This is a genomic window from Halorubrum halophilum (assembly GCF_000739595.1).
Classification (GTDB): Archaea; Halobacteriota; Halobacteria; order Halobacteriales; family Haloferacaceae; genus Halorubrum; species Halorubrum halophilum.
In genome coordinates, this window is record NZ_BBJP01000013.1 from 110780 (window position 1) to 164822 (window position 54043).

General features: G+C 68.6%; 61 protein-coding genes and 1 tRNA gene (2 of these 62 cut by a window edge). 38 read left to right on the forward strand and 24 right to left on the reverse strand.

Annotated elements, in window-relative coordinates; all coding sequences use genetic code 11:
* From ACP96_RS04915 to ACP96_RS04925, 3 genes are all read right to left on the reverse strand, one after another.
* Positions 1-1029, reverse strand: partial view of an RNA-guided endonuclease InsQ/TnpB family protein gene (locus ACP96_RS04915; RefSeq protein ID WP_050032462.1) — the 5' portion only. The gene continues 126 nt to the left of window position 1, outside the view; the window shows 1029 of its 1155 coding nt (coding positions 1-1029); its start codon is at positions 1027-1029; its stop codon lies beyond the left edge, outside the window.
* Between the two features lies 1 nt (position 1030).
* Complete coding sequence (tnpA, locus tag ACP96_RS04920; RefSeq protein WP_050024978.1) at positions 1031-1420, reverse strand: IS200/IS605 family transposase; 390 nt, start codon at positions 1418-1420, stop codon at positions 1031-1033.
* Between the two features lie 222 nt (positions 1421-1642).
* Positions 1643-2857: an RNA-guided endonuclease InsQ/TnpB family protein gene (locus tag ACP96_RS04925; protein WP_154020404.1), complete on the reverse strand. Its 1215-nt coding sequence runs from the start codon at positions 2855-2857 to the stop codon at positions 1643-1645.
* A gap of 136 nt (positions 2858-2993) precedes the next feature.
* On the opposite strand from ACP96_RS04925, the gene mvk reads away from it, so the two are divergent.
* Positions 2994-4028, forward strand: coding sequence for a mevalonate kinase (mvk, locus tag ACP96_RS04930; RefSeq protein ID WP_050032463.1), 1035 nt, complete (start codon positions 2994-2996; stop codon positions 4026-4028).
* The gene (locus tag ACP96_RS04935) at positions 4025-4834 is read left to right on the forward strand and encodes an isopentenyl phosphate kinase (RefSeq protein WP_050032464.1); all 810 of its coding nucleotides are present in this window, start codon (positions 4025-4027) and stop codon (positions 4832-4834) included. Before mvk ends, ACP96_RS04935 begins: the two co-directional genes overlap by 4 nt.
* A gap of 34 nt (positions 4835-4868) precedes the next feature.
* Here the strand turns inward: ACP96_RS04935 and ACP96_RS04940 are convergent, their stop codons facing one another.
* Positions 4869-5648, reverse strand: a complete 780-nt coding sequence (locus ACP96_RS04940; protein ID WP_050024952.1) for a response regulator — start codon at positions 5646-5648, stop codon at positions 4869-4871.
* 204 nt (positions 5649-5852) lie between these two features.
* Here ACP96_RS04940 and ACP96_RS04945 point away from each other — a divergent pair, with 204 nt between their 5' ends.
* Together ACP96_RS04945 and ACP96_RS04950 are read left to right on the forward strand one after the other, a co-directional pair.
* Positions 5853-6890 carry an Mrp/NBP35 family ATP-binding protein gene (locus tag ACP96_RS04945; protein WP_050024954.1) on the forward strand — a complete coding sequence of 346 codons (1038 nt, stop codon included), beginning with the start codon at positions 5853-5855 and terminating at the stop codon, positions 6888-6890.
* Positions 6887-7216 (forward strand): hypothetical protein, encoded by a 330-nt coding sequence (locus tag ACP96_RS04950; RefSeq protein WP_050024956.1) that lies wholly within the window; start codon positions 6887-6889, stop codon positions 7214-7216. The genes ACP96_RS04945 and ACP96_RS04950 overlap by 4 nt, the downstream gene beginning before the upstream one ends.
* A 437-nt stretch (positions 7217-7653) precedes the next feature.
* Here ACP96_RS04950 and ACP96_RS04955 read toward each other — a convergent pair whose 3' ends face one another.
* Entirely contained in the window at positions 7654-8121 is a 468-nt protein-coding gene (locus ACP96_RS04955) for a hypothetical protein (RefSeq protein ID WP_050024958.1), read from the reverse strand.
* A 97-nt stretch (positions 8122-8218) separates the two neighbouring features.
* Between ACP96_RS04955 and ACP96_RS04960 the strand changes: the two genes are divergently transcribed.
* Positions 8219-9343, forward strand: a complete 1125-nt coding sequence (locus ACP96_RS04960) for a CobW family GTP-binding protein (RefSeq protein ID WP_050032465.1) — start codon at positions 8219-8221, stop codon at positions 9341-9343.
* Between the two features lie 21 nt (positions 9344-9364).
* On the opposite strand, the gene ACP96_RS19120 is transcribed toward ACP96_RS04960, so the two are convergent.
* Positions 9365-9517 carry a hypothetical protein gene (locus ACP96_RS19120; RefSeq protein WP_004046465.1) on the reverse strand — a complete coding sequence of 51 codons (153 nt, stop codon included), beginning with the start codon at positions 9515-9517 and terminating at the stop codon, positions 9365-9367.
* Positions 9518-9656: 139 nt separating this feature from the next.
* Between ACP96_RS19120 and ACP96_RS19125 the strand changes: the two genes are divergently transcribed.
* Entirely contained in the window at positions 9657-9824 is a 168-nt protein-coding gene (locus ACP96_RS19125) for a hypothetical protein (RefSeq protein ID WP_202593915.1), read from the forward strand.
* Positions 9825-9880: 56 nt separating this feature from the next.
* Here the strand turns inward: ACP96_RS19125 and ACP96_RS04965 are convergent, their stop codons facing one another.
* Positions 9881-11050 carry a glutathione-independent formaldehyde dehydrogenase gene (locus ACP96_RS04965; protein WP_050032467.1) on the reverse strand — a complete coding sequence of 390 codons (1170 nt, stop codon included), beginning with the start codon at positions 11048-11050 and terminating at the stop codon, positions 9881-9883.
* Positions 11051-11273: 223 nt separating this feature from the next.
* On the opposite strand from ACP96_RS04965, the gene ACP96_RS04970 reads away from it, so the two are divergent.
* Positions 11274-11591 (forward strand): DUF5785 family protein, encoded by a 318-nt coding sequence (locus tag ACP96_RS04970; RefSeq protein WP_050024963.1) that lies wholly within the window; start codon positions 11274-11276, stop codon positions 11589-11591.
* 25 nt (positions 11592-11616) lie between these two features.
* On the opposite strand, the gene ACP96_RS04975 is transcribed toward ACP96_RS04970, so the two are convergent.
* A complete protein-coding gene (locus ACP96_RS04975; RefSeq protein WP_050032468.1) occupies positions 11617-13059 on the reverse strand; it encodes a bifunctional metallophosphatase/5'-nucleotidase in 1443 nt (480 codons plus the stop codon).
* A 290-nt stretch (positions 13060-13349) separates the two neighbouring features.
* Here ACP96_RS04975 and rpl7ae point away from each other — a divergent pair, with 290 nt between their 5' ends.
* From rpl7ae to ndk, 4 genes are read left to right on the forward strand one after another with little or no spacing between them, the layout of a single operon-like run.
* Positions 13350-13712, forward strand: a complete 363-nt coding sequence (rpl7ae, locus tag ACP96_RS04980) for a 50S ribosomal protein L7Ae (protein WP_050024965.1) — start codon at positions 13350-13352, stop codon at positions 13710-13712.
* Between the two features lie 6 nt (positions 13713-13718).
* Positions 13719-13943, forward strand: coding sequence for a 30S ribosomal protein S28e (locus ACP96_RS04985; protein ID WP_004046478.1), 225 nt, complete (start codon positions 13719-13721; stop codon positions 13941-13943).
* Positions 13944-13946: 3 nt separating this feature from the next.
* Complete coding sequence (locus ACP96_RS04990; RefSeq protein ID WP_050024967.1) at positions 13947-14135, forward strand: 50S ribosomal protein L24e; 189 nt, start codon at positions 13947-13949, stop codon at positions 14133-14135.
* Positions 14136-14615, forward strand: coding sequence for a nucleoside-diphosphate kinase (ndk, locus tag ACP96_RS04995; RefSeq protein ID WP_050024970.1), 480 nt, complete (start codon positions 14136-14138; stop codon positions 14613-14615).
* Positions 14616-14776: 161 nt separating this feature from the next.
* Here ndk and ACP96_RS05000 read toward each other — a convergent pair whose 3' ends face one another.
* From ACP96_RS05000 to ACP96_RS19715, 3 genes are all read right to left on the reverse strand, one after another.
* Entirely contained in the window at positions 14777-16024 is a 1248-nt protein-coding gene (locus ACP96_RS05000) for an outer membrane protein assembly factor BamB family protein (protein ID WP_050032469.1), read from the reverse strand.
* Positions 16025-16104: 80 nt separating this feature from the next.
* Complete coding sequence (locus ACP96_RS05005; protein WP_050024974.1) at positions 16105-16818, reverse strand: carbonic anhydrase; 714 nt, start codon at positions 16816-16818, stop codon at positions 16105-16107.
* A 99-nt stretch (positions 16819-16917) separates the two neighbouring features.
* Positions 16918-17052: a hypothetical protein gene (locus tag ACP96_RS19715; protein ID WP_268762293.1), complete on the reverse strand. Its 135-nt coding sequence runs from the start codon at positions 17050-17052 to the stop codon at positions 16918-16920.
* A gap of 186 nt (positions 17053-17238) precedes the next feature.
* Between ACP96_RS19715 and ACP96_RS05010 the strand changes: the two genes are divergently transcribed.
* The gene (locus ACP96_RS05010; RefSeq protein ID WP_082222470.1) at positions 17239-17904 is read left to right on the forward strand and encodes an AAA family ATPase; all 666 of its coding nucleotides are present in this window, start codon (positions 17239-17241) and stop codon (positions 17902-17904) included.
* Between the two features lie 120 nt (positions 17905-18024).
* Positions 18025-18309: a translation initiation factor eIF-1A gene (gene eif1A, locus ACP96_RS05015; RefSeq protein WP_050024976.1), complete on the forward strand. Its 285-nt coding sequence runs from the start codon at positions 18025-18027 to the stop codon at positions 18307-18309.
* Positions 18310-19062: 753 nt separating this feature from the next.
* Here eif1A and ACP96_RS05020 read toward each other — a convergent pair.
* Both ACP96_RS05020 and gpmI read right to left on the reverse strand, forming a co-directional pair.
* A complete protein-coding gene (locus ACP96_RS05020; RefSeq protein ID WP_050032470.1) occupies positions 19063-20205 on the reverse strand; it encodes a thiolase family protein in 1143 nt (380 codons plus the stop codon).
* 84 nt (positions 20206-20289) lie between these two features.
* Entirely contained in the window at positions 20290-21855 is a 1566-nt protein-coding gene (gpmI, locus tag ACP96_RS05025; RefSeq protein ID WP_050032471.1) for a 2,3-bisphosphoglycerate-independent phosphoglycerate mutase, read from the reverse strand.
* A 161-nt stretch (positions 21856-22016) separates the two neighbouring features.
* Between gpmI and ACP96_RS05030 the strand changes: the two genes are divergently transcribed.
* The 4 genes from ACP96_RS05030 to ACP96_RS05045 all read left to right on the forward strand — a co-directional run bounded on the left by ACP96_RS05030 (position 22017) and on the right by ACP96_RS05045 (position 25056).
* Positions 22017-22688, forward strand: coding sequence for an ArsR/SmtB family transcription factor (locus ACP96_RS05030; protein WP_050032472.1), 672 nt, complete (start codon positions 22017-22019; stop codon positions 22686-22688).
* A gap of 98 nt (positions 22689-22786) precedes the next feature.
* Positions 22787-23707 (forward strand): DMT family transporter, encoded by a 921-nt coding sequence (locus ACP96_RS05035; protein WP_050025697.1) that lies wholly within the window; start codon positions 22787-22789, stop codon positions 23705-23707.
* A gap of 71 nt (positions 23708-23778) precedes the next feature.
* Complete coding sequence (locus ACP96_RS05040; protein ID WP_050032473.1) at positions 23779-24372, forward strand: GNAT family N-acetyltransferase; 594 nt, start codon at positions 23779-23781, stop codon at positions 24370-24372.
* A 111-nt stretch (positions 24373-24483) separates the two neighbouring features.
* Positions 24484-25056 carry a hypothetical protein gene (locus tag ACP96_RS05045; protein WP_050032474.1) on the forward strand — a complete coding sequence of 191 codons (573 nt, stop codon included), beginning with the start codon at positions 24484-24486 and terminating at the stop codon, positions 25054-25056.
* Positions 25057-25110: 54 nt separating this feature from the next.
* Here the strand turns inward: ACP96_RS05045 and ACP96_RS05050 are convergent, their stop codons facing one another.
* Together ACP96_RS05050 and ACP96_RS05055 are read right to left on the reverse strand one after the other, a co-directional pair.
* The gene (locus ACP96_RS05050; protein WP_050032475.1) at positions 25111-25563 is read right to left on the reverse strand and encodes an RNA-binding domain-containing protein; all 453 of its coding nucleotides are present in this window, start codon (positions 25561-25563) and stop codon (positions 25111-25113) included.
* Positions 25560-26207 carry an AAA family ATPase gene (locus ACP96_RS05055; protein ID WP_050032476.1) on the reverse strand — a complete coding sequence of 216 codons (648 nt, stop codon included), beginning with the start codon at positions 26205-26207 and terminating at the stop codon, positions 25560-25562. Before ACP96_RS05055 ends, ACP96_RS05050 begins: the two co-directional genes overlap by 4 nt.
* Positions 26208-26310: 103 nt before the next feature.
* Between ACP96_RS05055 and ACP96_RS05060 the strand changes: the two genes are divergently transcribed.
* Positions 26311-26385 (forward strand) — tRNA-Arg (locus ACP96_RS05060).
* Between the two features lie 243 nt (positions 26386-26628).
* Entirely contained in the window at positions 26629-27165 is a 537-nt protein-coding gene (locus tag ACP96_RS05065; protein WP_050032477.1) for a hypothetical protein, read from the forward strand.
* Positions 27166-27197: 32 nt separating this feature from the next.
* On the opposite strand, the gene moaA is transcribed toward ACP96_RS05065, so the two are convergent.
* From moaA to ACP96_RS05085, 4 genes are all read right to left on the reverse strand, one after another.
* On the reverse strand, positions 27198-28196 hold the full coding sequence (moaA, locus tag ACP96_RS05070; protein WP_050025688.1) for a GTP 3',8-cyclase MoaA: 999 nt from the start codon (positions 28194-28196) through the stop codon (positions 27198-27200).
* 68 nt (positions 28197-28264) lie between these two features.
* Positions 28265-28996, reverse strand: coding sequence for a thiaminase II (tenA, locus tag ACP96_RS05075; protein WP_235271500.1), 732 nt, complete (start codon positions 28994-28996; stop codon positions 28265-28267).
* Between the two features lie 46 nt (positions 28997-29042).
* The gene (locus tag ACP96_RS05080) at positions 29043-29822 is read right to left on the reverse strand and encodes an MBL fold metallo-hydrolase (RefSeq protein ID WP_050032478.1); all 780 of its coding nucleotides are present in this window, start codon (positions 29820-29822) and stop codon (positions 29043-29045) included.
* A 39-nt stretch (positions 29823-29861) separates the two neighbouring features.
* Entirely contained in the window at positions 29862-30287 is a 426-nt protein-coding gene (locus tag ACP96_RS05085) for a universal stress protein (RefSeq protein WP_050032480.1), read from the reverse strand.
* Positions 30288-30459: 172 nt separating this feature from the next.
* Here ACP96_RS05085 and ACP96_RS05090 point away from each other — a divergent pair, with 172 nt between their 5' ends.
* Complete coding sequence (locus tag ACP96_RS05090; RefSeq protein WP_050032481.1) at positions 30460-32121, forward strand: tryptophan--tRNA ligase; 1662 nt, start codon at positions 30460-30462, stop codon at positions 32119-32121.
* A gap of 129 nt (positions 32122-32250) precedes the next feature.
* Here ACP96_RS05090 and ACP96_RS05095 read toward each other — a convergent pair whose 3' ends face one another.
* A complete protein-coding gene (locus ACP96_RS05095) occupies positions 32251-33582 on the reverse strand; it encodes a carboxylate--amine ligase (protein ID WP_050032547.1) in 1332 nt (443 codons plus the stop codon).
* A 169-nt stretch (positions 33583-33751) separates the two neighbouring features.
* Between ACP96_RS05095 and ACP96_RS05100 the strand changes: the two genes are divergently transcribed.
* Both ACP96_RS05100 and ACP96_RS05105 read left to right on the forward strand, forming a co-directional pair.
* Positions 33752-34333 carry a DUF5813 family protein gene (locus ACP96_RS05100; protein ID WP_050032482.1) on the forward strand — a complete coding sequence of 194 codons (582 nt, stop codon included), beginning with the start codon at positions 33752-33754 and terminating at the stop codon, positions 34331-34333.
* A gap of 38 nt (positions 34334-34371) precedes the next feature.
* Positions 34372-34695 (forward strand): hypothetical protein, encoded by a 324-nt coding sequence (locus ACP96_RS05105; RefSeq protein ID WP_050025676.1) that lies wholly within the window; start codon positions 34372-34374, stop codon positions 34693-34695.
* Positions 34696-34725: 30 nt separating this feature from the next.
* Here ACP96_RS05105 and tmk read toward each other — a convergent pair whose 3' ends face one another.
* Positions 34726-35319 carry a dTMP kinase gene (tmk, locus tag ACP96_RS05110; protein WP_050032483.1) on the reverse strand — a complete coding sequence of 198 codons (594 nt, stop codon included), beginning with the start codon at positions 35317-35319 and terminating at the stop codon, positions 34726-34728.
* Between the two features lie 154 nt (positions 35320-35473).
* Between tmk and ACP96_RS05115 the strand changes: the two genes are divergently transcribed.
* The 9 genes from ACP96_RS05115 (at position 35474) to thiM (ending at position 44660) form a co-directional block, all read left to right on the forward strand.
* Positions 35474-36844 (forward strand): hemolysin family protein, encoded by a 1371-nt coding sequence (locus ACP96_RS05115; protein WP_050032484.1) that lies wholly within the window; start codon positions 35474-35476, stop codon positions 36842-36844.
* A gap of 69 nt (positions 36845-36913) precedes the next feature.
* On the forward strand, positions 36914-37783 hold the full coding sequence (locus ACP96_RS05120) for a universal stress protein (RefSeq protein WP_050025670.1): 870 nt from the start codon (positions 36914-36916) through the stop codon (positions 37781-37783).
* Between the two features lie 91 nt (positions 37784-37874).
* On the forward strand, positions 37875-38771 hold the full coding sequence (locus ACP96_RS05125) for a complex I NDUFA9 subunit family protein (RefSeq protein ID WP_050025668.1): 897 nt from the start codon (positions 37875-37877) through the stop codon (positions 38769-38771).
* A gap of 205 nt (positions 38772-38976) precedes the next feature.
* Positions 38977-40155, forward strand: a complete 1179-nt coding sequence (locus ACP96_RS05130) for a tubulin/FtsZ family protein (RefSeq protein WP_202593916.1) — start codon at positions 38977-38979, stop codon at positions 40153-40155.
* An 18-nt stretch (positions 40156-40173) separates the two neighbouring features.
* Entirely contained in the window at positions 40174-40851 is a 678-nt protein-coding gene (cofC, locus tag ACP96_RS05135) for a 2-phospho-L-lactate guanylyltransferase (protein WP_050032487.1), read from the forward strand.
* A 92-nt stretch (positions 40852-40943) separates the two neighbouring features.
* Entirely contained in the window at positions 40944-42116 is a 1173-nt protein-coding gene (gene cofG / locus ACP96_RS05140) for a 7,8-didemethyl-8-hydroxy-5-deazariboflavin synthase subunit CofG (RefSeq protein ID WP_050032488.1), read from the forward strand.
* 84 nt (positions 42117-42200) lie between these two features.
* Complete coding sequence (locus ACP96_RS05145) at positions 42201-43061, forward strand: mechanosensitive ion channel family protein (protein WP_050032489.1); 861 nt, start codon at positions 42201-42203, stop codon at positions 43059-43061.
* A gap of 122 nt (positions 43062-43183) precedes the next feature.
* Complete coding sequence (gene thiE, locus ACP96_RS05150) at positions 43184-43822, forward strand: thiamine phosphate synthase (RefSeq protein WP_050032490.1); 639 nt, start codon at positions 43184-43186, stop codon at positions 43820-43822.
* On the forward strand, positions 43812-44660 hold the full coding sequence (thiM, locus tag ACP96_RS05155; protein ID WP_050032491.1) for a hydroxyethylthiazole kinase: 849 nt from the start codon (positions 43812-43814) through the stop codon (positions 44658-44660). Before thiE ends, thiM begins: the two co-directional genes overlap by 11 nt.
* Positions 44661-44696: 36 nt before the next feature.
* Here the strand turns inward: thiM and ACP96_RS05160 are convergent, their stop codons facing one another.
* Positions 44697-45401, reverse strand: a complete 705-nt coding sequence (locus ACP96_RS05160) for an SDR family oxidoreductase (RefSeq protein ID WP_050032492.1) — start codon at positions 45399-45401, stop codon at positions 44697-44699.
* Between the two features lie 89 nt (positions 45402-45490).
* On the opposite strand from ACP96_RS05160, the gene ACP96_RS05165 reads away from it, so the two are divergent.
* From ACP96_RS05165 to ACP96_RS05180, 5 genes are read left to right on the forward strand one after another with little or no spacing between them, the layout of a single operon-like run.
* Positions 45491-46990 (forward strand): phytoene desaturase family protein, encoded by a 1500-nt coding sequence (locus ACP96_RS05165; protein WP_050032493.1) that lies wholly within the window; start codon positions 45491-45493, stop codon positions 46988-46990.
* Positions 46987-47892, forward strand: coding sequence for a prenyltransferase (locus ACP96_RS05170; RefSeq protein WP_050032494.1), 906 nt, complete (start codon positions 46987-46989; stop codon positions 47890-47892). Before ACP96_RS05165 ends, ACP96_RS05170 begins: the two co-directional genes overlap by 4 nt.
* The gene (gene cruF, locus ACP96_RS05175) at positions 47889-48770 is read left to right on the forward strand and encodes a bisanhydrobacterioruberin hydratase (RefSeq protein WP_050023921.1); all 882 of its coding nucleotides are present in this window, start codon (positions 47889-47891) and stop codon (positions 48768-48770) included. Before ACP96_RS05170 ends, cruF begins: the two co-directional genes overlap by 4 nt.
* A gap of 6 nt (positions 48771-48776) precedes the next feature.
* Entirely contained in the window at positions 48777-48926 is a 150-nt protein-coding gene (locus ACP96_RS18505; protein WP_154020405.1) for a hypothetical protein, read from the forward strand.
* Positions 48923-49480 (forward strand): diadenylate cyclase, encoded by a 558-nt coding sequence (locus ACP96_RS05180; protein ID WP_050023923.1) that lies wholly within the window; start codon positions 48923-48925, stop codon positions 49478-49480. The genes ACP96_RS18505 and ACP96_RS05180 overlap by 4 nt, the downstream gene beginning before the upstream one ends.
* A gap of 6 nt (positions 49481-49486) precedes the next feature.
* Here ACP96_RS05180 and ACP96_RS05185 read toward each other — a convergent pair whose 3' ends face one another.
* A complete protein-coding gene (locus tag ACP96_RS05185) occupies positions 49487-51775 on the reverse strand; it encodes a nitric-oxide reductase large subunit (RefSeq protein ID WP_050023925.1) in 2289 nt (762 codons plus the stop codon).
* A 181-nt stretch (positions 51776-51956) separates the two neighbouring features.
* On the opposite strand from ACP96_RS05185, the gene ACP96_RS05190 reads away from it, so the two are divergent.
* Positions 51957-52391, forward strand: coding sequence for a MoaD/ThiS family protein (locus ACP96_RS05190; protein ID WP_050032495.1), 435 nt, complete (start codon positions 51957-51959; stop codon positions 52389-52391).
* Positions 52392-52439: 48 nt separating this feature from the next.
* Here ACP96_RS05190 and ACP96_RS05195 read toward each other — a convergent pair whose 3' ends face one another.
* Positions 52440-53636, reverse strand: a complete 1197-nt coding sequence (locus ACP96_RS05195) for a multicopper oxidase domain-containing protein (RefSeq protein ID WP_050032496.1) — start codon at positions 53634-53636, stop codon at positions 52440-52442.
* 179 nt (positions 53637-53815) lie between these two features.
* Between ACP96_RS05195 and ACP96_RS05200 the strand changes: the two genes are divergently transcribed.
* Positions 53816-54043 carry the start of a YfcE family phosphodiesterase gene (locus ACP96_RS05200; protein WP_050032497.1) on the forward strand. Its footprint extends 378 nt past the window's final position, so only the first 228 of its 606 coding nucleotides appear in the window; its start codon is at positions 53816-53818; its stop codon lies beyond the right edge, outside the window.

The window sequence follows — 54043 nt, forward strand, 5'->3', positions numbered from 1 at the left end:
CGGTTTCGAGAACTTGCCCAGGGCTCGTTTGCCGATGTTCAGCGCACCGTTCTTGTCGGCGTTGTCGTCCAGTCCACACTCCGGACACTCAAAGCGTCCCTGCGTCTCTCGGACACCCTCGCAGGCACAGCGGTTGCACGTTTTCGACGTCTCGTATTCGTCGACCAACTGCACGTCGATACCCGCGTCGTAGGCTTTGTACTCGATGTAGGTGAGCAGGCGGGCGAACGGCATCTTGTGGGTCTTGTCGTTGACGTACCGTCCCTTGTCGTTGTCCTTGCGAATCCCACCGAGGTCCCCCACGACGATCACCGCGTTCCGCTTCTCAGCGTCTTCCACGATTTGGCGGGCAGTCTTGTGGAGGCGGTCGTCCACTTTGCGTGCCTCAGCGTCACCGATACGCTCGACCACCTGCTGGCCCTGTCGTGGTTTCGCCTTCCCGATCGACTTCCGCAGTTGCTTGTAGTGCTCACGGGTACGACGGACTTCCTCGCCGTAGAACGTGGTCTTGCGGTCAGAGAGGAACGCGCAGGTGGCGACCCACCGTGCGCCCATATCGATAGCCAGTACGTCGTCGTACTCGTCTTGAACGGTCACAGACCGCTTGACGACGAGATGCACGTACCAGTCACCGTCACGGCGCACCAGTTCACTGTCCCGAACGTTGCCCTCTCGAACGAGTTGTTCGTCCTTCTTCGGGACGTGGGCGGGACACCAGATGGAGTTGCCCCGCCCTTTGTCAGGGTCGTAGACGGGGACTTTCACCCACCACGACGATAGGACAGTAGCCTCGTCACAGGACACGTCGAACACGTCGTTGCGAAGGACGACGGGTTGTTCGGTGTCAGGATTCGGGTCTTTCTGTCGTTGTACCTTCGACGCCTGTTGCTTGGTCGCGGAGTAGAGGTCGGCGTCTCCGCCGTGTACCTCGGTCTGGAACGCCTCGTACTCACGGGCGAGCAGATCGGTCTTCCTGTTGGTCAGCGAGTGGAGTTTGACCCGCACCGTGGTTGAGACGGTCCGTTCCATGCTATTCACCTGCTTGGGAGTCGATGTATTCCTCAATGACCTCGCTGGATACGTCGCCCGCACTTGAGACGAAGTACGAGCGCGTCCACAGCGACGGCAGACCAAAATCGAACTCGTCACGAAGTCGGCGCGATGAATAGCCCTTGATCTGTTGCATTATTTTGTTCGGGGCAAGCGTCGGAGCGCCCGTGATGAACAGGTGTACGTGGTCGGGGCGAATTGCCAACTCCAAGATTTCGAGGTCGAGTTCGTCGGCTTTCTCCTCGATGAGTGCTTCGAGACGGTCGCGTACCTCGCCTTCGAGTACCGACTTGCGGTACTTCGGGCACCAGATGAAGTGGTACTGGAGTTTGTGGATGTTGGTACGTTCCCTGTCGAACCCACGAGGCATCGCCAATATATAGACACTACTCATCTAAAGATATTACGCAAGTATCTAACCCCAGCTGTGGCTACGGACGTGGATCGAGTCCCAGTTGTCGGCTTCATCCCACCCGTGAACGGGTGGGCTTTCGCCTCGCTATCGCTGTAAGCACGCGGAGAGAGGGAGTTCGTGTCACCTTCTCCGCCCTAAAAGGCGGAGCTTGTCGGTGGACTCCCGTTCTGGCCGACCCTACTGGGTGGCAGGCGAGTAGCCGCCGTTCACGTTCAGCGTCCCCGACTTTAGGGCGAGGTGAGTGATCGCCCCTCCGTGCGGAGACTTTTGCCCCGCACGGAGTAGTCGAAACCCGATGTTCTTCGCCGCGTTGTAATCCGCGTTGACCTCGTACCCACACTTCTGGCAACAGAACCGCGTTTGCGACGGACGATTCTCGTCCAGCGTCGTCCCGCATTTCGAGCACCGTTTGGACGTGTACGCCGGGTCTACCTGCATGGCGTCGATGTCTTCCGCTTCGGCCTTGTATGCGGTATAGTCGTACAAGCGGCGGAATGCCCACGCATGGAGCTTCTTTGCGCCCGGCATCCGATCGCGGATGCCCGTCAACTCCTCGAACGCGATCTTGTCGCACCCGTGTGCGACCGCCTCTTGGACGATGGCTTTCGAGATGCGGTGGAGGTAATCCTCTACCCACCGCGTCTCTCGGTTGCCCATCTGATCAATAGTTCGATGGGCCGACTCCGTACCCGTCCGTTGCAGGTCGCCGCGCACGCGCTCGTGCTCCCGGCGACGGTGGGCGAGGTAGTCGCCGCTCCAGAACTGTCCGGTCGACGTGACGGCTATCTGTTCGATACCGAGGTCCACGCCGAGGACTGTGCTGTTCTCGGCGTCGCCTTGGTCCGGTATCTTGGACTCCACGTCGGCCTTCGTTCCGATGTGGAGGAAAAAGGTGTCCGTCGCGTCGCGGTACTGAAGCGTCGCACCCGTGAGTTCGTACTCGTCGTTGCGGAGGTACTTGGTGTGCGGGTTGTCTCCCTCCGGCGGGAGGACGTATTCGGCTTCGATACGTCCGTTCACCGTGGAGAGGGACACGTGATCATCGTGGAACGTCGCACTCCGTTTGTCGTACCGGATAGAGGGCGTCGTGAAGTGTGGTTGTGACGCCTTCTTGCCGCGCTTCCACCGAGCGACGACGCCCTTGATGGCTTCGGCGGCCTTGCTGCGTGCAGATTGAACGAGATTTGCTTGGAGGCGTGTCTGTTCGCGCACGTCCGAGTACGTTCGGTCATGAAGCTTGGTCTTGGAGGTGGGCTTGTAGTCGTCTTTCCATGCGTCTTTGACGACGTAGTTACACGCCCACAGATACTCCTCGATGGTTTCGTGGAGGAGAGTCGCGTCGCTGTCGTCTACGTCGAGTTTGACGACGACCGTGCGACGCACCTCCGCCATATTTCATATGTAGTGAAGTAGATTTATAATAATTCTGCTCGTAGTGGGGAGTATGTCAGCAACCGAGAGTAGCGTAGATTCGCACCGTGTCACGTTCCTCCCCGCCGTGAACGTCGGGGTTTCCCATTTGTAAAAGATGACCCTCTGTGAAGCGCCGGGGAAGGTGTACCTCTTCGGCGAACACGCCGTCGTCTACGGCGAGCCCGCGGTTCCGGCAGCGATCGAGCGACGCGCCGCGGTGACCGCCGAGCCCCGGTCGGACGACCACGTCCGCGTCGAGGCCGAGGACCTCTCGCTGAACGGGTTCACGGTGGAGTACTCCGGCGGCACCGGCGACCGCCCCGACGTGGACGTTCCGACCCCGCTGGTCGAGGCCGCGATGGGCTACGTCGACGCCGCGGTCGAGCAGGCGCGGGACGCGGCCGACGCCCCCGACGCCGGCTTCGACATCACCGTCGAGAGCGACATCCCGCTCGGGGCCGGGCTCGGCTCCTCCGCGGCCGTCGTGGTCGCGGGGATCGACGCCGCGACCCGCGCACTCGGCGAGCCGCTCGACCGCCGCGAGCTGGCCGACCGCGCGTACCGCGCCGAGTACGAGGTGCAGGACGGGCAGGCCTCCCGGGCGGACACGTTCTGCTCGACGATGGGCGGCGCGGTCCGCGTCGAGGGCGACAACTGCGAGCCGATCGAGGCGCCGAACCTCCCGTTCGTCGTCGGCTTCGACGGCGGTGCGGGCGACACCGGCGAGCTCGTCGCTGGCGTCGGCGAGCTCCGCGAGGAGTACGAGTTCGCGGCCGACACCGTCGAGTCGATCGGCGATCTGGTCCGGACGGGTGAGGGGCTGCTCGCGGACGCCGTCTCGGAAGAAGAGCCGGGCGCCGACGCGGAGGCGTCCCCGGAGCTGCTCGCGGAGCTTGGCGAGCTGATGGACTTCAACCACGGGCTGCTCTCGGCGCTCGGCGTCTCCGCGCGCTCGCTCGACGCAATGGTGTGGGCCGCTCGGGACGCCGGCGCCCACGGCGCGAAGCTCACCGGTGCGGGCGGCGGCGGCTGCATCGTCGCGCTCGATCCGAGTGACGCGACCGAGACCGCACTCTCCTTCACCCAAGGCTGTGAGGAGGCGTTCCGCGCCGAACTGGCGACCGAGGGCGTCCGGGTGGTGGAGCCGTGACGGGCGACGGCACGGGCTCCGCCGCCGACGCCGCTGCCGGCTCCGAGCCCGAACCCCCGGTCGTCCTCAAGCTCGGCGGGAGCCTGATCACGGAGAAGGACTGCCCGGAGACGCTCGACGACGACGCGCTCGACGCGGCCTGCGACGCGGTCGCGGACGCGCTCGTCGACGGCGCGGTCGACCGACTCGTCGTCGTCCACGGCGGCGGAAGCTTCGGCCACCACCACGCCAGCGAGCACGGCGTCTCGACGATGGCGGGGACAGACGACGCGGACGCGGTGATGGACATTCACGGCGCGATGACGACGCTGAACCGGGCCGTTCTCGACCGGCTCCACGAGCGAGGCGTGCCCGCGGTGCCGGTCCATCCGCTCTCGCTTTCGGCGCGCCCAGCGGGAGCCGACGGCGACCTCGACCTGCCGCTCTCCTCGACGGCGACGCTGCTCGACGAAGGGTTCGTCCCGGTGCTCCACGGCGACGGCGTCGCGACCGCGGGAGCCGGCGTCACCGTCGTCTCCGGAGACGAGCTCGTCGTCGAACTGGCCGCCGGGCTGGGCGCGCAACGGGTCGGGGTCTGTTCGACGGTTCCGGGCGTCCTCGACGCCGACGGCGCGGTGATCCCCGCCGTCGACTCGTTCGAGGCGGTCGCCGACGCGCTGGGCGCGAGCGACGCGACCGACGTGTCGGGCGGGATGGCCGCGAAGGTACGGGAACTGCTGGCGCTCGACGCGCCGGCGCACGTGTTCGGTGCCGCGGGATTGGCGCCGTTCTTACGCGGAGAGGACGCCGGGACGCGGATCGACTGACGGGACAGCCGGACGAGGCGATCGCGGGCAGCGATCAGTCGTCGTCCGCCCTCTCGCTGTCGGCGATCTGTTCGGCCCCGCGAATGATACACACGTGCCCGCCGTCGGTCGTGTGGGTGAGGACGAGCCGTTCGCGCACCCGTCCGCCGTCGACGCAGTCGACCGTCGCCTCGCCGGTCCAGTACCCCTCTTCGGTGACCATCGGGAGGATCTCGTCGGTGAACCGCTCGACCTCGTCGTCGGGGTAGAACCGCTCCCAGTGGGTCCCGATCAGCGTCTCCCGCTCGATCCCGTACACCGACGCGTACGCCTCGTTGGCGAAGAGGTACGTCCCGTCGGCGCCCAAGATCCCGATCGGCTCGCTCGCGGCCTCCAGCGCGGCGACGCTGCGCTCGACCTGCCGGCCGAGCCGATACCGATCGACCGCGTTGCGGAGCCGGTTGACGAGCATCTCGAACTGGTCGGCGCCCCCGCCCTTCTGGAGGTAGTCGGTGACGCCGGCGGAGATCGCCTCGCTGGCGACCTCCTCGCTCCCCTTCCCGGTGAAGAGGACGAAGGGAAACTCGGGATCGATCTCGCGAACGCGTTCGAGGAAGTCGATCCCGGTGCCGTCCGGGAGGTCGTAGTCAGAGACGACCGCGTCGAACGCCTCCTCGTCGAACCGCTCTGTGGCCGCCGCTACCGTTCGAACGGTCTCGTGGTCGATGGCTTCGTCGAGCCGGCCGAGGTACGTCGCGGTGAGATCAGCGAAGGCCGGGTCGTCTTCGACGTGGAGCAGCCGGGTCGTCGCCGTCGGCTCCGTCCCGTCGCGCATAACCGATTGCTTTTTCCTCACACCATAAGCACTTCGGGGATCGCACGGCGTTGAGCCGAGTCCTCCCGGCTCGCCCGAACTGCTCGAACTGTTCGAACCGGCCGAACTGCTCGAACCACCCGAACAAGATCGAAGCGCGCGTGCTTCGCCGACCGGGACGCCCCGTACAGAACCCTTATTCGACCCACGACCTTCCCTCCGGGCATGAAGGAAGCGGACGTACGGGAGCGGCTCGCGGACGTGCGGGACCCCGACCTCGACGACGACATCGTCTCGCTCGGGCTGGTGAACGACATCGAGGTCGACGAGAGCGAGGTCCGCGTCTCGCTCGCGCTGGGCGCGCCCTTCTCCCCGCACGAGTCGGAGATCGCCGACGACGTGCGCGAGGCGCTCGCGGACACCGGCCTCGACGTGGAGCTGTCGGCGTCGATCCCGGACGATCTGGACGCGGACGAGCAGGTGTTGCCGGGCGTGAAAAACGTGATCGCGGTCGCGTCCGGGAAGGGCGGCGTCGGCAAGTCGACGATGGCGGTCAACATCGCCGCGGGGCTCTCGGAGCTCGGAGCGCGCGTCGGGCTGTTCGACGCCGACGTGTACGGCCCGAACGTCCCGCGGATGGTGTCGGCCGAGGAGCGCCCGCAGACCGACGGCGAGACGATCGTCCCCCCCGAGCGCTTCGGCGTGAAGCTGATGAGCATGGACTTCCTCACCGGTGAGGACGACCCGGTCATCTGGCGCGGGCCGATGGTCCACAAGATCATCACCCAGCTCGTCGAGGACGTGGAGTGGGGCGAGCTCGACTATCTCGTGATGGACCTGCCGCCGGGGACGGGCGACACCCAGCTCACGATCCTCCAGACGCTCCCGCTGACGGGGGCCGTGATCGTCACGACCCCGCAGGAGGTCGCGCTCGACGACGCGGTGAAGGGGCTCCGGATGTTCGGCAAACACGACACGAACGTCCTCGGGATCGCGGAGAACATGGCGGGCTTCCGGTGTCCGGACTGCGGCGGCTTCCACGAGATATTCGGCTCCGGCGGCGGGAAGGCGCTCGCGCAGGAGCACGAGCTTCCCTTCCTCGGCGGCGTGCCGCTCGATCCCGCGGTCCGGACCGGCGGCGACGACGGCGAGCCGGTGGTCTTGGAGGAGGGTGAGACCGCGGACGCGTTCCGGGTGATCGTGGAGAACGTCGCGAACAACGCCGGCGTGGTGCGTCGCCGCGAGGTGAGCGGAGGGCAATGAGCGGGGAAGACGAAGCCGACGAAGACGGCCGCGAGAGCGACGACCCCGCCGACCCCCTCGACGCGGCCGGCGTCGACCCGGTCGTCCCCGAGTCGGCCGCGGACGCGGCGGACGAGGGGTTCGCCGAGGACGACGCGGTCCGGGAGTTCCTCCGCGAGATCGCGGCCGACGTGCGCGGCGACAGCTCCGAGAGCAAACAGCTCTCGGCGATCCTCTACCGCGTGTCGGACCTGTACGACTCGGAGGAGCAGACCTCCCCCGAGGAGATCTACCTGAACGTCCGGCACATCATGAAGATCAAGGAGCAGGGCGGGATCGAGCGATAGGATGTGGTTGGCGGTGGAGCGGTCGGCTGGGAGGATTTATTCGGTCGCATTTATACGGATTTCACGGGTATCGTAGTGAATACCTTCGAAGCACCAGTCGCTCGCTTATAAGTGTCTGCTGGAAGATCGGCAGCAAACGTCTTCAAAGCCCCAGCCGCGACGGCTCGCGCGCCTTGTTGTGCTCCTCGCTCATTCGCTCCGCTCACTCGCTGCGGTGCTTACTGCGGCGTGCTTCGCCCTCGCGACTGCCCCTTTGAGTCCCGCCTCGCACAGCACCGCACCTCACGCCTCCCCAGCCTCGTCGGCCGGCCTCCGCTTCGCTCCGGCCGCCCGATTCCCTCGCGCGTGCTCTTCGCGCCCAGTGGGCGCTCAGAGGCACGCGCCACCGCAGTTCATTTATAAGCCTGAGAGGTCAGATTCCGGCCTCACCCGCTTGTTCACACCCGCTCGTCGAGCACCGTCTCGTCGCCGTGGCGGACTTCGACGCGTTCCGGAACGGCCGCCTCCGTGAATTCGACGGCGATCTCGTAGGGATGCGTTTGGCCGATATCGGAGCACGGGCCGCCGTCCCAGTCGGGATCGTCCTCGGTGGTCAGCCGGAGCAGTAGGCGGTCGGCGTCGAGGTCGGCCTCGATCAGGTCGACGCGGTAGCAGTCCCGCGATCCGCCGAACAACCACCCCCTGACGGTGACGCGCGGCGGGTCGGCGTCGACCGCGCGGAGCAAGACGGGGGTGTCACTGAAACTCGGCTCGTCGGGTTCGAACTCGTCAGTGTGCTCGCGGCGGAAGGTCACTTCCGCGCCGTCGACGGTTTCCGGAATCTCGCCCCACGGCGGAGTCGGACACCCCGCGATCGAGGCGGTCGAGACAGCGGCCGCGGTCGAGAGGAGGGCTCTGCGGCGCATAGTGGAGGGCCTCCCGGCGGCCATGGTAAACTTTGTGACGGGTGGAATCCCACCGATCGATCGTTTCATACTGATAGCACGTCTCACGGTAACACACATGAGCGACGACCGAATTCCCGTGACCGTTCTCAGCGGGTACCTCGGCGCCGGGAAGACGACGATGGTGAATCACCTGCTCGCGAATCCCGGCGACAGGCGGATCGCCGTCATCTTAAACGACATGGGCGAGGTGAACGTCGACGCCGAGCTCGTCGCGCGCGAGAACGACGACGAGGGGATCGTCGACCTCTCGAACGGCTGCATCTGCTGTCGGCTGCAGGACGACCTGCTGAGCGAGGCCGCGGCGCTCGCGGAGTCCCGCGAGTTTGACTACCTCCTCGTCGAGTCGTCGGGCATCTCCGAGCCGATCCCGATCGCGCGGGCGTTCACGGAGGGGACCGAGGACAGCGAGGTCGACCCGACCGAGCGCTTCCGGCTCGACACGATGGTGACCGTCCTCGACACCTACGGGTTCTGGAAGGAGTTCGACGCCGGGGAGAGCCTGCCGGGCGACGGGGAGTCGACCGCGGACCGCCCCCTCGCGGACGTGCTCGTCGAGGGGATCGAGTTCTGCGACGTGCTCGTGCTGAACAAGACGGACATGGTCCCCGACGACGTGCTCGACGAGATCGAGTCGGTCGCCGACCGTCTCGGTCCCCGAGCGAAGCGGATCCGGACGAGCTACTCCGAGGTCGACCCGGACGACGTGCTCGACACCGGGCGGTTCGACTTCGAGACGGCCAAGCGGTCGCCGGGGTGGAAGCGGGCGATCGCCGAGAGCGAGGGCGGCGGTCACGAACACGGAGGGGAGGGAGAGAGTCACGCGCACGACCACGCCGAGGGCGCCGCCGCGGCCCACGGGGTCGACTCGTTCGTCTACCGCTCCGGCGACGCCCTCGATCCCGAGTCGTTTGCGGAGTGGCTCGACGACTGGGACGGCGCGATCGTGCGGGCGAAAGGGGTCGCCAACGTCGCGGGCACCGACGAGGTCATCGGCGTGAGTCAGGCCGGGCCTTCGGTGCAGGCGGGACCGATCGGCGAGTGGGGCCCCGACGACGATCGCCGCTCGCGGCTCGTGTTCATCGGCAGCGAGATGGACGAAGCGCGGATCCGCGGGGAGCTCGACGGGCTGGCGACGACCGACGCCGACGAGGCGTCGGCCGCCGACGCCTTCCCGCTGTGAGGCCGCGCTAACGCTGTCGAGTCAGATCCCCAGTTCCGCCTGCAGGTCGTCCCAGTCCTCGTGGAACCCGTGGGTGGACTCGGTCTCGGCGCCGACCGCCGACTGGTAGACGTCGTCGTACTTCAACAGCTCCCCCCAGCCGTCGTGGAACGCCCAGTTGCAGTACTTACACATACGGACCGCAACGCGCGGGACCGACATACCGGTTTCGGCGGGTCGGACGCGGAGACTGCGCTCTCCGAGCGCCGACAGAGTGAACCCCGCTCGTGGCGTACGGTACCTATCAACGCGGTCAAGCCGCGACGAGACACTCATGGTCACCTACAGGCGCGGCGGACACGTGCAGGGGAGCGACGACGCGGTCGAACGCACCTGCAAGCACTGCGGTTGGCACTGCGTCGCCGACGGCTACCCGGAGCTCGTCGGGCGGTACCAGTCCCACCTCCGGGACGAACACCCGAAGGCGTGGCTCCGAGCCTGATCGTCCTCGGGGTCTAAAAAGTCGGAACGCGGGCGGCGAGGCCTCGCCTCGACGGTTCAGGGTTCGAGCAGAACTTTCGTGACGCCCTCCTCGCGGGCGTCGAACGCCTCGTACATCTCCGGCGCCTCGTCGAGGTTGACGCGGTGGGAGACGACCCAGCTCGGGTCGGCACGGCCCTCGATGATCATGTCGCGGAGGTACCGGTTGTACGCCTTCACGTTACACTGGCCCGTGCCGCACTTGAGCCCCTTCTCGAAGAACTTCCCGAAGTCGATGCCGAGCCGCCCCTGCGCGGCCATGTCGTCGGGCGCGCCCGGGTCCTCCGGCACGTAGAGCCCGGGGATACCGAGCTCGCCCGTCGGTCGGACCACGCGGATGAGGTTGTTGATCACGACCGCCGGGTTCTCCTTGGCCGGCTGGTAGGAGTAGTCCTCGGTGTCGGTGTCGACGTCGTCGGGGTCGGTCGCCTGATACCCGACCGCGTCGACGCCCTTGTCGACCATCCCGCCGTGCTCCTCGATGATCTGGTCGACCGGGTCACCCTCGGAGAAGTCGATCGCGTGGGCGTCGCAGTGCTCCTCGGCCAGCTCCAGCCGGCTCGGCACCTGATCGACGATGTATATCTCGGCGGCGCCCTTGAGCTTCGCGCTGTAGGCGGCCATCAGTCCGACCGGGCCGGCGCCGAAGATGGCGACGGACTCGCCCGATTCGAGGTTCGCCAGTTCGGTGCCGTGCCACCCCGTCGGGAAGATGTCCGCGAGCAGCGAGAACGAGTCCTCGTGTTCGCGCCCCTCGGGCAGTTTCAGCGCGTTGTGGTCGGCGTACGGGACGCGCAGTTTTTCGGCCTGTCCGCCCGGATACGGGCCCATCGCGACGTATCCGTACGCCCCGCCGGCGAAGCCGGGGTTGACGTTGGTACAGAAGCCGGTGTACCCCTCCTCGCAGTTCTGACAGAACCCGCAGGAGACGTTGAACGGCATCACGACACGGTCCCCCTCTTCCAGCGTCGAGACAGCCTCGCCGACCTCGGAGACGATTCCCATGTTCTCGTGACCGAACACGATCCCCTCTTCGGCGGCGGTCCGTCCCTCGTACATGTGGAGGTCCGAGCCACAGATACAGGAGGTCGTGATGTCGACCACGACGTCGTTCGGGTGTTCTATCTCCGGGTCATCGACTTCTTCGACGGCCACGTCGTACGGGCCTTGGTATACAACAGCTCTCATGTGTGATCCGTGTGATCAATGGGCTGCATGTATTCTAAACGTTTTTACATGATATTATACTATTAATAAACTAAGGTATAATTTAATTATGCGAGACTCGTTCGCGCATTCCGCCGGAGACGAGAAACGAGCGGCCGAATTGGCCGGCCCTGACCGCCGGACCGATCCGAGCCACGTCTAGTCTTCCGAAATGACTATGCCCGGTCCCGATGAATCGGGAGGTATGGACTGGCCACACGACCCCGACGGCGAACAGGGGAGCGAGGGCAGGCGGCAGTACGGACATGCGGTGCTCGCGAAGAAGATCGACGAAGGGGAAGATTTCCCGCTGTCGGCCGCCGACTACGTCGAGCAGTACGGCGACCACCCGATCCGGATCGACTTCGAGACCGTCGTTTCCGTCGAGGAGATCTTCGAGCACGTCGAGAAGGAGGAGTTCGCGGACTTCGTCGAGTTCCACCAAGAGCTCGGCCGCGCGATGCGCGAGAACGGCTACTGGTTCTACGAGGGCGCCGAGCAGTTCGTCGACGGCAGCGCGTAGGCGGTCTCGCTCTTTTGACCGGATCTCACCGACTCTCGCCGGCGATCCCCCTCCGGTTCCGGATCTCGATCCGACCTTCGATTCGCGGGTCGATCCCGCGTTCCCGAGCGTAGTCGGCGAGCACCTCGTACTGGATATCACCCTCGTCGATCCGGTGGCGCTGCGCGAGCGTCGGGAACTCGTGGTCGGAGTGGAGCAGGTACTCCGAGACGGCGACGGTGTAGCGCGCCTCGGGGTCGATCGGCTCGCCGCCGACGGCGGCCTCCAGAAGGAGCTCGGCGTCGGCGTCCCAGACGACTCGGGCGTTCGAGACGTGGCCGTGCCACCAGTCGTCCTCGCCGAAGTCCACGTCGGGCGCGGCCATCTCGCGGAGCACGTCCCGAAGCTCCGCGCCGGTAACGGACGCGAGCGTTACGGGTTCTTCGAACGGAATCAGGCTGATCAGGTCGGCCTTCGTCACGTCGCCGTGCCACGGGTTGCCCTGTCGGAGCCCGCCCGCGTTCGACAGCCCCACGTCGGCGTCGAGGGCCCAGCGGAACGCGTCCGCGACGAAGTTGCCGACGCGGCACTCCCCGCCGTGGACGACCTCGCCGTCACGCTCGATCGGCTCAGCGACCCGGTCGACGGCCTCGTCGAGGTCGGCGGCGGCCATCCGCTCTTCGAGGGCGGCCTCCAGCCCGGCGATTGGCTCGGCGCCGTCCGGCTCGTGGAGGGTCGCGGTGGGGGCGGACTCCCCCTCGGCGTCTCCCCCCCGGCCGTCTCTCGTCCCGCCGAACTCGACCTCGACGACAGCCTCGCCGTTGACGCCGGGGCGGACCAGCAGGGTGTCGGTCACGCGCTCGTTGCGCGGGCTGTGAATGTGCCCGCCGAGAACCGCGTCCACGTCGAGCTCGCGGGCGAGGTCGTCGTCGCCCGCGCCGAGATGGGAGAGGACGACGGCGTAGTCGAGGCCGTCACCGCTTTCGGCGGCATCGGCGCGCATCTCGACGAGCGCGTCCCGCGCGGCGGCGACGGGGTCGTCGAACGAGAGGTCGGCGGCCATCGGATTCAACGAGTCGGTCGCGGGGTCGGTGACACCGACGAATCCGACGGTCGCGCCGTCGATCCGCCGCGTCGTCCACGGGACGACGCCCTCGTCGCGGCCGAAGGGGTTCCCGTCCTCGTCGCGGACGTTCGCGGAGACGAAGGTCGCGGTGGCGTCGTCGACGAGCCCGCGAAGCGGGTCCGGCCCGTAGTCGAACTCGTGGTTGCCGAACGTGTCGAGGACGGTGTCGGTCGCGGCGTAGAAGTCGAGGACCTGCCGACCGGTCGCGACCAGCGAGAGGACCCCCGGCGCGGTGGTGTCGCCGGTGGCGACGACGGCGGCGTCCGGGCCCGAGAGCTCCCGGATCCGGCCGGCGAGGCGGGCCGCCCGCTTGGGGGCGTCGAAGACGTTCTCGATGTCGGAGTAGTGAACGAGGCGGACCATTGGACGTGGAAGAGGAAGGGCGAGCGACGCTTAAAAAGCGCGGAGTTCGAGTGGCGGGTCGTCGCCGTTGTGCGCCGCGGCGGATCGGTCGAACCGTCACGAACGCCGTAAGTGAGGCGGGTCCACCCCCGTGATCCCCGCTCGCACACGCGCAGGACATTGAAAGCGCTTTTATGGATGTCCGGACTACGTCGCTTCACAGCCTCTGCGGGGTTGATGATGTGCCGTGCCGTTAGGGATCGACCACGGTACGAGCACGCGAGCCCGCGCGGAGGATAGGTGAACAACATATGCCCGTTTACGTAGACTACGAAACCCCAGCCGACCTCGCAGAGCGATCGCTTGAGGCGCTCGAGGTCGCCCGAGACACCGGTACCGTGAAGAAAGGAACCAACGAGACCACGAAGGCCGTCGAGCGCGGCAACGCGGACCTCGTCATCGTCGCCGAGGACGTCTCCCCCGAAGAGATCGTGATGCACCTCCCCGAACTCGCGGAGGAGAAGGGCATCCCGGTCGTCTTCGTCGACACGCAGGACGAAGTCGGCCACGCCGCCGGCCTCGAAGTCGGCTCGGCCGCCGCCGCCATCATCGACGCCGGCGACGCCGACGACGACGTCGAGGACATCGGCGAGAAGGTCGCGGAGCTTCGATAACCACCCATGAGCGCAGAAGAGGGCACCGGCGACTCGACGACCGCGGAGGTCATCGAGGTCGTCGGCAAGACCGGGATGCACGGCGAGGCCATGCAGGTCAAGTGCCGCATCCAGGAGGGATCGAACCAGGGCCGGATCATCACCCGGAACGTCCTGGGCCCCGTCCGCATGGGCGACGTGCTCCAGCTCCGGGAGACCCAGCGCGACGCCGACTCAATCGGAGGGCGATAACCAATGGTCGAGACACGAACCTGCGACTACACCGGCGAGGAGATCGAGCCCGGCACGGGCACGATGTACGTCAAGAAGAACGGACAGATCCTCCACTTCGTCGACTCGAAGGCCGAGAAGAACTACTTCCTCGGCCGCGAGGCGCGCGACCTCGAGTGGACCGAGGAAGGGCGCGAGCAGGGTGGCGAGTAGATGAGTCACCACGACGAGCGCACCTTCGTGATGGTCAAGCCCGACGGCGTCCAGCGCGGCCTCATCGGCGAGATCGTCTCTCGCTTCGAGGAGCGCGGGCTGAAGCTCGTCGGCGGGAAGTTCATGCAGATCGACGAGGACCTCGCTCACGAGCACTACGGTGAACACGAGGACAAGCCGTTCTTCGACGGCCTCGTCGACTTCATCACCTCCGGCCCCGTCTTCGCGATGGTGTGGGAGGGTGCGGACGCGACCCGGCAGGTCCGCGCGATGGTCGGCGAGACCGACCCCGCCGAGTCCGCCCCGGGCACGATCCGCGGCGACTTCGGTTTGGACCTCGGCCACAACGTGATCCACGCGTCGGACCACGAGGATGAGGGCGCCAACGAGCGCGAGATCGACCTGTTCTTCGACGAGGACGAACTCGTCGACTACGGCCTCGACACCGCCGCGTGGGTGTACGAGGACGAGCAGCACTGAGCGGCGCACCACTTTTCGGTTTCTTCGACGCCGCGTTCCCGCGAGCGGTAGCTATTCCGACACACCTCGTTTCCGGTGAAACCACATCTGAAATTCGGTGACTGCGACGCCGATCCGGAGAAAGTTACCTGATAAACTCGCCCGCAATGGGTCTCCGCCCCTCAGTCGGAGAACGCCACAATCCGACCGTCCTCGGTGACCACGAGCACCTCGACGCTCCCGTCGCCGGTCGCGTCCGCGAACAGCGGGCCCGCGTAGACGACGGCGCCGCCGGCGCCGCCGACGTCGCCGCGAGCGATCGCCTCGCCGTTCTGGTTCAGCGCGAGCACGCCCCCGTTCTGGTTCACGGCGACCGGCCCCGGTGAGCCGTCGCCGTCGACGTCTGCGACGCCCGGCGCATTCACCCGGGTATCGCCGCCGTACTGCTGTTTCCAGACGACCTCGCCGTCGAGCAGGTCGACCGCCCAGACGCTCCCGCTCCCGCTGACGTAAACGCGACCGGGGTCTGCGTCGCCGACGGTGACGGGCAGATCTTGGAGCCCGACCTCGTAGCGGCTCCCACCGTCGGCGACGTCGATCGTCTCCAAGTTCCCGTTCGCGCCGCCGAGCGCGAGCACCGGGCCGCTCCGAGTGTCGGCCGCGCTCCAGCTCAGGGGCGTGACCGACGGGGTCGTCGTCCACCGGGCCTCGCCGGCTGCGTCGAGCAGGGTGATCGTCCGGTTGTCGTCGGCCGCGGTCGCGACCGCGAGCCCACGGGGGATATCGTCCTCGGAACTGCCGAAGTCGACGGCCAGCGGTCGACGATCAACCGGCGCGCCGAGGTCGGTCTCGAACAGCGTGTCGCCGGACGCATCGACCGCTCGGACTCGTCCGTCGGTCGTGACCGCGGCGACCTCGGCGTCGCCGTCGCCGTCGAGGTCGCCGATCGCCGGCCGGAGCCCGCCCGGTCCGTCGAGGTCGACGGCGAACCGCTCGGTTCCGTCAGTCGGGTCGAGAGCGACGAGCGAACCGGACTCGGTCGTGAACGCGACGACCTCATCGCCGCCGAGTTCGCCAGTGACTAGCCCGCTCGTCGCGGGGGGATCGGTGCCGTTGCCGTCGCCGGTGTCGCCAGTGCCGGCGTCCCCCCCGCTGACGGTCGTCCTCCACTCCACGCCGCCGCCGACGGCGGTGGCGCGTATCGTTCGATTTCCGTCCTCGATCGTCGGCTGGAGGACGAGCGGGTCGCCGTCCATGGTGGCGACGACCGCGCCGCTGCCGTCGTCGCCGGCGACGGGATCGGACTCCCAGACGACTTCGGCGTCGATCGTGGCGTCGTCGACGCCGACGAACGCGAAGAGGGCGACCCCGACGCCGGTCGCGCCGCCGGCCAACAGGATCAGGCTCGCGAACAGAACGCGGCGGTCCATTACCGTGGGGTTTGGTCGTCGCGGTGATACCCCTGTCGGATGCGGCGGGGTGGAGTACAAGAGCGTAGCGCCGAGATGGGCTATAGCAGCGTCGCGACGCGGTCCGCGTGCTCCGGGCCGACACGCTCGCGGAGGGCTTCGGGGTCGCGCTCGCCGTCGGCGTTCACGAGGTAGGCCGCGCCGTCCGGTCCCTCGTACGCGCCGTGGAAGTCGTAGACGAAGCCGTACACGTGGGCGGCGGCCGCTTCGTCGGCCTCTCGGGCGATCGCCACCTGTTCGTGGACGTTGTACTCGACGAGGCGGTTCCGGACGCTGGCGGCGTCCTCGCCGTCGCCCCGTTCGTCGTCGGCCTCGCCGTCGCTGTCGAGCGCGTCGAGGCCCGCCTCGACGATCGGGACGAGCTCCTCCACGTCCGCCCTGACGCCGGGTTCAGGGGGGAATTCGCCGGTTCGGACCGCGGAGAGGGCCGCGCCGACCGCGCCGCACCCGGTGTGTCCGACGACCGCGAGCGCGTCCGTTCCGGTGTAGGCGAGCGGGTACGCGACGCTCCCGGAGAGCACGCGCTCGCCGTCGACGCTGTCGCTCACGCGGTTCCCGATGTTGCCGACGGTAAAGAGAAATCCCGGTCGGTCGACCGCCCACATGCCTTCCTGAGAGACACGCGAGTCCGAACAACAGACCGAGACGACCGGAGGACGCTGGCCGTCGCGCTGGTCCGCGAAGGCGTCCGCATCGAGCGACGCGACGTGCTCGTCGTTGCGGTCGAGGAGTTCGGTCAGGAGGTCGCGACCCATACGCGGTGACTCGGTCCCGGGTCTGAAAAGGGAGACGGACGTGGCGAGAATCGGTGCCGGAGCGAGAATCGGGCGGTCAGACAATCCGTTCGAGGGCGCTCAGACGACCAGTCCGACGATCTGAACCAGAAATCCGACGACGAAAACGGCGAGGAGAGCGATCGTCGCTACCACGACCGCGGGCGAGAGCATCTCGTCGTCCTGATCGAGCACGAGCGACTCCATGTCTTCCATGCGAGATCTGTCGTCGCGGCGGGATTTGAACGCTTCGCTCGGCGGAGCGTCAGGACCGACGCCCGTGAAGACCCGAAGCTACGCGTTCGTTCGGCCCTGAAGGGAACCTTCATTTACCTCTCGACGGACTGTGCGGATGGATGAGTTACGGAGGGCGGCCGACCACCGGGGCCGAGGGGGGTGCCGATGTCGAACCGTGACGCGACCGACGGCGGGGGGCCGAAAGGGACGATTCCCGAACCGGCGGACGAAGGGTCCGAACCGGTAGACGAAGGGCCCGATTCGGCTGGCGAGACGAGGAGCTCCTCGGCCGGAGCGGCGACCGCCGCGGAGTCGTCTCCCGGCCCGCTGGTCGTCGTCTGCGGGCTACCGGGCGTCGGCAAGACGACGGTGGCGGAGCGGGTCGCGGACCACGTCGACGGCGAGATCCTCCGGACCGACGTGATCCGGAAAGAGCTGTTCGACGACCCGCAGTACACCGACACGGAGACGGAGGCCGTCTACGCGGAGCTTATCGACCGTGCCCGCGACCGCGTCGCGGGCGGGTCCGCCGTCGTCCTCGACGCGACGTTCGCAGACGCGCGGTTCCGCGCTGACGCCCGAGAGGTGGGCGAGCGAGTCGCGGACGGATTCGCGCTCGTCGAGGTGGCGTGCGACGAGTCCGTCGTCGAGCGCCGGATCGAGCGCCGCGACGGGATCAGCGACGCCGACTTCGAGGTCCACCTCCACTTCAAAGAGCTGTTCGACCGGATCGAGACCGACCACGTCGTCGTCGACAACTCCGGCGACCAGGCGGAGACGTTCGCACAGGTCGATGCCGCGTTCGGCGGGACGGCGCTCGACGGCGACTGAGCGCGGGTGACGATCGGTGTCACGGTGACCCGACCACCGCCTTCTCGTGCCAACAATTCGCACGAGAAACGCGCACACGCGTCTCCCATCACTTATACGGGCGACCGTCATACTACCTGTATGAGCGAAGAATCTGGGCGGAAGAACCTCCGAATGCCCAACGACGACGAAGTGTTCGCCGTGGTGACGGAACACCTCGGCGGGAACCACGTGCGACTGCGCTGCGTCGACGGCGAGACGCGAATGGGCCGGATCCCCGGCCGCATGAAGTACCGAACGTGGATCAGCGAGGGCGACGTGGTCCTCGCGGAGCCGTGGGACTGGCAGGACGAGAAGGCGAACGTCGAGTGGCGGTACGACGACGACGACGCGGACCAGCTCCGGCGGGAAGGTCACATTCAGTAGCGCTGCGACGCGGTGGCGACGAGAGGTGCTTTTGGCTCTGTTGAAACTCCCCTCTCCAGATATACTCTCGTCTGAAACTGCCAGTCGCTAAAGCGTGCGTATCGACCGCAGAGCGTTCTACCAGTTTACAGAGATACTCCGATAGTCGTGTAAGATACCGGGAGTGGGTATATCGGGTTGGATGGGTGGGATTTTATAACCAATCGAGTGGTGTTGCTGTCGGCTGTTTATAAGTGATCGACGGTATTGCGGTAAACACGTCCAAAGCCCCAGCCGGCGAGGCGGGCGCACGCTCGCTGCGCGCTTCAGTCGCTCGCAGGCTCGCTCCTTCCAGTGCTTGCGTCGCCTGCGCCCGCCTCGCCGGCTGCCCCTTTGAGTCCCACCCCGACCGCGCAGCCTCACGCCTCCCCAGCCTCGTCGCTCGCTTCGCTCGCGACTCCCTCGCACCGGCGGTTCGCGGCCCTCCGGGCCGCTCACCGGGGCGCGCCACCGCCTCGTTCGTTTATAATCGATCGTCGCTGTCACTCGTGGCCTTTTAAATGCTGGATCGCCACCACCGATCTGCAATACCCACTCCCGCAGTCGGTCAAGAAGCAGGCACATTCTATCGGCCGATTCAGGATTCAGTTGGGGAACAGAACGCAGTTCTCGTGCTGACTACAAACCCTGTATCTTGCACGTGATCTCTCTCAGGTTCTGAGGATTTCAACAGAGCCGTTCTTTTAAAAAAGGCCGAGCGACGGCGCCGACCGCTTACCTGCTGAACTCGATCGCTGCGCCCTGTCCGAAGCCGACGCAGAGCGTCGCGAGCCCGCGGTCGGCGTCCCGCTTCTGCATCTCGTGGATCAGGGTGACGGGGAGGCGCGCGCCGGAGGCGCCGAGCGGGTGGCCGAGCGCGATGGCGCCGCCGTTGACGTTGTATTTTTCTTCGTCGATCCCGAGTTCGCGCCGCGAGTACTCGCACTGGGAGGCGAACGCCTCGTTGAGCTCGACGAGGTCGTAGTCGTCGATGGTCCGGCCGGCGCGGTCGAGCAGGCCTCGGGTCGCTGGCACCGGACCGATCCCCATCACGGTGGGGTCGACGCCGGCGACGTTGTTCGTGCCGACCTCCGCGAGCACGTCGAGGCCGTGGTCCTCCGCGAACGCCTTGCTCGTGACGAGCGTCAGCGACGCGCCGTCGGAGATCTGCGAGGAGTTTCCCGCGGTCACCGTCCCGTCCCCCGTGAACGCGGGCGAGAGGCCGGCGAGCTTCTCGGCGGTCGTGTCCGGACGGATCCCCTCGTCCGCCTCGACGAGTCCGTCCTCGGTCTCCACGGGAACGATCTCGTCGTCGAAGCGACCCGACTCCGTCGCCTCCGCGGCGCGCTGGTGGCTCCGGGCGGCGTACTCGTCTTGCGCCTCGCGGCTCACGTCGTGCTCCTCGGCGACCTTCTCGGCGGTCATCCCCATCTGGAGCTGGAAGACGTTGTACTGCTCCGAGAGCTCCGGGTGGAGGTGCTGGTAGGAGTCGCCGTCCATGGGGACGCGGCTCATGTTCTCGACGCCGCCGGCGAGGACACAGTCGCGGTTTCCGGCCGCGATCGCGTCCGCCGCCGAGATGACCGACTGCATCGAGGAGGCGCACCAGCGGTTGATCGAGGTCGCCGGCACCGACTCGCCGAGGTCGGAGAGCAGCGCGATGACGCGCGCGACGTTGTTGTCCTGCTCGGTCCGCTGCTGGGCGACCCCCCACATCAGGTCGTCGACGTGGTCGCTCGTCAGCCCCGTCTCCGCGAGCGTGTGGTCGATGAGGCGCGTCGAGAGGTCCTCGCTGCGAACGTCCGCGTAGACGCCCCCGTCGCGTCCCTGCGGCGTTCGGTAGGCGGCGGCGATAACCGGCGTGGTCTCGTCTGTCATGATCGATCACTGGCCGGTCAGGGACTTAAAACGGCGTGGAACCCGAGAGAATCCGACCGGAGTTTCCCGTTTACCGCCTATCGGTCACTTCCTCAGGAGGTTCTCGCCGGTCATCTCCGCGGGCCGGTCGACGCCGATCAGGTCCACGAGCGTCGGGGCGATGTCGCAGAGCGAGCCGTTCTCGCGGATCTCGCGCCCGCCGTCGTCGCCGTCGGGCGTCAGGTAGACGAACGGGACCGGGTTGAACGTGTGGGCGGTGTGGGGGTCTTCGAGGGTTCCCATGTCGTCGGCGTTGCCGTGGTCGGCCGTCACGACCGCGTGGCCGCCCGCGTCGGCGACCGCGTCGAGGAGGCGGTCGAGCTGTGCGTCCACGGCCTCGACCGCCTCGACCGCGGCGTCGAAGTCGCCGGTGTGGCCCACCATGTCGGGATTCGCGTAGTTCAACACCAGCAGATCGGGGTCGTCCGACTCGATGATCCCGACCGCCTCGTCGGTCAGTTCGGGGGCCGACATCTCGGGCTGGAGGTCGTAGGTCGGCACGTCCGGACTCTCGACGATCTCGCGCCGCTCCCCGGGGAACTCCACCTCGCGACCGCCGTTGAGGAAGTACGTCACGTGCGGGTACTTCTCCGACTCGGCGATCCGGAGCTGGGTGAGGCCGGCGTCGGAGACGACCTCCCCGATGGTGTTCTCGGGCATCTGGGGCGGAAACGCGACCGGGAACGTGAACGTCTCGTCGTACTCGGTCATCGTCGTCATCCGGATGTCCGGCTGGTCCAGATCGAACGCCCACTCGGGACGCGTGTCGGTGAGCATCCGGACCAGCTGCCGGGCGCGGTCCGCCCGGAAGTTGAAGAAGACGACCGCGTCGCCGTCATTGAGCCCAGGCTCGCCCGCCACCAGCGTCGGCTCGATGAACTCGTCGGTCTCGCCGCGGGCGTGGGCTCGGGTCGCGGCCTCGACCGCCGTCTCGGCCTCACGCTGCGCCTCGCGCTCGACGATGGCGTCGTACGCCTTCTTCGTCCGCTCCCAGTTCTCGTCGCGGTCCATCGCGTGGTAGCGGCCCGTGACGGTCGCGACGTGACCCGTCCCGCGCTCGTCCGCCTTCGCCGTCACCTCTGCGAGGAACTCGTCGGCGATCTCCGGAGCGGTGTCTCGGCCGTCCGTGAACGCGTGGCTCGTCGCCGGGACTCCGGCGTCGGCGGCGGCGTCGATCAGGGCCAGCAGGTGCTCCACGTCCGAGTGGACGCCCCCGTCGGAGACGAGCCCCATGAAGTGGACTCGACCCCCGGTCGAGTCGGCGTGGTCGAGCGCGTCCGCAATGGCGTCGTTGTCGGAGAGCGACCCCTCCGCGAGCGCGTCGGAGATGCGGGTGTACGCCTGCTTGACGACTCGGCCCGCGCCGATGTTCAGGTGACCGACCTCGGAGTTCCCCATCTGGCCCTCCGGGAGCCCCACGCGCCGGCCGTGGACGACGAGCCGCCCGTCCGCGCCGCGCTCGGTCGCGGCATCGAAGGCGGGCGTCTCGGCGGCCGCGACCGCGTCGCGGCCCGCGGGCCGTCCCGAGGGGTCGACCGGTTCGCCGCCTTCGCCGTCGCCCGCTCCGCCGCCGAGACCCCATCCGTCGAGAATGATGAGTGCCGTTTCCATACCGTCCGTTTTCGATGACGGGGTAACTACCCTTCGCTCCGGTCAACCGCCGCGGGCTTCGACCGATCGCCGAACCGCGATCGGCCGATCGCCCGAAGAGGGACGATCGGTCCGTGTCGCGTAAGTCAGCCTTTTCCCTCTCCGACGCTAACTATACGTTAATGGACTCCGCGGTACTGCTCGATCTCCTCGGCAACGAGAACCGGCGACGCATCCTCCGGCTGCTCGCCACCAAGCCCTGTTACGTCACGGAGATCTCGGAGTACCTCGACGTGAGCCCGAAGGCGGTCATCGACCACCTGCGGAAGCTGGAGGAGGCCGGCCTCATCGAGTCGACCACCGACCACCAGCGCCGCAAGTACTTCCGCATCGCGCGGAGCCTCCGGTTGGAGGTGAGCGTCTCCCCGTACGGTTTCGGGGCGAAGAGCGCGTACCCCGCGAAGAACAGTTTCGACATGGCGGCGCGGTGTCAACACCTCTCGATGGAGGTCCCCGACGGCTCCGGGTCGTCGAGCGATCTGGCCGACCTCGCCGACGAGTTCGGTCGGCTCCAGAACCTCGATCAGGAGCTCTCGCTGGCCCAGCGATGGGTGCAGGGCCGCGTCGAGGACACGCTGGCGGAGATCGACGAACGGCTCGGCATCGAGTCGGACAGCCGCTTTTTCGCGGCGGTCCTCGCCGCGCTGGTCGAGACCGACGGCACCCCCGAGGCGGTCGCCGACGAGGTCGGCGCCCGCGAGGAGACGGTCGCCGACGCCCTCCGGCGACTCGCCGACGTGGGAGTCGTCGCCCGCGACGGCTCCGCCGACGTGGACCGCTACCGGATCCGGTAGGGGACGGCGGTCGGGGGGATCGCCTCTGGGAGGCATCGATCCCCGCACGGCCGGCCGCTTTCGGAACCTTTTGGCGCGCGCCCGGGAGAGGTCGATGCGTGAGCCGAGCACGGAACCTGACGCTGTTCCTCGTCCTCGCCGCAGTGTGGGGATCCGCATTCATGGCGATCAAGGCCGGACTGGCGTACTTTCCGCCGGTGTTGTTCGCCGCACTCAGATACGACGTGGCCGGCGTCGTCATGCTCGCGTACGCGGCGTACGCCGTCGACGACCCGGTCCCGCGGGGGCGCGACGAGTGGGCCGTCGTCGCCGTCGGCGCGACGCTGGTCATCGCTGCCTACCACGCGTTTCTCTTCATCGGCGAGAGCGACCCGGCCGTGACGAGCGCGGTCGCCGCCGTCATCGTCAGCCTTTCGCCTGTCCTGACGACCGTCTTCGCGCGCGCCTTTCTCCCCTCGGAGCGGCTGACGGTCGTCGGCGTGATCGGCCTCCTCGTCGGGCTCGCGGGCGCGATCGTGCTGGCCGCGCCGGACCCGAACAACCTCGCCGGAAGCGGGGCGGTCCCGAAGCTGCTCGTCCTGCTGGCGGCCGCGTCGTTCGCGCTCGGCTCGGTCCTCATGCGGGCGTCCGACGACGACCTCCCGATCGAGACGATGGAGGCGTGGTCGATGCTCCTCGGTGCCGCGCTGATGCATCTGCTGTCGTTCGGACTCGGCGAGTCGGTCGCCGACGTGGCGTGGACCACGGAGGCGCTGCTCGCGCTCGGGTACCTCTCGATCGCCGCCAGCGGGATCGGCTTCCTCATCTATTTCGATCTCCTCGACCGGCTCGGGCCGATCGAGATCAACCTCGTCTCGTACGTCGCCCCGGTGTTCGCCGCGGTCTCCGGGTGGCTGTTCCTGCGGGAGGCGATCACCCTTAACACCGTCGCCGGCTTCCTGATCATCTGCGTCGGCTTCGCGCTGGTGAAGCGGGACGCGTTCAGGGACGCGCTCCGCGAGTACAGCGTTATCGGGTAACGATCCAAGAGACAGGTCAACGCGGCTCACTCCCGGTGTGGTTTTTATACACACCCGCGAGACGAGCGAGTATGTTCCCCGAGACGATCGAGACGGATCGGCTACGATTAGAACCCCGGTGGCCCGAGCACGTCGACCTCGACGAGTGTTACCGGATCTGCTCGTCGGACCCCGGGATCGACGAGGTGACCGAGCACGTCACGTGGGACCCTCACGAGACGAAGAAGGAGACGCTCGAGTTCCTCGAACGCGGCCGCGAGCGGTGGGAAGACGACGAGGCGGCGAGCTACGTCATCCGCCCCCGTGAGGGCGAGGACGGCGCCGGCGAGATCGCCGGCTTCGGCGGCTTCGAGGTCGACTGGGAGAAGCGGACCGCCGTTCTGGGCACCTGGCTCCGTAGGCGGTTCTGGGGCCGCGGCTACTCCGGCGAGCGCGCCGCGGCGCTCGTCGAGGTCGCCTTCGAGGACCTCGATCTCGACCTCGTCGCCGTCAGCCATCTCCCCGAAAACGAGCAGTCACAGCGGGCGATCGAGAAGTACGTGGGGCGGCTCGGCGGTCGCCGAGAGGGGCTGTTGCGGAACCACGTCACCTTCATGGACGGAAGCGTCCACGACGAGATCCGGTACTCGATCTCGCAGGACGAGTGGCGCGACGCGACCGAGTAGCCGGAACGCGGTGGGGATCGGAGCGCGGCGCCGACGAGGGAGACGAACATATTCGGCACCTCCCGCGGCGAGCCAACAGACACTTATGACCGCCGAAACGACTCCGGGCACATGTCTGTCCCCGACCAATCGAACCGAACGAGCGGAATCGTCGGCGGCGCGGCGGGCGGCGCCGTCGCGTACGTCCTCGGCTATCTGGTCGTGTACGTGACGCAGGGCGACCGGATCGAGGAGGGGCTCTCGGGGATCAACTTCTTCGCCGACCTGTTCGGCGGCGACCCGATCTCCACGTGGCAGGCCGCGGGGTGGATGTTCTATAACGCCCACTTCGTCGACATCAACGCCCCCTCGCTGATCGGCGGCGCGCAGTCGGCGAACCTCCTCTCGCAGGGCGAGGGCGGGTCCCTCCTGTTCGTCCTCCCGCCGCTCCTGCTCCTCGTCGCCGGTGTCGTCGCCGGTCGGGCCGCCGACGCCTCCGACCCGGCCGACGGGGCGCAGGCCGGCGCGTTCGTCCTCGCCGGGTACCTCCCGCTCGCGGTGATCGGGGCGTTCCTGTTCCGGTTCTCCGTGGGCGACGGAACGGTGGCGCCCGACCTCGTCACCGCCGTGCTGCTCGCCGGCGCCGTCTACCCGGCGGTCTTCGGCGCGATCGGCGGGGCCGCCTCGTCGCTGCTGAGCGACTGAACGAAGAACAGGTCCGGACCAGATCCGTTTTCCCGATTTCGTCTCCCGGAGCCGTCAGTACTCCGCGTCCTCGGGATCGATCCGGTCGCCGTACTCCCGGACCGGATCGACGGGACGCCCCTCGTCGGTCTCGGGCGCGACGTAGTCGATGAACGCCTCGACATCCGGCTCCCGGACGCGGACCTCGACGTCGATCTCGCCGAGTTCGTCCGGCTCGCCGACCGCGAAGTTGACGACGCCCTCGAACGCCGCCTGCTTTTTCAACGAGAAGTCGAACCCCTTGTCGGTGCTGTTCCGCAGGAACACCCGTCGGGCCGTGTCGAGGATCTCCTGTTCGTGGAGCACGTCGGAGAAGGCGTCGAGGGTGTGCGCCTCGGCGACCAACATTCCGTCCTCGTGGACCGGCTCCGCGTCGGGGAACACGTTCCGGACCGCGTCGGCGACCCGGTCGGTCACCTCGGTGTCGTTGACGGGGGCCTCGATCCGCACGTCGACGCTGTAGATCACGAGCCGTCACCTCGGGCGTTCGCGGTCGCGGGGTCGGCGTCGGGATCGGCGTCAGTGTCAGTGCCGGCGTCCGCCTCGTTTTCTCCGTCTTCCGCGACGCCGAGCACCTCCCGGACGCGGCGTCGGAACGCCGCCAGCGTGCCGGTGTTGCCGATCTCGACGTCGGCCCGTTCGAGGGTCTCGCCGAGCCCGAGGTCGATCTCGCGGGCGTCGCGCTCGCGGAGCGCCTCCAGGTCGGAGTCGGAGTCGTCGCGGCCGCGGTCGTCGAGCCGCTCGGCGCGGATCTCGAAGGGGGCGCGGACCGCCACCAGCGTGAAGTCGTCGCCGAACGCCTCGCGGAAGCGCTCCAGTTCGACGGTCGAGCGGAGGCCGTCGACGAGCACGGTGCCGTCGTCGCGGTCGCTCTCCGCCGCCGCCTCCCGGATCAGCGGGAGGGTCCGGGCGGCGATCGCGTCGTCGCCCTCCTCCTCGCGGAGCGTGCCGGCCATCCGCCCGTGGTGTTCGGCCGGGTCGAGCCCGCGTCGGCGGCACTCGGCGCGGATCACGTCGCCCATGACGACGACCGGGATCCCCGCCTCTGCGGCCACGTTCGCCGCCTCCCCCTTCCCGCTGCCGGGGAGGCCGACGGTTCCGATAACGTTCATTGACGGCGAGTAGTCCCGTCGCAGACTTAGGTCTGCTGTTGGGGCGTCGACGTCGGCGCGAACCGTCGGCGTTTTTGGCGCTGGGTGTGAGAACTCGAAGTGAGGGCACGTAGCTCAGCCCGGATAGAGCGTCGGACTTCTAATCCGACGGTCGTGGGTTCGAATCCCACCGTGCCCGTACAGCGAGGAGCGGAGCGACGAGCGAACCGGCACGCAGGGGATTCGAACCCTATCAGTCGCGCGCAGCGAGCGGTGCGAGGTGCGAGCGAAGCGAGCACCTCGATATGCGAGCGGCGAAGCCGCGAGCAGCGAGCGAGCACGTCTGATTTTGGTTCGAATCCCACTGTGTCCGTTCATTCACAGTACGATCGATGGGACCCGCCACAAGGTACTTCACCGTCCGAGTTGACCAACCGACGGTATGCAGCCCTCCAGACGCGCGCTCCTCGGCTACTGTGGCGTCACCGCCGCGGTCGCGGTCGCCGGTTGTACCGAGGCCGTGCCCGACGACGCAATCGACGGCGAATGGGGCGGTTTCGGACCGACCGATTCCGAGTCCGATGCCGAAACGGTGGGCGACCCGGTCGCCGACGACGCGCCCGTTCAAGTCACGCTCGCGATCGACGAGACGCGGACGCTCTTCAAGAGCCGACACGTCGAGACGGTCAGGCCGGTCGACGTGGATCAAACCGGCGTCCCGTACCTCACCCTCCGACTGTCCGACGAGGGGGTCGAAGCGGCCACCGAGACGGCGAACGCGGCCGGCCTCGGCGAGCGGTACGAGGACGCCGAGATCGCCGTGATCGTCGACGGCGAGGCGCAGAACCGGTTCGGCGTGACGCAGGCGCTGGCGGCCTCGATCGCCGACGGCGAGTGGGACGGCGCCTTCCGGATGACGTTCGAAAGCGAGGAGTCCGCGAAGTCGTTCAGGGAGACGCTCGTTACCGGATCCGCCTGAGAAACCGATTCGAGACGATTTATAAATGCTCCTCAGTCCGCGATCGTCGGCGTTCCCAGATACTCTTCGTTCATCTCGTACTCACCGTCGTCGCCCTCAACCAGATACTCGCCGTAGTAGGGCACCCGATTCGCAACCACCGCCTCGAACGTCTCGGCGATCTCGTCGCGGGTCATCTCTCCCATCGACCGGAGGTCGTCGTTGCGGTTGAGACAGCCCTTCAGGTACCCCTCGTGGGTGACGCGGACGCGGCCGCAGTTGGCGCAGAACTCCTCGTTTTCGACGGGATCGACGATTTCGACCATGCCGCCGCCCTCGCCCTCCTCGCCCACGAAGTACCGCTTCCGGTCGTGCATCTCGCGGTGCTCGACGCGGTCGGCCTTCTCGGCGAGCCAGTCGTGGACGCGCCCGATGTCGACGTTCCACTCCGGCTTCCCGGTCAGCTCCGGCATGTACTGGATGAGCTGGAGCTGGAGCCCCTCGTTGTCGGCGACGTGCTCGACCATCTCCTCGACGTAGCCCGCGGTGTGCGTGAACACGACCATGTTGAGCTTCACGGGGTCGAGTCCGGCGTCGACGGCGGCCTTCACGCCTTCGAGGACCTTCTCGTAGGCGCCGGATTTGGTCACCTCCGCGAAGTCGTCCGGGTCGAGCGCATCCTGCGAGACGTTGACCCGGTCGAGCCCGGCCGCCTTCAGGTCCTCGGCGCGACCGGGGAGGAAGGTCCCGTTCGTCGTCATCGAGACCTCCATCGAGTCCGGCGTGCGCTCGATGATCTCTTCGAGATCCTGTCGGAGCATGGGCTCGCCGCCCGTGAACTTCACCGAGTCGACGCCGTACCCCTCGACGACCTCCAGGAAGCGGACCACGTCGTCGGCGGTCATCTCGTCGTCGCTCGGCTCCATCGGCCCTCGCGTGTCGCCTAACCCCTCGTTGTGACAGTAGACGCAGTCGAAGTTACAGCGGTCGGTGAGCGAGATCCGCACCCCCGTCACCTCCCGTCCGAAGTCGTCCGCGAGTGGACCGGCCATACGCGAACGGAGCCGCCGCGTTCGCTTAAATATCTGGGTCGATCGTGGGAGCGCGTAACGTGGTGTGGTTACATCTCGTTCATCTTGTTGACATCGTCTGTTCCGTTCGCCGCGTCAGTCGCGTCCGCCTCGTCGGCGCCCCCGGTCGCCCACTCCTCCCCGACGTACGCCATCTCCCAGAACGCGAGTTCGAGGCGGGCGCTCGTGAGGAACGCCTCGCGCATCGCGTCTCGGTGGCCGGGGTACGCCGCCGCGTAGTCGTCGAGGAGATCGCGCATCGACGCGGTCTCCGCGCGGAACGCCTCGCTCGTGTACGTCTCGATGAACGGGGTGTACCGGTGCTCCTCGTCCGCGAGCTCCGCCATGTGGTCCGCCACGTCGAGGTACCCCTGCATGCAGGGGAAAAGCGCTGCGACCGCGACCGGGACGGGGCTCTCGTGCGCCGTGCGAACGAGGAAGCTCGTGTACGCCTCGCATGTCGGACGCTTCCGCACGGCGGCCAACTCTTCGGGGGCGACGCCGTACTCGCCGGCGAACGACCGGTGGAGGTCGAGCTCCTCGTTCAACACGCCGTTCGCCCCGCCGAGGAGCGTCGCCATCGCCGCCTCGTCTCGGGCCTTCGACCCCGCGACGGCGTACGTGCGGGCGTAGTCGAAGAGGTACCGGTAGTCCTGTTCGAGCCACCGCCGGAACGCCGCCTCGTCGAGGTCGCCGGCGGCCAGCTCGCATACGAACGGATGCTCGAACTGTGCCGCCCAGACGTCCGCTCCTGCGGCCATGAGGTCGTCGCTGAACGCCATGGACGAGCCCTCGACTCGCCGGGGTATAAGTTTGTGGTATTACTGGCTAATTACCCTCGGCGATCGCGATCCGGAGCCCGTCGCTGGCGACCTCGACGTCGCCGTCGAATCCCGCCTCTCGGACGCTCTGAGCCATCTCTCGCTCGCGACCGCCGGTGTGCGGATACAGGTGCGAGAGCAGCAGCGTGTCGACCTCGACGCCCGCGAGCGATTCGCCGAGTTTCGTGGGATTCGGGTGGTTCGACACGTTGGTCCCGTCCGGAAACGAGCAGTCGTGGACCAAGAGATCGCTCCCGTCCGCGAACGACGCCATGCCCGCGAACGCCTCCGTGTCTCCCGAGAGGGTGAGCGGCCCGTCCGCGGGATTGAGATCGGTGCTCGGCGGAGAGAACCGATAGGCGAACCCCTCCATCGAGTGGCGCGTCTCGCGGGCGGCCACGTCGAACCCGGCCGCCGCGAAGGGGCGCGCCGCCGACACCTCCCGGACCGCCAGATCGATCCGCCCGTCGAGGTACTCGTGAACGTCGAGCAGCCCGTCGAGGAGCGACTTGGTCCCGGCCGGACCGACGACCTCCAAGTGCTCCTCGCCGGCGAGCCATCGGGCCTTTATCAGGGGGAGCAGCGCTGCGACGTGATCGAGGTGGTGGTGCGTTAAGAGGACGGTCGAGACGCCCTCGTAGCCGGTCTCGGTCGCGGCGAGGCGCTGGAGGACGCCGCTGCCGCAGTCGACGAGGAGCGACCGCTCGCCGTCGTCGAGGAGGTAGCCGGCCTGCACGCGGTCCGGGACCGGCATGGCGCTGCCGGACCCGAGGACGGTGAGTTCCATGGTCGCGTGTCAGTGCGCCCAGTCACCTAACTCGGTCGCCTACTTCACCAAGAAGACCGGCACGTTCGCGTCGTCGGCGACGCGGTCGGAGACGCTGCCGAGCGACCGGATCCGCTCGCGTGGCGACTTCCCCTCGGGACTCATCACGATCACGTCGATCCCGTGCTCGTCGGCGTAGTCGACGATCTCGGTGTCCGGAGTTCCTTCCACCACATGAGTGTCGACGGCGACGCCGGCCTCCTCACCGCGGTCGGCGACGGCGGCGACCGCGTCTTCGCCCTGCGATTCGAGGTCCGCGACCACCTCGTCGTGCAGCTCCCCGGAACTGGCGGTGGCGATACGTCGGTCGACGACGTACAGCGCGTGGATCGTCGCGTCGTGGTCGGTCGCCAGTCGGAGCGCGTGATCGAGCGCGCGGTCGACTGCCTCGCTCCCGTCGGTCGGCACCAGCAGGTTGTCGTACATGGTCGACCGTTCGATCCGGTGGCAAATAACGGTACGCCCGATCGGCCGGTCGGTGGGAACGCCGGGGCGCGCGTCGCCCGTATGTCGTCCGCCTCCCTCTCTCCGTCCGCCGGCGTGGCAACTCCTCTCGCGCAAGCGAACGGTTTTTGCGTCGACCGACTGGAGGGGACGTATGGACGAGGACACCCCCGACGATGGGGCCGCCTGCCCCGACGGGACCCCCCGCCCCGACGGCGGGACCGAGCGCGCCGAACCGACCGAGGACGTCGCGCTCGACCCGTGGGGGTCGGCGTCGGTCGGCGACTACGCGGACCTGTTCGAGGAGTTCGGCATCGAGGCGTTCGACGACGTGGCCGACGACGTAGTCGACCCGCACTACCTGATGCGCCGCGGCGTCATCTTCGGGCACCGCGAGTACGACGCGGTCGCCGAGGCGATGGCCAACGACGAGCCGTTCGCCGCGCTCTCCGGGTTCATGCCCACCGGCGACCCGCACATCGGCCACAAGCTCGTCTTCGACGAGATCATCTGGCACCAGAAGCAGGGCGGCGACGCGTTCGGGCTGATCGCCGACCTGGAGGCCCACTCCGCCCGCGGGATGTCGTGGTCGGAGATCGACGAGCACGCGCGCAACTACCTCCTGAGCCTCCTCGCACTCGGCTTCGACGCCGAGGAGGGAGAGATCTACCGCCAGTCCGACAACCGCGAGGTGCAGGACCTCGGGTTCGAGCTCGGGTCGAAGGCGAACTTCTCGGAGTTCGAGGCGATCTACGGCTTCGACGGCGAGACGAACATCTCCCACATGCAGAGCGTGATCACCCAGACCGCGGACATCCTCTACCCGCAGCTCGTCGACGAGCCGAAGCCGACGGTGATCCCGGTCGGCCCCGACCAGGACCCCCACGTCCGGCTCACCCGCGACCTAGCGACCCGCGTGCGCTACTTCAAGGTGACCGAGGCGTTCGCCTCCTTCGAGCTCGACGACGACGAGCGGCAGCTCGTCCGGGCCGCCTACGACGCGCTCGCGGCCGGCGACGGTGAGGGCGAGGTCGACGACGCCGAGACCGACGTGCGCTGCGAGGACGCCGCCGAGTGGCTCGCCGACTACGAGCCGCCCGAGACCGAGGCCGGAGACGGTGACGACGCGCCCAGCCTCGACCTCGCCGCCGCGAAGTCGACCGCCCTCGACAAGCTCCGCGCGGGCGGCAAGGAGCCGCTCCGCCCCCGCGTGCGATTCTTCGACCGCAACGCCACCGACGAGGCGTTCGAGGCGCTGATCGAGGCGGTCGAGGGGGACAAGCGCGTCTTCGAGGGCCACGTCGACGCGTTCGAGCTCACCCGCGGCGAGGCCGAGTCGGTCGCTCGCGAGGTCGAGATCGACCACGGCGGGTTCGGCTTCCGGCAGCCCTCCTCGATCTACCACCGCTTCATGACCGGGCTCACCGGCGGGAAGATGTCCTCGTCGGTCCCGGCGAGCCACATCTCGCTGCTCGACGACCCCGAGGACGGCTACGACAAGGTGCGCTCGGCGACGACCGGGGGCCGCGACACGGCCGAGGAGCAGCGCGAACTCGGCGGCGAAGCCGACGAGTGCCCCGTCTACGAGCTGTACGCCTACCTGCTCGCGGGCGACGACGACGAGCTGACCAAGACCGTCTACTCCGAGTGCGTCACCGGCGAGCGCCTCTGTGGCGGCTGCAAAGAGCAGGCCGCCGAACTAATGCGCGAGTTCCTCGAAGACCACCAGGAGAAGCGCGAAGAGGCCGAGGAACTGCTCGAGGAGCTCGACATCGATCTGGACTCCGACCGCCGCGGAACGGGCGGCGAGCACTAGGTCGGCCGCGCGCTCGCGGACGACCGCTTCTGTCTCGCTTTGGCTTTGTCGGGGCCCTCCGTATCGGACACAGCGGGACGTGAACACTTCTGCCGCCGATCTGCGACACGCACCCGATGTCGATCGCCCTCAGCAGGCGCAGTAGTAGTCTCGGTCGACGAACTCCGTCTCGAACAGCTTCGCGGCCGGCGCGGGGTCGGAGGGGCGGTAGACGCCCGTTGTCAGGTCCCCCTCGCGCTCGAAGTCGCCGGCGACGAGTCGCCGCCAGTCCCCCGCGGACAGCTGGTCCCAGAACGCGTCGTCGCCCGCGAGCAGCGCGAGGTAGTCGCGGAGGTACACCCACCGCGTCGGCTCGACTCCCGCGGACTCGTACTCGGCGTCGGTGACCGCGGCGTACGCCGCCATCGGGAGGTTCGCGCCCGCGGCGACCGGCAATCCGATCCACTTCCACGGGCGGGTGTTGACGTCGAGCAGGAGGAACTCCCCGCGCTCGTCGTCGTACACGAACTCCGCCTCGCTGATCCCGTGGTAGCCGGCGTCGTCGAGCACCGCCAGCGCGCGGGCCTCGATCTCCGGCTCGTCCGCCGTCTCAACCAGACAGGAGGTGCCGAACTGCTGGGGATACCGCACGGCGGCGTTGCCGACGACTCCGAGGGCGTCCTCGACGCCCGAGGGCGGGACGTACGATGCGAGCGAGTGGTCCCTCCCGGTCGCGATATCGACGCGCTTCTGCGCCATCACGGCGACCCCCGCCTCGCTGGCGGCCGCGACCGCGTCAGCGAACTCCTCGCGGTCGGCGACCTCCAGCACGTTGGTGCCGAACGCCTCCTCGAAGTCGCGCTTGAGCTCGGGTTTCACCACGAGCGGGAACCCCAGCGCCTCGGCCGCCTCGTCGAGGGTGGCGTCGGGCTCGGGCGACCCGGTCGCCGCCTCCGCCGTCTCCGCGAGCCGGTAGGTCTCCGGGTACGGCACGCCGAGCGCCTCGCAGGTCGCGTACAGCTCCGACTTGTTCAACACGTCGTCGAGCGTGTCGATCCCGGCGAACGGGAGCCGAACGCCGTCGGGGTCGGCCCGCGCGTACGCCAGCGCCCACTCGTCCATGCAGCCGAACGCGACCGCCTCGCGGCCGATGGCGTCGACGACCGCCGCCACGTCCTCGCGGAACCCGTCGAGGTCGTCGAGGGGGTACGTCACCGCGCCCGCGAAGTCGACCGCGTCCGAGGGGGGCGCGAGCCCGTCGTGGCGGCGGGTGCCGTCGTCTCCGCCCCCGCCGTCTCCGCCCCCGCCCGCGTCGTCGCTGGGGCGGTCGAGCGCGATCACGGGCACGTCGTGGGCGTTGAGCGCGCGGGCGACGCCGAGGCCGGTCACGTGCGCGTTGCTGACGAGCGCCGGCGGCCGGTCGAAGGAAGCGTCCGCGAGCGCGTCGATCAGCGCCTCTGTCGAGCGAAACTGCGCTGCCATACCCGCCATTGTCGGCCGGGACACAAAGGCGCACCAGTATCGGCCCGGCGTGCCACTACCGGTGACGGGGTGGTCTCCGGGAGCGCCGGGCGGTGGGCGCGTGCGGCCGACGAACCGCCGCCGTCCCCGACACAACGCGCTTTTACTCGCGTGTCGCCTTCGATCCGGTATGAGCGAGCGCGAGAGCGACGCCGAGGACGAGGGCGGGATCGGCGGCGACGGCGACGGCGAAACCGACGGATCGACCGACGGCGACGACGGGATCCCCGACCGCGTCCGCCGCGCCTTCGCAGACCACGGGTCTTTCGAGTCCGCGGGCGACGGGGTCTGGACCGCGGAGTCGACCCCCTTCGACGCCGAGGTGCGCGCCGAGCCCGCCGCGGACGGCCGGGTCCGCTTCGCGGTGACCGTCCGGGTGCCGACCCTCTCCGCGACGGCGGCCGACCAGGTCGCGGACGTGGTCGAGGAGGGCTGGATCGAGACGTTCGAGCTCCGCGTCGTCGACGTGGGCGGCGTCACCCGCGGCGACCACGAGTTCGACCCGGCGGTCGCGGTCGGGGACGACGAGATCGAGATCGACTTCGAGCTGACCGAGATCAACGAGCGGCGCGGCGTCGACGACGCCGGCGCGCTGATCGACTTCGTCGAGGGGACGTACGTACAGGGGGTCATCCCCGGCTACGAGTACACCGAGCCGCTCGACGGGCTGCTCTCCGCGGCGCGCCAGCAGGGGAACGGCGGCGGCTTCTAGGGCGATAGGGGCAAATGCCCGGAGTGCTTACGTCGGGTATGCTCGCGCTGTTCGGGTTCGTCAGCCTCGTCGCTCTCGTGGCCCTCCACACGGTGATCGCCGGGGTGGCGACCCGATTTTTCAGGCTCAGACTGAACACCTCGTGGGGGTCGGTCGTGTACACCCTCGTGTTGACCCCGATGCTGCTGCTTATCTCGATGCTGGTGTTCACCGGGGTCCTCAACGTCGGCGCCGGGATCAACCTCGGCAGCCCGACGCTGGTCGTCGCCCTGCTCGTCGGACTCCCCGTCGTGCTCGGGGCGGCGATCGACTACCTCTACGTCCCGTCCCCGGACGACGTGGAGCTGCCGGACACGAGCTGAGGGCGGCGCCTCCCGAGGCGCCGCTGCGACCTACTCGCCGACCAGCTCTGCAAGGACTTCTTCGACCCGCGCGATGACCGCCTCCGGCGACCGCGAGGCGTCGACGCGAACGAACCGGTCCGGTTCGGCGTCGATTAGCCGCTCGTAGTTCTTCCGAACCGCGGCGAGGTAGCCGTCCTGCTCGAACTTGTTGGTCCGGCCCGCGCGCTCGGCCGCCTCGCGCGCGTCCAGATCGAGGTAGATCGTCGCGTCCGGCGGCCGCGAGAAGGCCGCGTGGATCCCCTTGATATACTCCAGCGGGCGATCGATGTCGACGCCGCTGGCCGCGAGCGTCGCCGCCTGATACGCGAACCGGGAGTCGGAGTAGCGGTCGGAGATCACGAGGTCGCCGTCGGCGAGCGCGGGCTCGATGGTCCCCGAGAGGTGGTCCGCGTGGTCGGCCGTCAGCAGGAACAGCTCCGCCAGCGGGTCGGCGTCGTCGGCGGCGATCGACCGGTCGACCGCCTCGCCGTACCAGCTGTCGGTGGGCTCGCGGGTGAACGTCGCGTCGGGGTAGGCGTCGTGAAGAGCCTCCCAGACGGTGGTCTTCCCGCTCCCGTCGAGCCCCTCCAGCGTGATCAGCATGGTCGCGCTCCGGCGCGCCGAGAAATAAACGACCCGGGTTCAGGCTGACTCCCCTTTTAGTGGCTTCGCGTGGAACCGGGGGCATGGCCGTCGATATCCGTCACGCCCGTCAGAACCAGCACACCCCTCTCGCGCGCGCACCGCGGAGGCGCCGATGATCGACGTCGCGGTCTCCGTCACGCGGGTGGTCGCGGCGCTCGTGTTGGTCGTCTTGAACGGCTTCTTCGTCGCGAGCGAGTTCGCGTTCGTCCGCGTCCGCTCCACCTCGGTCGAGCAGCTGGTCGAGGAGGGACGCCCCGGTTCGGGGGCGCTGCAGGACGTGATGGAGAGTCTCGACGACTACCTCGCGGCGACGCAGCTCGGGATCACGCTCGCGTCGCTCGGCCTCGGGTGGGTCGGCGAGCCGGCGATCGTGGCGCTGATCGAGCCGGCGCTCGGACCGCTCTTGCCCGCGAACCTCGTCCACCTCGTCGCGTTCGCGATCGGGTTCAGCATCATCACGTTCCTCCACGTCGTCTTCGGGGAGCTGGCGCCGAAGACGATCGCCATCGCGCAGGCGGAGCGCGTCGCGATGTTCTTAGCCCCCCCGATGAAGCTCGCCTACTACCTGTTCTCGCCCGGTATCGTCGTGTTCAACGGAGCGGCCAACGCCTTCACGCGCATGCTCGGCGTCCCGCCGGCCTCGGAGACGGACGAGACGATGGAAGAGCGCGAGATCCGCCGCGTGCTCGCACGCTCCGGCGAGGCCGGACACGTCGCCGACGCCGAGGTGGAGATGGTCAACGCCGTCTTCGAGCTCGACGACACCGTGGTCCGGGAGGCGATGGTCCCCCGGCCGGACGTGACGAGCCTCCCGGCCGACGCCGACCTCGCTGAAATCCGCACAGTCGTGCTCGACGCGGGCCACACCCGATACCCGGTGGTGGCGGCCGACGACGCGGACCGCGTGGTCGGCTTCGTCGACGTGAAGGACGTGTTGCGCGCCGACGAGGCGGGCGACGAGTCGGCCACGGCCGCGGACCTCGCGCGCGACCTCGTGGTCGTCCCGGAGACCACGTCCCTGAGCGACCTCCTCGTCCAGTTCCGCGAGGAGAGCCGGCAGATGGCCGCGGTCGTCGACGAGTGGGGCGCCTTCGAGGGGATCGTCACCGTCGAGGACACGGTCGAGACGCTCGTCGGCGACCTCCGCGACGGATTCGACCCGGAGGACGGCGAACACGCGATCCGGAAGACCGGAGCGGGAGCCTACGAGGCCGACGGCTCGGTCTCGCTGACCCTCGTCAACGACGCGCTCGGTACCGACTTCGACGGCGACGGGTTCGAGACGCTCGGCGGGCTCGTGCTCGATCGGGTCGGCCGCACCCCGGAGACGGGAGACACCGTCTCGGCCGGCGACTACGTCTTCGAAGTCACGGCCGTCGACGGCGCCCGGATCTCGACGGTCCGGATCGAGGCGGCCGGCGGAGGGAGTGAAAGGGACGGGAACGGAACCGATGACGCCGGCGACGGGCCGGCCGGCGCCTGATACCGACCGCTTCCCTGCCGCCGCGAACCGCCGCGGCCCTTTTTACCGACACGCCGCGACCGTGGACGCATGTTCGACCGCATTCTGTTCCCGACCGACGGCAGCGACGGGGCGAGCGCCGCGTTCGACCACGTCCTCGATATCGCGGCCGACCACGGCGCGACCGTCCACGTTCTCAACGTCGCCGACACGACCCACGACAGCGTCACGCGGATCGGCAGGGAGGTCGTCGACGTGCTCGAACGCGAGGGCGACGAGATCGTCGAAGCGGCCGCGGACCGCGCCGCCGACCGCGGCGTGGAGACGGTGACCGAGGTGCTGCAGGGCGGCGTCGCCGAGACGATCGCCACGTACGCCGGGGACCACGGGATCGACCTCGTCGCCATGCCGACCCGCGGCCGAACGGGACTCGACCGCCTGCTCCTCGGGAGCACGACCGAGCGCGTCGTCAGAGCGTCGACGGTACCGGTGCTCAGTATCGGGCCCGACGGCGAGACGGCGCGGTACCCCTACCGGAACGTCCTCGTGCCGACCGACGGGAGCGAGCGCGCAGACGACGCCCTCGATCGGGCGCTGACGCTCGCCGACCGCGCGGGCGCGACGATCCACCTCCTCTCCGTCGTCGACGTGGGAAGCGTCGGGATCGAGGGGTACGCGGGCGTCGACGCGCTGGTGGAGGGGACCGAGGAGACCGTCGCGGAGGCGGCGGCGACCGCCGAGAAGGCCGGCGTCGAGACTGCAGAAGCGGTCGAGGTCGGGTCGTCCGCGGCGCGCGGGATCGAGGCGTACGTCGACGAGAACGACATCGATCTCGTGGTCATGGGAACGCAGGGGCGGACCGGGGTCGAGCGGTACCTGCTCGGGAGCGTCGCGGAGCGCACCGTTCGCACGTCTCCGGTGCCGGTGTTGACGGTCCCCGACCCGGGCGACGAAGACTGAGTCGAGCGTCGATCTTCGCCCCGCGACCGTCCCCCACCGCGGCGTCTGACATCGCGGTAGGTTTACGGGCGTTCCGCCCGACGTGGTGTGCATGAGAGTGTTGGTAGCCGGCGGAACCGGATTCATCGGGTCGTACCTCTGTCGCGCGCTCGCGGACGGGGATCACGAGGTGACGGCCCTCTCGCGGTCACCGGGGGACACCCCTGAGGGGGTCGCGTCCGCGACAGGCGACGTCACCGATTACGACTCGATCGCCGGGGCGGTCGAGGGGCAGGACGCGGTGGTGAACCTCGTCGCGCTCTCGCCGCTGTTCGAGCCGAAGGGCGGGAACGTCATGCACGACCGGATCCACCGCGGGGGCACCGAGAACCTCGTGCGCGCGGCCGAGGACGGCGGCGCCGAGCGGTTCGTCCAACTGAGCGCGCTCGGGGCTGACTCCGACGGCGACACCGCCTACATCCGCGCGAAGGGCGAGGCCGAGGAGGTCGTCCGTGAGAGCGGCCTCGACTGGACGATATTCCGTCCCTCGGTCGTCTTCGGCGAGGGCGGCGAGTTCGTCTCCTTCACCAAGCGGCTGAAGGGGATGTTCGCGCCGGGCCTTCCGCTGTACCCGCTCCCCGGCGGCGGGAAGACACGCTTCCAGCCGATTCACGTCGAGGACCTCGTCCCGATGCTGGTCGCGGCGTTAGAGGGCGACGAGCACGTCGGCGAGACGTACGAGGTCGGCGGCCCGGAGGTCCTGACCCTGCGCGAGGTGACCGACCTCGTGTACGAGGCCGAGAAGAAGGGGGTCACGATCGTTCCCCTGCCGATGCCGCTCGCCCGGATCGGGCTCAGCGTGCTCGGCGCCGTCCCCGGATTCCCGATGGGAGCCGACCAGTACCGGTCGTTGAAGTTCGACAACACGACCGCCGACAACGACGTGGCGGCGTTCGGCGTCGACCCCGCCGATCTGACCACCCTCGGATCACATCTCAGGGTGGAATGATGGCGGCGCCGATCGAGACCGTACCGGTCAGATTCGGGGGACGGCGACGCCTCGCCACTGGCAGTGCGAGCGCCCACCGGAACGCCGACCGGAGCGCTGACCAACCGTTCGTGTCAGCGATCCGGATATCACGGGTAATAACGGCAACCGAAGGTTTAAATACGCGATCACGTTCTGTTCATTTCAAACGCGGAGGGAGCACACGATGAAACTTGCAATGATCGGATTCGGACAGGCGGGGGGGAAAGTCGTCGACAAATTCCTGGAGTACGACAAGCGGACGGGCTCGGAGATCGTCCGCGCGGCCGCGGCCGTCAACACGGCCAAGGCAGATCTCATGGGTCTCGAGCACATCGCCGAGAGCCAGCGCGTACTCATCGGGCAGTCCCGAGTGAAGGGGCACGGCGTCGGCGCGGACAACGAGCTCGGCGCGGAGATCGCCGAGGAGGACATCGACGAGGTGCAGGGCGCCATCGACTCGATCCCGGTCCACGAGGTCGACGCGTTCCTCGTCGTCGCCGGGCTCGGCGGCGGGACCGGCTCCGGCGGCGCGCCGGTGCTCGCGAAGCACCTCAAGCGGATCTACACCGAGCCGGTCTACGGGCTCGGCATCCTGCCGGGCAGCGACGAGGGGGGCATTTACACCCTCAACGCGGCCCGGTCGTTCCAGACGTTCGTCCGCGAGGTGGACAACCTGATGGTGTTCGACAACGACGCCTGGCGGAAGACGGGCGAGTCCGTCCAGGGCGGGTACGAGGAGATCAACGAGGAGATCGTCCGGCGGTTCGGCATCCTGTTCGGCGCCGGCGAGATCCAGCAGGGCCAGGAAGTCGCCGAGAGCGTCGTCGACTCCTCGGAGATCATCAACACGCTCTCCGGCGGCGGCGTCTCCACCGTCGGCTACGCGGAGGAGGAGGTCGAGGAACGCACCTCGGGCGGGCTGCTCTCGCGGCTGCGCGACGACAGCGGCGAGGACGAACTCGACAGCGCGCACACGACCAACCGGATCACCAGCCTCGTCCGCAAGGCGGCGCTGGGTCGACTCACGCTCCCCTGTGAGATCGAGGGCGCGGAGCGCGCGCTGCTCGTGCTCGCGGGGCCGCCGGAGTACCTCAACCGGAAGGGTATCGAGCGCGGGCGGAAGTGGCTCGAAGAGCAGACCGGCTCGATGGAGGTCCGCGGCGGGGACTACCCGTACCGCGGCGCCGGCTTCGTCGCGACCGTGATCCTGCTCGCGGGCGTCACGAACGTCCCGCGGATCAAGGAGCTCCAGCAGGTCGCCATCGAGGCGCAGGACAACCTCGACGAGATCCGCGAGGAGAGCGACGAGAACCTCGACGAGCTCGTCAGCGACGACAGCGACGAGCTGGAGTCCCTGTTCTAAGGGCTGCTGTCGCCCGCGATGGAGGTCATCGTTCCCTTTTCGACCGACCGCCCGAAGTCGCGACTCTCCGGCGTTCTCTCGCGCGACGAGCGAAATCGGTTCGCGCGCGAGATGCTCGACGACGTGCTCGACGCCGTCGTCGCCGCCGGCGGCGAACCACAGGTCCTCGCCACCGACGCGGTCGACGCCGACCTCCCCTGTCCGGTGACGGTCGACGACCGCCCCCTGACCGACGCGGTCAACGCGGCGCTGGACGCGCGGCTCGGGGAGAGCGAACCCGTCGCCGACCGCGTCGCGGTCGTCATGGCCGACCTCGCGCTCGCCACCCCGGAAGCGCTGCGGGAGCTGTTCGCGGCCGGCCGCGAGGCCGACGTGGCGATCGCGCCCGGCCGCGGCGGCGGGACGAACGCGTTCGTCGCCGGCCACCCGGAGTTCGAGACGGACTACCACGGCGCCTCTTACCTCGATCACCGTCGGATCGCCGACGAAGTCGGCGCGAGCGTCGAGGTCGTCGACTCCCACCGCCTCGCGACCGACATCGACGAGCCGACCGATCTCGCGGAGCTGCTGATCCACGCCGAGGCTGACGGCGACGGCAACGACGGCGGGGGCGGAGGAAAAGCGCCGCGATGGCTCCGCGACGCCGGCTTCGCGCTCGATACGACGGACGGGCGGGTCGGCATCGAGCGGGAGTAGACGGGGGGAGGGGGTCGGATCGCCCCCGCCCCGGCGACGCCGCCGGATCCGCGACCGCGATCCTTTTTGAGTCCCGACCGAGAGAGGCGAACGTGTTCGCGGCCGCCGAGGAGTACGGGATCGAGATCGAGCCCGACGCGGAGCGCGTCGAGCGGCTGCTCTCGGTCACGCCCGACGACGTCGAGCCCGCCGACCGGCTCACCTTCGCGCGCAACGTCTTCGTCCCCCTGACGACCGCGTGCCGGTACACCTGCACCTACTGCACCTACTACGACGTGCCGGGCGAGGCGTCGCTGCTGTCGCCCGAGGAGGTCCGGGAGCGCTGTCGCGTGGGAGCCGACGCCGGCTGCACGGAGGCGCTGTTCACCTTCGGCGACGAGCCCGACGACCGGTACACCGAGATCCACGATCAGCTCGACGAGTGGGGGTACGACTCGATCGTAGAGTACCTCTACCGCGCCTGCGAGATCGCCTTAGAGGAGGGACTACTCCCGCACTCGAATCCCGGCGACCTCACGGAGGCGCAGTTCGCAAAGCTCCGCGAGGTGAACGCCTCGATGGGCGTCATGCTGGAGACGACCGCCGACGTCGACGCGCATTCGGGGGGCCGCCGGAAGACCCCCGGCCAGCGGCTCAACACAATCCGCGCCGCGGGCCGGCAGGGTGTGCCCTTCACCACCGGCATCCTCGTCGGCATCGGCGAGGACCCGCGCGACCGGGCGGAGAGCCTGCTCGCGATCCGCGAGCTCCACGAGCGACACGACCACGTCCAGGAGGTGATCGTCCAGAACGTCGTCCCGAACGAGCGGTCTGACTTCGCGAAGCCAGACCTGGAAACGATGCGCCGGGTCGTCGCGATGGCGCGGGCCGCGCTCCCACCGGAGGTGTCGGTGCAGGTGCCGCCGAACCTCTCGCCGGCGGAGGAGCTCGTCGACTGCGGTATCGACGACCTCGGCGGTGTCTCCCCCGTCACCGACGACTACGTGAACCCGGACTACGCGTGGCCCGACCTCGACGGCCTCCGCGCGGTCGCCGACGCGGGCGGGATGCCGCTGCGCGAGCGGCTCCCGACCTACGCGCGGTACCTCCCCGACGGTCTCGGGCCGCCCGGCGTCGACCCGGCCCCCGCGCCGACGAACCGCGGGGCGTGGATCCCGCCGGCGGTTCGCGACCGGATGCGCGCGGAGGACCCGCACGGGCGTCGGCTTCGAGGCGTCGCGCGGGGGGACGGGCCGCTCGACCCTCGACCGGCTCGCGGCGACTGAGCGCGGTTCGGATGCGCCACCGACCCCGCATAAACAACTGCGCTGCCAGTAGCTTCTTTAAATACCCATTCATATAGGTGGACGATGGTACTCCTACAGCTCGACGCGATCGCGAACGTGGTCGATCTCGGCGGCATCGCGACGGCGGTGGTCGGCTTCGTCGTCGGTTTCCTCGCCGTGTTGTTGTTCGGGAAGTACGCGTTCGTTCCGGGCGTGCGTCGGATCCTCGGGTCGCGAGGCTTCGACGACGCAGTCCGGAGCCTCGGGACGAGCGTCGCCAACGCGGTCGTGTGGGTCGCGGCGATCGCGATCGGGTTCACGGTCGCCGGCTACGGCGCGTTCCTATCGGCGTTCGCCGTCTTCGGCGGCGCCATCGCGCTCGCGATCGGCTTCGCCGCGCAGGACCTCCTCGGCAACTTCGTCGCCGGGATCTTCATCCTGAAAGACAAGCCGTTCGAGGTCGGCGACTGGATCGAGTGGGACGGGAACGCGGGCCGCGTCGAGGACATCGACCTACGGGTCTCCCGCGTCCGCACCTTCGACAACGAGCGGATCACGGTGCCGAACGGCGACCTCGCGAACAACGCCGTCACCAACCCGGTCGCCTACGAGACGCTCCGCCAGAAGTTCGTCTTCGGGATCGGCTACGACGACGACATCTCACAGGCCACCGACATCATCATCGAGAAGGCGGAGGCCCACGCGGACATCCTCGACGACCCCGCGCCCTCGGTCCGGCTCGTGAGCCTCGGCGACTCCGACGTGGGACTGCAGTGTCGCTGGTGGATCTCGGACCCGGACCGCGGGGACTTCGTCCGCGTGCGCTCCGAGTACGTCACCGAGGTCAAGGAGGCGTTCGACGAGGCCGGCATCGACATCCCGTACGTCCACCGGCAGCTCACCGGGAGCGTCGAGATGGTCGAGTCGGTCGCCGACGAGGAGTAGGGCGAGAACGCGCTCGGCCCGCGGTTTTTTTTTAGATCACCGCGAGCGTCCGCGGATTTACTTATAAGCGATCGTCGAGACAGACGGAACCACTTTTTAGCCACCACCCGAAGATATCACTAATGAATCCCAGCGAGTGGCGGGCGTACCTCGTGACGCAGGAGAGTCGGTCGGCGGGTCGAGAAACCGCAGAGATCGTCGAGACGGCGCTCGACGGCGGCGTCGACGCCGTCCAGATCCGCGAGAAGGGACGGTCGGCGCGCGAGCGGTACGATCTCGGGCGCCGGCTCCGAGAGCTCACCGCGGACGCCGACGTTCCCCTGATCGTCAACGACCGGGTCGATCTGGCCGCCGCGGTCGACGCCGACGGTGTCCACCTCGGGCAGTCCGATCTGCCGGCCGCGGTCGCCCGCGAGCGACTGGGGGAGGAGTCGATCGTGGGCGTCTCGGCGTCGACGGTCCCGGAGGCGCGAGCGGCGGCCGACGCGGGCGCGGACTACCTCGGCGTCGGCGCGGTGTACGCGACGGACACGAAGGACGTGCCGGCGGAGACGAACGGCGTCGGCCCCGAGCGCGTCGCGACGATCGCCGACGCCGTCGACCTTCCCGTGGTCGGGATCGGGGGGATCGACGCCGGGAACGCCGGCGCGGTCGCAGAGGCGGGCGCGGCCGGCGTGGCGGTCGTCTCGGCGATCACGGCCGCGGACGACCCGCGCGCCGCGGCCGCGGAGATCCGGGAGGTGGTCGGCGATGAGCGGTGAGCCGGTCAACGATGTGCCAGTCGGAGAGATCCTGTCCGCGGTCGAGGCGGCCGCGCCGCTGGTGCACCACCTGACCAACGACGTGACGACGAGCGAGACCGCGAACATCACGCTCCACTGGGGCGGGCTTCCGGTGATGGCCGACGCCCCGGCGGAGGCGGGCGACATGGCCGCCGGCGCGGACGCGGTCGTGATCAACACCGGGACCGCGTCGACGACCGACATCGACGCGATGGTCGACGCGGGCCGGCGCGCCAACGAGGCGGGCGTCCCGGTCGTGCTCGACCCGGTCGGGTACGGGGCCACGCCGCACCGCGTCGAGTCGGTCGGCAGGCTGCTGGACGCGATAGCGTTTGACATCATTAAGGGCAACGCCGGAGAAGTCCGCGGGCTCGCCGGCGAGGAGGCAACGGTCCGCGGCGTCGAGTCGGTGGGCGAGAGCGACGCGGGCGTCGCGGACGCGGCGCGGGCGCTCGCAGAGGAGACGGGAGCGGTCGTCGTCGCGTCCGGCCCGACCGACATCGTCGCCGACGGCGAGGACGCGTACGAGCTGTCGGTCGGCCACGAGCGCATGGGCTCGTTCGTCGGGTCGGGCTGTATGCTCGCGAGCACCCTCGGAACGCTCTCGGCGGTCGTCGGGGAGGGCGACGAGGCGCCGGCGTCGACGACCGAGGCCGCGCTCGCCGCGTGCGCCGCGTACGGGTTCGCCGGCGAGCGTGCCGCGGAGGGCGACCCCGCGGGGCCGGCGAGCTACCGGACGGCGTTCATGGACGCGGTGGCCGCGCTGGCGTCGGAGCGGCCCGCGCTCGACGCCGCATCGCGGATCGAGGGGGTCTGATCCCGGCGGTCAGCCGGGCGGGCGGCCTCGGGTCGCTTACCGCGTCGCCGCCTTCCACTCGCGGAGGCCGAGCCGCTCGCCGTTCAGGTCCTCGGCGGGCGCCTCGGTCGCGGCCCAGACGAACAGCGGCGCGACGCTCTCCGGGTCGCGGGCGCGCTCCTTCCCGGTGAGGTCGGTCGCGACCAGCCCGGGGTCGACGACGCCGACTGTCACGTCGAGGTCGGCCGCGAACCCCCGCGCGACCCCTTCGGCGGCCGCCTTCGAGGCGGCGTACGCGCCCATCCCGGGTCGGGACTCGTGGGCGACGGCGCCGGAGGGAACGACGACTCGCGCGTCCTCGGCGAGATGCGGGACCGCCTCCGAAATCGTCGCGAAGACCCCGCGGGCGTTGGTCCGCATCGTGTCGTCGTAGTCGGCGTAGCTCGCCTCGTCGATCGGGCGCTCGCCCGGCCCGCCGTGGAAGACGGCCGCGTTCGCGAACACCGCGTCTACGGGGCCGGCCTCCCGGGCGACGCCCTCGAAGAACCGCTCTAAGTCGAACTCGTCGCGCACGTCGACGCGGGCGCCCCACGCGGTGCCGGCACTTTCATCGCCTTCCTCGTTCAGCGCCGCGACCGTTCGGTCGACCGCGTCGCCGTCGCGTCCGGAGACGGCGACGAACGCCCCCTCGCCGACGAACGCCTCGGCGACCGCCCGCCCGATCCCGCTCGTTGCGCCGGTGATCGCGACCGTGGGCTCCATATGGGGATCGGTACGGTTGTCGCCGACTTAGGCGTACCCACTTCGGCCGTCTGGCCGGTATTTATACCGCTCCCGCCGTACGATTGGACATGGACGTGGCCCCGGACATCGACGCCGTGGCCGGCGAGTCCGTCGCTGTGATCGGCGGCGGGTTCGGCGGCCTCTCGACCGCGTGTTACCTCGCGGACGCCGGCGCGGACGTGACCCTCTTGGAGAAGAACGAGCAGCTCGGCGGGCGCGCGAGCCGACTGGAGGCCGACGGCTTCCGGTTCGACATGGGCCCCTCGTGGTATCTCATGCCCGACGTGTTCGAGCGGTTCTTCGGCCACTTCGGCCGCGAGCCGTCGGAGTTCTACGAGCTGGAGCGGCTCGACCCCCACTACCGAGTGTTCTGGAAGGACGGCGACAAGGTCGACGTGCTCCCAGACCGCGAGGCGAACAAGGCTCTCTTCGAGGAGTACGAGCCCGGCGCGGGCGAGGCGTTCGAGGACTACTTGGAGGAGTCCGAGCGCACCTACGAAATCGGGATGGAACACTTCGTGTACGAGGACCGCCCGCGGCTCCGCGACTACGTCGACAAGGACGTGCTCCGGTACTCGTGGGGACTCTCGCTGCTCGGCAAGATGCAGGGGCACGTCGAGAGCTACTTCGATCACCCGAAGCTCCAGCAGCTGATGCAGTACACGCTCGTCTTCCTCGGCGGCTCGCCGTACAACACCCCGGCGCTGTACAACCTGATGAGCCACGTCGACTACAACATGGGCGTCTACTACCCCGAGGGCGGGATCGGCGCCGTCGTCGACGGGATCGTCGACCTCGGCGACGACCTCGGCGTGGAGTACGTCACCGACGCCGAGGTGACGGCCATCGAGGGGCGACAGGGGGGATTCGCGCTCGACACCGCCGGCGGCGAGCGTTACCTCTCGGATCTCGTCGTCTCCGACGCCGACTACGCCCACACGGAACAGGAGCTGCTCCCGAAACACAAGCGGCAGTACAGCGAGGAGTACTGGGAGTCGCGGACGTACGCGCCCTCCGCGTTCCTGCTGTACCTCGGCGTCGAGGGCGACGTGCCGAACCTCGAACACCACACGCTGGTGTTGCCGACCGGGTGGGACCGCCACTTCGAGCAGATATTCGACGACCCGTCGTGGCCCGACGACCCGGCCTACTACCTCTGCGTCCCCTCCGAGACCGACGACACCGTCGCGCCGGAGGGGCACAGCAACCTGTTCGCGCTGGTCCCCGTCGCGCCCGGGCTGGAGGACACCCCCGAACTGCGCGAGGAGTACCGCGACCTCGTGTTGGACGACATCGCCGAGAACACCGGTACGGAGCTGCGCGACCGGATCGTCTTCGAGGAGACGTTCTGCGTCGACGACTTCGCCGACCGGTACAACAGCTATCAGGGGAGCGCGCTCGGGCTGGCGCACACCCTGCGGCAGACCTCGCTGCTCCGGCCGCCGCACCGGTCCGAGGCGCTCGACGGGCTCTACTTCACGGGGTCGACGACGACTCCCGGTATCGGCGTCCCGATGTGTCTCATCAGCGGACAGCTGACCGCCGAGGAGCTGTCGAAGACGGCGTGATCGGAGCCGTGAGCGACTCCGACCGAGCCGCGGATTCCGCCCGACGCTCGCTCTCCGACCTCTGCCGGTACCTGCTGGTGCTGTCGCGACCGCGGTTCTGGTTGTACCTCGCCGGCCCCGTCGCCGTCGGCGTCACCTACGGGATCAGCGACGTGAGCGGGCTGTTCACGCCGGTCACGGTCGGGCTCACGGCGTACTTCCTCGTGCCGGCGAACGTCTTCCTCTACGGCGTCAACGACGCCTTCGACGCCGACGTCGACGAGCTGAACCCGAAGAAGGAGGGCCGCGAGGCGCGCTGGCGGGGCGACCGCCTCGTCTCGGTCGCGGTGGTCGTCTCCGGCGCGCTCGGGCTCGCCGCGTTCGCGGCCACGCCGCGGGTCGCGTGGCCGTACCTCGCCGGCTTCCTGCTGCTCGGCGCCGGCTACAGCGCTCCGCCGCTCCGTTTCAAGACGACCCCGTTCCTCGACTCCGCATCGAACGGACTGTACGTCCTGCCCGGTGCGGCCGCGTACGCCGCCGTGGCCGGGACGCACCCGCCGCTCGCGGCGCTCGCGGGCGCGTGGCTCTGGGCGATGGGAATGCACACCTTCTCCGCGATCCCCGACATCGAACCGGACCGCGCCGCCGGGATTCGGACGACGGCGACGCTTCTGGGCGAAGGGCGGACATACGCCTACTGCGCCGCCTGCTGGGTCGCCGCCGCGGTCGCGTTCGCCGCGGTCGACCTCCGACTCGGCGCGCTGCTCGCCGTCTACCCCCTCTTCGTCGCGTGGGTCTCCCGGTCGTCGGTCGCGGTCGACCGCGCGTACTGGTGGTTCCCGGCGCTGAACACCGCCGTCGGCACCCTGCTGGCGATGGGCGGGCTCTGGCGCGTCTACCCGATCACGGAGGCGCTCGCGTGAGCGACTCCCCTTCGTCCGCCTCGGCGCCGGGACGGCTCGACGCGCTCCGGGCCCGGCTCCCCGACACGCGCCGCGAGGCGGAGCGCCTGCTCGACCGGATCGTCCGCGAGAACCGGTTCACCATCGCCGTGTTGTTCCCCCTCGTCGGCGCAATCTCGCTCGTCGGCAGCGCGGAGGGGTGGGTGCCCGAGCCGCTCGCCTTCAACCCCTGGTTCGTGCTGTTCGGCGTGTTAGTGATGCGCTCGCCGCTCGTCGTCGGGGTGTTGCCCGCGCTCGACCGCCGCGCAGTCGGGTGGATCAGCGTCCTCGTGGCGTACACCTACGCGATCGAGCTGTTCGGGGTCGCGACGGGGTGGCCGTACGGCACCTTCGAGTACACCGTGAGCCTCGGGCCGATGCTCGGCGGGGTGCCGCTCGCGCTCCCGGTCTTCTTCATCCCGCTCGTGGTGAACGCGTACCTGCTCTGTCTGCTGCTTCTCGGCCCGCGGGCGTCGAACGGGTGGCTCCGGCTCGCGACCGTGATCGCCGCGGTGGTGGCGATGGACGTGGTGCTCGACCCCGGCGCGGTCGCGCTCGGCTTCTGGAGCTTCGGCGGCGGCGCCTTCTTCGGCGTCCCCCTGTCGAACTACGCCGGATGGATGTTGTCGGCGACGGTCGCGGTGGTCACGCTCGACCGCGCGTTCGCGGGGACGACGCTCCGAGACCGGCTGCGCGACTGCGAGTTCATGCTCGACGATATGGTGAGCTTCGTGATCCTCTGGGGCGGGATCAACCTCTGGTACGGGAACCTGCTCCCCGCCGCCGTCGCGGTCGCGTTCGGCGTCGGGCTCGTCCGCGCCGACCGGTTCGACGCGAGCCTGTTCACGCAGTGGCGGTGAGGCGCCGTGACCGGACCCGACTCGACGACGCCGGACTCGGGACATCTTATATACGACGCGATCATTCACGTAGACATGAGTGTTCGCGTCACCGACAGCGTCGACGGGGCGGGCTCCGCCGGCGCCGCCGACCGCAGACCGGAGGAGACCGAATGAGCGGGCTCGCGATCGAGTACGGCACCCACGAGCGGGTCCGGGAGATCGTCGACCGCCTGACCTACTGCGCAGAGCACGTCAGCCTCGCGTTCGACGGCTGGGACGAGCCGCACGTCAAAGGGCCGGGGCTCTACTTCGCGGTCGTCGCCGACCGCGACTACGGCGACTACGCCGACCCCATGGGCGACAACCGGTGGCCCCGCGAGAGCTGTCCGACGGCGCTCGCGGAGGACTGCTTCGTCGAGGCGGTGGAGTCGGTGAGCCGCCAGCAGGACGGTGGCGTCGTCGTGGCGGTCGACGGCGAGATCGAGGGCCAGATGGTCCGCTTCCGGGACTTGGGCACCCGGAGCGAGGAGACCGACCTGGTCGACGACGTGAGCTACGAGCCGTGGATGGGATCGCGCCACATGAGCGCGATCGAGACCTCGGTCCGCCCGGAGGTCGTGGCGACCGTGACGCTGAGCGAGGAGACCGGTCGAGTGAGCGTGTTCCGCGACGGCGACGCGGAATCGATGGAGCGCGCCGATCTGGGCGGGCAGTGGCGCGCGGAGTAAACTCCCTCAGTCGTCGTCGAGGACCCCCTCGGCGACGGCCATGTCGTCGACGCTCGGGTCGTCGGCGGAGCTCCGCAGGACGAAGCGCTTGCGGATCAGGTCCGCGAAGTAGATCGCGGTCCCGAGGATGAGCAGGGTGTCGCCCGGGAGCCGCGCCCAGAACAGCGTCTGGACGAGCGACCCCTCGTAGAAGGCGAGGCTGCGCGCCGCGGCGTAGCTCTCCGTGAACGCGACCTCAAGCTGGAGGAAGCCGACGGGGAGCACCGAGACGAACACCATCAGCGCGAGCCCGACGTTCCACAGCCAGAACGACGCCCGGAGCCACGAGCCGTCCCAGCGCTCGGGGTCGATCGACAGCTGGAGCATATACGCCACCATCCCGAGCGCGAGGAAGCCGAACGCGCCGAACATCGCGGCGTGGGCGTGCCCCACCGTGAGGTAGGTGCCGTGCTCGTAGTAGTTGATCAGCGGGAGGTTGATGAAGAAGCCGAGCACCCCGGCGCCGACGAAGTTCCACACCCCGCTGGCGACGATGAACATGAAGGGGAGCGTGTAGGGGAACCCGCCGGTCTCGGTCATCGCCCGGTACTGTCCGATCGCCTCGTAGAGGATGAAGATCAGCGGGAGCAGCTCCAGCGTCGAGAAGACGCTCCCGATCGGGACCCAGTAGTCCGGCATCCCGATCCACCAGTAGTGGTGCGAGACGCCGATGACGCCGGTCCCCATCACGAGCAGCGCCTGCAGCATGACGGCCTTCTCGGCGCTGCGCCGCGTGAGGAGGTTCATCGAGACCAACGTGAGCCCGATGATCGCGACGATGAAGAACTCGAAGGCGCCCTCGACCCACATGTGGACGACCCACCACCGCCAGAACTCGGTGACGGCCATGTTCGTCGACGGCGTGAAGAAGAAGCCGGCGATGAACAGCAGCGTGATCGAGCCGCCCGCGTAGAGGATCATGTGTGCGAGCCCGTACACCGGCTCGCGGTCGAGCAGCGGCTTGAGCCCGCGGATCGCGAGGACCGCCCAGAGGACGAAGCCGACGAGCAGGCCGCCCTGCCACACCTTCCCGACTTCGAGGTACTCCAGTCCCTCGTTGCCGAGGAGCCACCAGAGCTGGCCGTCGAAGTAGCCGTTCGCGCCGAGCCAGATGCCGCCCATCCCGCCGACGACGACGGTCACTAACGCGCCGAGCAGGACGTTGACGTACCGCGCCTGATTCTTCGGCTCGTGGCCGGTGAGGAGGGGCGGGAGGAACAGGCCGGCACCGAGCCACGTCGACGCGATCCAGAGGATGCCCAGGTCGATGTGCCACGTCTTCGCGATCGAGAAGGGGAGCAACTGGAGGATGTGGATTCCGAACACCTCCTCGATCCCGAAGAATCCGGCCCGTTCGATGTAGAAGTGAGCCAACAAGCCCCCGAGCAACACCTGTGCCAAGAACAGTCCGGCGGCGATGGGAATGAACCGGAGCGCCGCGCGCTGGCTCGGGAAGACGCTCACGTCGCCCGGCTCCGGTACGGCGATCCCCTCCGCCGACGGCTCCGGGAGCTTCACCGACTTGTAGAGGAGGATCGCCGCGCCCGCCGCGCCGACGAGCAGCACCATCGCGATGACACTCCACGTCATCGCGGCGCCGGTGGCGTCGTTGCCGGCGGCCGGCGAGGGCGGCCACTCGTTCGTGAAGGAGTTGTCGCCGTCGGGCCGGTCGGTGTGGGAGAACCACGCCGTCCACAGCGCGAAGTCGGCGAAGTCCTCGGCCTCCTCCGTCGACTCGATCATCTCGACCGGGACGCCCCGGTCGTGGTCGCCCTCGTGGTAGCGCTCGACGTACGTCTCGCGCACCTGCTCGTGGGCGTACGCCTCCGCGGGGGAGTACCGGACGGTGTCGCTCCCGTCGTGCGCGCCGTCGAGGTCGTCGCGGACGGTCTGGTCGACCGCCGCGCGCTCCGAGGAGCTGAGCGCGTCGTAGCCGGTACCGTGCTCCTCCTGTGCGTAGTACTCCCGCATGTGTTGGGTCTTCAACTCGAGCGTCTCGGCGGTGTAGTCCTCGCCGTAGTACGCGCCGTTGCCGAGTATCGACCCGTGGTTCATCAGCCCGTACTGCTGGAACGCCGCCTTCCCGTCTTGGACCGTCTCCCCGGTGGCGATCGTCTCGCCGTCGGGGCCGACGACCTCGTCGGGGATCGGCGGCGCCTCCTGGTACGCGAACCACGCCCCGGCGCCCATCACGACCAGATTGAGCAGGAACGCCGCGACGATGACCTTCGCGATCGTCTTGCGTGTAAGCTCCATCAGGTGGGCGTTGCCCCTAGACGGACTATCAGTTTGCCGGCAACATGTTCGGACGGCGTTCCCGGCAACTGACACCGCCAGTCGCAGTCGCGAGCGCTACGGGCCGAGGCCGACCGCGAGAGCCGAAGTCACGAACATGTTCGTGCGGTGGCTTACCGGGGAACGTCGCGTACGAATGGGTATGCCATCGACTACCGAGGCCGCGGCGCCGGAGTCGGAGTCCGAGAGCGTGACGGAGTCCGCGAACGCTGCGGAGACGACGGTCACGGTGCGGTGTACCGGCCACGTCCGCACGGAGCTCGGGGAGTACGAGTTCGAGTACACGTTCGAGGGGGACACCCTCCGCGAGTTCCTCGACGAGCTGTTTGAGGAGTACCCGGAGCTACAGGAGATGCTGATCGCGGAGAGCGAGGCGGAGGCGACCCACAGCGGCTGGGCGCCGACGCCCGAGGAGCTTCCGGGGACGTGGACGAAGAACCCGGTCGGCGAGCAGACGATCGCGTACGCCCGGATCCTCGTGAACGGTCACTTCAACGAGAACGAGAAGGGATTCGACACCGAACTGGAGGAGGGCGACCGGGTCGCGCTGGTGTACCCGTTTATGTTCTGCTGTTAGCCGGGGTCGACCGAGACGCTCGTTACGTCGACGACGGGCGTCCGGGGATTAGGCCTCGTAGCCCGCCAGGTCCATCACGGAGGCGAACTGCTCGGTGTCCATCACGCTCTCGTACACCATCCCGCCGATCATGCCGCCGGGGTAGGCGTCGCCGTTCATCGCGTGGTTCACCTTGTGGCAGTGGAGCGCGTAGACGCCCGGGTCGGCGTCGGCGGTGAACTCGATCGTCTTGCGCTCGGCGGGCGCGAGAGGGACCACGTCCTCGCGGTGTCGAGCGGCCTCGGGGATGACGCCCCCGTCTTTCTCGACCACGGTGAAGCCGTGGTTGTGCGTGTGCATCGCGTGCGACTCGTAGCCGGCGTTGACGTAGTGGATCCGAACCGAATCACCCTCCTGGAGGATCAGGGGGGAGCCCTCTTCGGGGTGGAAGCTGTACGGCGCCGACCGCCCGTTGATGGTGAACGCGTCCGGGTTGCGATCGCGGTGGCTGAAGTCCACGTCGCCGCCGGCCATCGAGGCGGACAGGCGAGTGTCCCAGTCTTTGATCGTCCTGAAGACCTCTTGGTCCGCGGGCTCGTACCCCTCAGGATCGACCCGAAGAATGCCGTACATCCCCATATCGAGATGATTCTGGGTCTGGTAGTGGCAGTGGTAGAGGTGGGTTCCCGGCTGGTTCGCCGTGATCTCGTAGGTGTGCTCCTCGCCCGGCGCGACCTGCCGGCCCGTCGTCGTCGGGACGCCGTCGTCCATCCAGTCCTTGCGAAGCCCGTGGACGTGGAACGTGTGCGGGCGGTTGTGCTCCGAGTTGTCGTAGGTGATCTCCAGTTCGGTTCCCTCAGTGACTCGGAGTAGGGGGCCGGGGACGCTCGGGTCCGTGTCAGGCGTCTGCCACGCCCAGACCTCGGGCAGCTCCCACGGGCCGCCGCGCGTGTCCTCCCCGAGTAACTGGTGGCGACACGGGGTCGTGGACACCGTGATCTGCCCATCCCGCTCGTCGAGGTCGATCGTCGTCCGCGGGGACGTGTACGGGTGGTCGGTCTCGACGCCCGTGGAGTCGCTTCCGGACCACTCCTCGACCTGCTCGGCCGCTTCCCCGCTGGTGGCCGCGTTCTCCGCGCCCGTTCCGGCGTCCGCGCGCGGGGCGCCGCACCCCGCGAGCCCGACGGTGCCGAGCGCCGCGGCCGCCGAGAGGAACCCGCGTCTGGAAGCCGTGCGTCGACCGGTGTCGTCGCCGTCTCTCGTCATGTCCGAACATGAACGGTGATCCCATATAAAGCGGAATCAGGATCCACGGGCCGTGAGAACGCGGCCAGCGGTCGATCGGTTTATCAGCGGACGAGGCGAATACCCCGAGGCGATTCACTTGTGCTCGGTGCCCTCTGGCGGAGCTTTTTACTCCCGCGCGGCCCGATCCCGAGGCGACCATGCGGATCGGCATCGTCTCCGACACCCACGACGACCTCGCCGCCGTCGAGGCGGCCGTAGCGCTGTTCGAACGCGAGGGCGTCGACGTCGTCGTCCACTGCGGCGACTTCGTCGCGCCGTTTTCCGTGACCCCGTTCGACGCCGGTGAGGTCCCCGACGCCGGTGGCGGCTCCGACGCCGATGACGGCTCCGACGCGGGCTTCGACTTCTACGCGGTCCGCGGCAAC

Bases quoted from the DNA above. Each gene is read 5' to 3' on its own strand.
- ACP96_RS19120 (WP_004046465.1), bottom strand. From the start codon at position 9,517: ATGTGTAAGTACTGCAACTGGGCGTTCCACGACGGCTGGGGGGAGCTG.
- ACP96_RS19125 (WP_202593915.1), top strand. From the start codon at position 9,657: ATGGTCACCTACAGGCGCGGCGGACACGTGCAGGGGAGCGACGACGCG.
- ACP96_RS05190 (WP_050032495.1), top strand. From the start codon at position 51,957: ATGCCATCGACTACCGAGGCCGCGGCGCCGGAGTCGGAGTCCGAGAGC.
- ACP96_RS19715 (WP_268762293.1), bottom strand. From the start codon at position 17,052: ATGGAAGACATGGAGTCGCTCGTGCTCGATCAGGACGACGAGATGCTC.
- ACP96_RS04950 (WP_050024956.1), top strand. From the start codon at position 6,887: ATGAGCGGGGAAGACGAAGCCGACGAAGACGGCCGCGAGAGCGACGAC.
- ACP96_RS05180 (WP_050023923.1), top strand. From the start codon at position 48,923: ATGAGCGGGCTCGCGATCGAGTACGGCACCCACGAGCGGGTCCGGGAG.
- ACP96_RS04925 (WP_154020404.1), bottom strand. From the start codon at position 2,857: ATGGCGGAGGTGCGTCGCACGGTCGTCGTCAAACTCGACGTAGACGAC.
- ACP96_RS05115 (WP_050032484.1), top strand. From the start codon at position 35,474: ATGATCGACGTCGCGGTCTCCGTCACGCGGGTGGTCGCGGCGCTCGTG.
- ACP96_RS05120 (WP_050025670.1), top strand. From the start codon at position 36,914: ATGTTCGACCGCATTCTGTTCCCGACCGACGGCAGCGACGGGGCGAGC.
- ACP96_RS05165 (WP_050032493.1), top strand. From the start codon at position 45,491: ATGGACGTGGCCCCGGACATCGACGCCGTGGCCGGCGAGTCCGTCGCT.
- ACP96_RS04945 (WP_050024954.1), top strand. From the start codon at position 5,853: ATGAAGGAAGCGGACGTACGGGAGCGGCTCGCGGACGTGCGGGACCCC.
- tenA (WP_235271500.1), bottom strand. From the start codon at position 28,996: ATGGCGTTCAGCGACGACCTCATGGCCGCAGGAGCGGACGTCTGGGCG.
- ACP96_RS04990 (WP_050024967.1), top strand. From the start codon at position 13,947: ATGGTCGAGACACGAACCTGCGACTACACCGGCGAGGAGATCGAGCCC.
- ACP96_RS05040 (WP_050032473.1), top strand. From the start codon at position 23,779: ATGTTCCCCGAGACGATCGAGACGGATCGGCTACGATTAGAACCCCGG.
- ACP96_RS05105 (WP_050025676.1), top strand. From the start codon at position 34,372: ATGCTCGCGCTGTTCGGGTTCGTCAGCCTCGTCGCTCTCGTGGCCCTC.
- ACP96_RS04970 (WP_050024963.1), top strand. From the start codon at position 11,274: ATGGACTGGCCACACGACCCCGACGGCGAACAGGGGAGCGAGGGCAGG.
- ACP96_RS04985 (WP_004046478.1), top strand. From the start codon at position 13,719: ATGAGCGCAGAAGAGGGCACCGGCGACTCGACGACCGCGGAGGTCATC.
- ACP96_RS05090 (WP_050032481.1), top strand. From the start codon at position 30,460: ATGGACGAGGACACCCCCGACGATGGGGCCGCCTGCCCCGACGGGACC.
- rpl7ae (WP_050024965.1), top strand. From the start codon at position 13,350: ATGCCCGTTTACGTAGACTACGAAACCCCAGCCGACCTCGCAGAGCGA.
- eif1A (WP_050024976.1), top strand. From the start codon at position 18,025: ATGAGCGAAGAATCTGGGCGGAAGAACCTCCGAATGCCCAACGACGAC.
- ACP96_RS05030 (WP_050032472.1), top strand. From the start codon at position 22,017: ATGGACTCCGCGGTACTGCTCGATCTCCTCGGCAACGAGAACCGGCGA.
- ACP96_RS05000 (WP_050032469.1), bottom strand. From the start codon at position 16,024: ATGGACCGCCGCGTTCTGTTCGCGAGCCTGATCCTGTTGGCCGGCGGC.
- ACP96_RS05130 (WP_202593916.1), top strand. From the start codon at position 38,977: ATGAAACTTGCAATGATCGGATTCGGACAGGCGGGGGGGAAAGTCGTC.
- ACP96_RS05020 (WP_050032470.1), bottom strand. From the start codon at position 20,205: ATGACAGACGAGACCACGCCGGTTATCGCCGCCGCCTACCGAACGCCG.
- ACP96_RS05095 (WP_050032547.1), bottom strand. From the start codon at position 33,582: ATGGCAGCGCAGTTTCGCTCGACAGAGGCGCTGATCGACGCGCTCGCG.
- ACP96_RS05125 (WP_050025668.1), top strand. From the start codon at position 37,875: ATGAGAGTGTTGGTAGCCGGCGGAACCGGATTCATCGGGTCGTACCTC.
- mvk (WP_050032463.1), top strand. From the start codon at position 2,994: ATGACCCTCTGTGAAGCGCCGGGGAAGGTGTACCTCTTCGGCGAACAC.
- ACP96_RS05065 (WP_050032477.1), top strand. From the start codon at position 26,629: ATGCAGCCCTCCAGACGCGCGCTCCTCGGCTACTGTGGCGTCACCGCC.
- gpmI (WP_050032471.1), bottom strand. From the start codon at position 21,855: ATGGAAACGGCACTCATCATTCTCGACGGATGGGGTCTCGGCGGCGGA.
- ACP96_RS05085 (WP_050032480.1), bottom strand. From the start codon at position 30,287: ATGTACGACAACCTGCTGGTGCCGACCGACGGGAGCGAGGCAGTCGAC.
- ndk (WP_050024970.1), top strand. From the start codon at position 14,136: ATGAGTCACCACGACGAGCGCACCTTCGTGATGGTCAAGCCCGACGGC.
- ACP96_RS05010 (WP_082222470.1), top strand. From the start codon at position 17,239: ATGTCGAACCGTGACGCGACCGACGGCGGGGGGCCGAAAGGGACGATT.
- ACP96_RS05185 (WP_050023925.1), bottom strand. From the start codon at position 51,775: ATGGAGCTTACACGCAAGACGATCGCGAAGGTCATCGTCGCGGCGTTC.
- ACP96_RS05195 (WP_050032496.1), bottom strand. From the start codon at position 53,636: ATGACGAGAGACGGCGACGACACCGGTCGACGCACGGCTTCCAGACGC.
- thiE (WP_050032490.1), top strand. From the start codon at position 43,184: ATGAATCCCAGCGAGTGGCGGGCGTACCTCGTGACGCAGGAGAGTCGG.
- ACP96_RS05080 (WP_050032478.1), bottom strand. From the start codon at position 29,822: ATGGAACTCACCGTCCTCGGGTCCGGCAGCGCCATGCCGGTCCCGGAC.
- cofC (WP_050032487.1), top strand. From the start codon at position 40,174: ATGGAGGTCATCGTTCCCTTTTCGACCGACCGCCCGAAGTCGCGACTC.
- tmk (WP_050032483.1), bottom strand. From the start codon at position 35,319: ATGCTGATCACGCTGGAGGGGCTCGACGGGAGCGGGAAGACCACCGTC.
- ACP96_RS05055 (WP_050032476.1), bottom strand. From the start codon at position 26,207: ATGAACGTTATCGGAACCGTCGGCCTCCCCGGCAGCGGGAAGGGGGAG.
- ACP96_RS05145 (WP_050032489.1), top strand. From the start codon at position 42,201: ATGGTACTCCTACAGCTCGACGCGATCGCGAACGTGGTCGATCTCGGC.
- ACP96_RS04960 (WP_050032465.1), top strand. From the start codon at position 8,219: ATGAGCGACGACCGAATTCCCGTGACCGTTCTCAGCGGGTACCTCGGC.
- moaA (WP_050025688.1), bottom strand. From the start codon at position 28,196: ATGGCCGGTCCACTCGCGGACGACTTCGGACGGGAGGTGACGGGGGTG.
- ACP96_RS05160 (WP_050032492.1), bottom strand. From the start codon at position 45,401: ATGGAGCCCACGGTCGCGATCACCGGCGCAACGAGCGGGATCGGGCGG.
- tnpA (WP_050024978.1), bottom strand. From the start codon at position 1,420: ATGCCTCGTGGGTTCGACAGGGAACGTACCAACATCCACAAACTCCAG.
- thiM (WP_050032491.1), top strand. From the start codon at position 43,812: ATGAGCGGTGAGCCGGTCAACGATGTGCCAGTCGGAGAGATCCTGTCC.
- ACP96_RS05100 (WP_050032482.1), top strand. From the start codon at position 33,752: ATGAGCGAGCGCGAGAGCGACGCCGAGGACGAGGGCGGGATCGGCGGC.
- ACP96_RS04975 (WP_050032468.1), bottom strand. From the start codon at position 13,059: ATGGTCCGCCTCGTTCACTACTCCGACATCGAGAACGTCTTCGACGCC.
- ACP96_RS04940 (WP_050024952.1), bottom strand. From the start codon at position 5,648: ATGCGCGACGGGACGGAGCCGACGGCGACGACCCGGCTGCTCCACGTC.
- ACP96_RS04965 (WP_050032467.1), bottom strand. From the start codon at position 11,050: ATGAGAGCTGTTGTATACCAAGGCCCGTACGACGTGGCCGTCGAAGAA.
- ACP96_RS05045 (WP_050032474.1), top strand. From the start codon at position 24,484: ATGTCTGTCCCCGACCAATCGAACCGAACGAGCGGAATCGTCGGCGGC.
- ACP96_RS04955 (WP_050024958.1), bottom strand. From the start codon at position 8,121: ATGCGCCGCAGAGCCCTCCTCTCGACCGCGGCCGCTGTCTCGACCGCC.
- ACP96_RS05005 (WP_050024974.1), bottom strand. From the start codon at position 16,818: ATGGGTCGCGACCTCCTGACCGAACTCCTCGACCGCAACGACGAGCAC.